This window comes from Pigmentiphaga sp., assembly GCF_033795525.1.
Taxonomy (GTDB): Bacteria; Pseudomonadota; Gammaproteobacteria; order Burkholderiales; family Burkholderiaceae_B; genus Pigmentiphaga.
Map to the genome: position 1 here is coordinate 338601 of NZ_JARYGM010000001.1, position 55696 is coordinate 394296.

Sequence of the window (55696 nt, forward strand, 5' to 3'; positions counted from 1 at the left end):
CCGACGCGATACGGAGCCAGGCCGTTCAGGACCTGTCCTTCGAAAGTAATCTGGCCCGCCACCGGCTTGAGCAGGCCGAACAGGCAGTTGATGACCGTCGTACGGCCCATGCCGTTGCGGCCGATCAGCCCCACCACTTCGCCCCGCTTGACCTCCAGGTCGATGTCGAACAGCGCCTGGCAGGAGCCGTACTTGGCAGCCAGTCCTTGTATGGAAAGCATCGTGAACTCCTCTGCCTCAGGCGTCGGCATCGTCGCCCAGGTAGGCGCGACGGACTTCGGGATGATTGCGGATTTCCTCGATCGACCCGGTGGCGACGATCTTGCCGTACACCAGCACGCTGATGCGGTCGGCCAATGAAAAAACGGCGTTCATGTCGTGTTCGATGAGCAGGATGGTGTAGCGACCCTTGAGGGAACGCAGCAGCTCGATCGCCGCCGCGCCCTCGGCGGCACTCATGCCCGCCATGGGCTCGTCCAACAGCAGTATGCGGGGATCGGCCGCCAGCGCCATCGCGACTTCCAGCTGGCGCCGCTGGCCGTAAGCCAGATTGGCCGCCACGGTGTCGGCCACGCCAGACAGGTGGCATTGATCGACGATCGCCCGGGCCTGCTCCATGACCCCGCTGTAGGCCGACATGGGCTTCCAGACCGCCCACCGCACGCCTTGCTTGCGCAGCGCGGCGATGCAGACGTTCTCGATCACCGTGAAGGCATCGAAAATGGAGGTGATCTGGTAGGAACGCAACAGCCCCCTCGCCACCCGTTGCTGTACCGGGGTGCCGCTCACCTCTTCGCCGCCCACCAGGATGCTGCCTTCGTCTGAACGCAACTCGCCGGTGAGCAGGTTGACCAGCGTGGTCTTGCCCGCGCCGTTGGGGCCGATGATGGCATGCAGTTCGCCGGGCTCGATATCGAGCGTGACGCCATCGGTAGCCCGCAAGCCGCCGAAGCGCTTGACCAGGTCGCGGGTACTCAGTCCGATCGGATTCATCGCGTTTCTCCGGCAGGAACGGTGGCGACCTTGGCGGCCGGCTCGGCAGGGACGGGCGGCTCGGGCGCCTTGTCCGAGGCAGGACGCAGGCGTGCCAGCCACGCAAAATTGTCGCGGCAGGCCAAGGCGATGAGGACGATGACCGGCCCCATGATGAGCATCCAGTGCTGGGTCAGCCCCTTGAAGAACTCTTCCATGACCAGGAAGGCGATGGCGCCGATGATGGGACCGGTGATGGTTCCGAGCCCGCCGATGACGAGCATCACGATCAGCTCGCCCGAGACCGGCCAGGACATATAGCTGGGAGAGGCGAATGCGGTCAGGTTCGCAAGCAGCAGGCCGGCGATCCCGGTCAATACGCCCGACATCACATAGGCCGCCAGTTGCACCCGGAACACCGAATAGCCGAATGCGTTGACGCGACGCGGATTGATGTGGGTAGCCTGCAGGACCATGCCGAACGGCGATTTCTTGAGGCGCGCCAGGAACAACGTCGCAACCAGCAGTACGGCCCACGCCGCCCAGTAGACTTCGGTGCTGCCGGTCAGCTCGAATAGGCGGAAATTGCTGGGCTCGATGATGTTCAGGCCGTCGTCGCCGCCGAAGGTGGTCATGCTGACCATCAGGAAGTAGAACATCTGCGCGAAGGCCAGCGTGATCATGATGAAGCCTATGCCCGACGTACGCAGGCAGACGCTGCCCACGACCAATGCAACCAGGGCGCAGACGGCAACGGCCACGAGCAGCTGGAGCCAGCCGTCGCTGATTCCGTAGAAGCTCAATATGCCGACGGCATAGCAGCCCAGGCCGATGAACATGGCATGGCCGAAGCTGACCAGCCCTGCGAATCCCAGGACGATGTTCAGCGCGCACGCAGCCAGTGCATAGACCAGCACCCGGGCAAAGAAGGTCACGTAGAACGGTTCGCCCAGGGCCTGCGCGACGAAGGGCACGGCGGCCAGGATGATGAACAGGACCGGGATCACCCAGCTCCCGAATTTGACGCGATTCATGGTCGTATTCCTTGCAGGAATGTCAGCGCTTGGCCGGCGCGAGGATGCCGTTGGGGCGGAATGCGAGCACCAGGGCCATCAGCACGTAGATCAGCATGGAGGCCAGCGCGGGCCCGACCGCATTGGCCGAGGCCGGCTGCATGAAGGAGCCCAGCAGTTGCGGGATGTAGGCCCGCCCCAGCGTATCGATGACGGCGATGATCATCGCGGCCACGAGCGCGCCGCGGATGGAGCCGATTCCCCCGACCACGATCACGACCAGTGCCAGGATAAGCACGGGTTCCCCCATGCCGGACTGCACGGAAAGAATGGGGCCGGCCAGCGCGCCGGCCAGTCCGGCCAGCCCGGCGCCCAGCATGAACAGCAGCTTCTTGAGCAGGTCGATGTTCACGCCCAGCACGCTGACCATCGATGAATTGCTGGCGCCGGCGCGGATGAGCATGCCGAAGCGTGTTTTCTGGATCAAGTACCAAGCCCCGAGCGCCACCAGCACGCCGACGGCGATGATGAGGATGCGGTAGACCGGGTACTGCGAACCGAATAGCGTCACGGCCCCTTCCAGGCTGGAAGGAATGGCGGCGTAATAGGGACGGTTGCCGAAGATGACGATGGCAAGCTCGTTGAAAAACATCATCAGGCCGGACGTGGCGAGCACCTGGTAGAGGTGGTCATAGCGGTACAAAGGCCGCGCCACCAGGTGTTCGAGCAACAGGCCCACCAGTCCGGCGGAAATGATCGCAGCCGCAATCGCGAAGATGAACGATCCGCTGGCATTGAAGGCGGCGGCGCCGATGAAGGCCCCCACCATGTATAGCGACCCGTGCGCCAGGTTGATGAAATTCATGATGCCGAAGATCAGGGTCAACCCTGAAGACAGCAGGAACAGCAGTACGCCCAGCTGCACGCCGTTGAGCAACTGCGACAAAAACAGGGAACTATTCATGGGAGGCCTCCCCCCTACGCGCTGCGCGCGCCCCGGCGGGGGCGGCGCCGGCGGACCGCAGGAGCCAGCCCCCGCCCACCCGCATCGCGCTGCGTAGAGGACTATTCCACTACTTCAGTTTGCATTCGCCTACGTAGGCGTCCTGATGATCCGTCAGGACCTGGGCGAGCTGCTTATAGCCCACCCCGTCGGCCTGCTGCACCACCTGGAAAGCATAGTAGTTCTGGATCGGCATGTTATTGCGGTTGAATGCGAACTTGCCGCGCACCGTCGGGAACTGCGAGCCCACTTCCTTGACCGCCGCGGCGAAGGCCTTGTTGTCCGAGACCTTGCCACCCAGCTTGCGGACGGCAGCGTCCAACAGGTAGGCGGCATCGTACGCATTGGCCGCGTACTCGGTGGGCGTGCGCTTGTACTTGGCTTCGAAGCCCTGCACGAATTTCTTGTTCTGCGCGTTATCCAGAACCGGAGCCCAGGGGGTGCCGTAGATGGCGCCCACGGCCTGCTCCTTCAGCGCGGCCAGCGAGTTGGCGTCGATCAGGCTTTCCGAGAAGAACGGCAGCTTGCCCATCAGGCCGGCCTGGTGCAGCTGGCGGGCGAAGTTGACGCCAATACCGCCGGTGTAGAACACGAACAACGCGTCGGGCTGGGCGTTCTGCACCGCGGAGATCTCGGCCGCGTAGTCGAGCTGGCCCAGCGGGGTATAGACCTCGTTGGCGATCTTGCCACCATAGAAGCGCTTGAACCCGGCCAGCTTGTCCTTGCCGGCCTGGTAGTTCGAGGTCATCAAGTAGACGTTCTTGTAACCCTGGTCCTTGACGTACTTGCCCATGGCCTCGGACATGCCGTCGTTCTGCCAGCCCATCACGAACAGGTTGGCCAGGCAGCTCTTGCCGGCGATCGGTGCGGGCCCGGCATTGGTGGACAGGGCGACGACGCCGGAATCCTTGATCCGGCGCGTCTCGGCCATCAGCACGTTGGAAAAGCCCAGGCCGACGATGGCATCGACCTTGTCACGCTCGATGAACTTCTGCACGATCTGCGCGCCCACGTCGGGCTTGAGCTGATCGTCTTCCCGCAGCACCGTGACGGGCTGGCCACCGAATTTTCCGCCCAGCTGCTCCACCGCGAGCATGAAGCCGTCGTACTGGTCCTGCCCCAGCGCCGCCATCGGCCCCGACAGCACGCCGGAAAAACCGATCTTGACGTCGGCGTGGGCGGCACCCGCGAATACGAGTGCAGCCAACGCCGCCGCGAGCGTCGTTTTCTTTGTCATTCTGGATGTCTCCTGTATCAGGGAAAGGGGATTCAGCGCCCCAGCGCCTTGGCCGTCTTGCCGCCTATTCCGAAATTCGTCTTGGGCACTTCCACCAGCACCACCCGCACCGACTCGCGGGGGGCGCCAATGGCCCGATGGGTAGCCTCGGTCAACTCCTCGATCAGGGTCGCACGTTGTTCGTCCGTGCGCCCTTCCATTAGTTGGACCTGGATGATGGGCATGGCTGTCTCCTCAGAGCTTGACGCAAACGTTGCGCAATTCGGTATAGAACTCCAGCGAGTGCACGCCCCCCTCGCGGCCGATGCCCGATTGCTTGGCACCGCCGAAGGAAGTGCGCAGGTCGCGCAGGAACCACGAGTTCACCCAGCAGATGCCCACGTTCAGGGCCTTGCCCAGCCTATGCGCGGTACCGACGTTCTGCGTCCAGACGGTGGCAGCCAGCCCGTAGGGCGTTGCATTGGCCATGGCGATCGCGTCTTCCTCGGTGTCGAACGGAGTGATGTGGCAGCAGGGCCCGAAGATCTCCTCGCGGATGACGGCCGCGGTCTCCGGCAAGCCGGTCCAGATCGTGGGCTGGACCCAGGCGCCCTCGGCCAGCGCGCCGGGCATGTCGGGAACGCCGCCGCCCGTCACCACGGTTGCACCTTCCTCGCGCGCCTTGGCGTAGTAGCTCAAGACTTTTTCGCGATGGGTCAGAGAGACCAGCGGTCCGAAGTTGACGCTGTGGTCGTTCGGATTGCCCAGCTTGAACGACTCCGCCTTGGCCTTGAGCGCCGCAACGAACTTGTCGAAGATCGGCCGCTGCACGTAGACCCGCTCGGTACCCAGGCAGACCTGGCCGCTGTTTTCGAACGCGGCACGGGCGATGCCGGCCACGGCCTTGTCGAAGTCGGCATCGGCGAACACGATGCCGGGATTCTTGCCGCCCAGTTCGAACGACACCGGACGGACGCCCTTGGCGGCGGCCTGCATGATGACCTCGCCGGTGCGGGTCTCGCCGGTAAACGTAATGCCGTCGACGTCGGGATGCTTGGTGAGGAATTCGCCGGCGGAATCCGGACCGAAGCCATGGACCACGTTATAGACGCCGGGCGGCACACCGACTTCGTTCATCACTTCGCCCAGCAAGGTCGCCGTGGCAGGCGTTTCCTCAGAGGGCTTGACCACCACCGTGTTGCCGCACGCCAGCGCCGGACCGACCTTCCAGGTCATCAGCAGCAGCGGCAGGTTCCACGGGCAGACGACGCCGATCACGCCACGCGGCACGCGCACCGAATAGTTCAGCGCGAAGCCATTGTCCGGCGTCTCCATGTCGAATGTTTCGCCCGGCACGTTGCGGATCAGGTCGGCGAACACCTTGAAGTTGGCCGCGCCACGCGGAATATCCACATGGCTGGCCAGGCCGTACGGCTTGCCGGTATCGGCCATTTCCGCAGCCAGGAAGTCATCGAAGCGGCGGTTGATGCCGTCGGCGATGGCATGCAGCATGTCCACCCGCTGCTGCACCTTCATGGCGGCCCACGGGCCCGACAGCGCGGCACGCGCGGCCTTGACGGCCGCATCGACCTCGGCGCGGCCGGCTTCGTACACCGGACCGATCAGGCTGTTGTCGACGGGGTTGCGGTTCTCGAAGGTCTTGCCGGTGGCAACCCACTGGCCATTGATGAAATTCTTGAATTCGTTCATGGATGGACTCTCAGATGACATTTGCAAACTCGGGGTCGCCGTCGCACAGGTATTCCCACATGCGCTCGAAGATCCTGCCTGCGCCGGTGGCGCGGCGGGCCGCCTCTTCCGGCGACAGCGTCGGGCCGTCGGCCAGCCCTGCCGCGCGCAATTGCAGCTCGATGCGCGCAGCGTCTTCCAGGTACCAGGTCAGCACCACGGCTTGTTCGATGTTCGGCGCAGCCACGACGGCGCCGTTGCCCCGCATGACTACGGCCCGGGCGCTGCCCAAGGTGGCGGCCACCCCGGCGGCCTGCTCGTCCGACCGGACCAATTGCGGATCGTCCCAAAGCGGCACGGCCGGCGAAAAGTACGAACCCATGCCGTGGCGGGGGGCGGGCGTCATGCGGGCGCTGGAGAGCGTCATCACGTCGCGCGGCATGCTGCGCACCACCGCGCCGGCGTCGTCGCGCAAGCGGTAGATGTGCTGGTGGATGCGGACCTCGCCGAGCACGCCTTCGGGCAGCTCGCCGTGGACCGGCACGACGGTTCCCGCTTCGTGCGGCTCGATCATGCCCATGGGCTTGGCCGCGCAGACCAGGAAGTAGTCCTTATCCACGCGCAGGCTGCAGTGCCCGTACGCATGGACCAGGTTGGCGCGCGCCAGGGCGCGCGCAGCCGCCCGCACCTGGCTCTGCTGGCGTGCGGTCGGTATTGCGCAAGGCTTGTTCAAGTCTTGAACTCCGGGATATCGGGCTTGGCGCCCCACATGCAGAACGACGAAGGCACGGCGGGGAAATTGCGGGGACGATAGGTTTTCTCGTCCTCTTCGGTAATCAGGCGCACCCCGGTGGAGTACTCGTAGATCATGCCGTCCGGACCTTCGAAATACAGGAACATGGCGCCCGAAGTCGGGTGGCGGCCGGGACCGAAACGGATGGGAATGCGCTTTTCGAGCAGGATGTAGTAGGCCCGCATCACGTCGTCGATGCTCTCGACCTGGTGGTTGATGTGCTGCACGCCCGGGTAGCTGGACGGGAAAAGCGCGATCTTGTGATGCACTTCGTCGATACGCAGCAGCGGTGCCTCGCCGATGCGGTCGCTGACCTTGGCGCTCAGCAACTGGGTCCAGAAAGCCTCGTCGCGCCGGGGGTTGAGCGTACGCAGCCCGATATGGCTGAAACCCGTGATGCCGGCATCGCGCGAGGGGAAATAACGGCGGCCGCTGTGCTGGGGCGCATAGACCAGGTCGATGCTGTTGCCCGACGGATCCTTGAAGTTGACGAAGTCCCGCACGTAGCGCTTCTCGGCTTCCTCCACGCTGCCGCGCGTGGACACATATCCGGCCTTTTCCAGCAGCGCCATGGCCTGATCCAGCTCTTCCGGGGTATCGACCTCGAAGGCCGCCGTATGGTCACGCGGGTCGCCCTCGAAATAACACAGGGTGTGGTCGCGGCTGTCGGACCGCAGGTAGACCGACTTGCCGGCACGGCGGGCGACTTCCAGGCCGAGGACTTCCGTCGCATAGCGTACCGACCCGTCGAGGTCGGGCGTTCCCAACCGCACGTAGCGGATGTCATGTAGATGAATCACGTATGTCTCCTGCATGGGCCAGCGTGGGTGGCCCACCTACTCTTCCTGGCGGACACGATACGCCACAAAATATCCGATGAAAATGTTTTTATCGAGATTTTATGGATTTCCCTAATAAACAGGCTTTTAGTCGAGAATGGACTAGAATTTAGCCATTCTTCACGAGAGGGGGCACCCAGCCGCCCGCGACGCATGCCCACCCCACTGGAACTGCCGCCCTTATCCCATGCCGCGACGCCGACCACGCTGGTGGGCACCGCCTATGCTGCCTTGCGGCGCGACATCATCGAAGGCAGACTGGCGCCCGGCTCCCGCCTGCGCGTGGAACACCTGAAGGATTCCTATGGGGTGGGCGCGGGAACGCTGCGCGAAGCACTGTCGCTGCTGGTGTCGGACGCGCTGGTGGTCTCCCATGGACAGCGGGGCTTCCACGTGACGCCCATCTCGATGGAGGACTTCCTCGACATTACTCGCAACCGGACCTTGCTCGAATGCGAGGCGCTGCGCCAGGCCATAGAAACCGGCGATGACGTCTGGGAAAGCCGCATCATTGCCGCCTTCCATCGCCTGAGCCGGGCCGAGGAACGGCTTGCGACCAATCCGGTCAACCGGTTCGACGAATGGGAAGACCGGAACCGCGAATTCCACCAGGCATTGATCAGCGCCTGTCCATCGCGCTGGATGCATCATTTCCTGGGTATCCTGTACCAACAGGCAGAGCGCTACCGGCGGCTGGTGGTGACCCGCAAACCCATCCCGCGGGACGTGCACGACGAGCACCGCAACATCCTCGAAGCTGCCCTCGCGCGCGATGCAGGCCAGGCCTCGCGCCTGCTGGCCGAACACATCACCACGACCTATGAAGCGGTCAAGCACCTGCCGGCGGACCTGTTCAGTAACGCCACAGCACCGACCGACGGCGCCGCCACCGCATCCTGACCCGCGGCCGGGGCGAAGACCCGCCGGGGAACCCACACCGCCTCATCGGCTTGCCATGCAATTGAGGGTACGGGCAAAAAAAAGCGATGCCCGCGGGCATCGCGTTCGGCGGTCTTCCCGCACGCCAAGTGGCGGGAAGGCCAGGACGGGTCAGATGTCCAGCACCAGCTTGGCGCCCTTGCAACCCGAGACGCAGACCATCATGGTCTTGTTGGACTCCCGCTCGCGTTCGGTCAGGACGGAATCCCGGTGGTCCGGCACCCCTTCCAGCACGGCCGTCTCGCACGCGCCGCACACGCCCTCGCGGCAGCTGTAGTCGGCATCGACGCCGGCTTCCAGCAGCGCATCGAGTAGCGACATGCCCGCCGGCACGTCAATGGTCTTGCCCGACTTGGCCAATTCGACCTGGTAGCTGCCCTCCTGGGCGGCGGTGACTTCGCCGGCGGCGGCAAAGCGTTCGATATGCACGTTCTCGTAGCCCAGTTCCTTGCAGGTTGCCTCGAAGGCATCCAGCATGGGCGTGGGGCCACAGCAGTAGAAATGCGTGTCGGCAGGATGCCCGGCGAGCATCTCGCGCAGATTGGGCGGGCCGCCCGCCTCGTCGTCGAAGCGCGTCTTGACCTGACCGCCCGAAGACAGCAGTTCGTCGACGAAGGCCGCCTCGCTCTTGGTACGCGCGCAGTAGATCAGCTCCACCGGCTTGCCGACGGCCATCAGGCGGTTGTACATGCAGAAGATGGGCGTGACGCCGATGCCCCCCGCCAGCAACACCGACTTGCTGGCGGACTCGTCCAGCTCGAAGTTGTTGCGAGGCGGGGCGATCTTGATGGTCGACCCCACGCGCAGCTGCTCGTGCACGAAGCGCGAACCGCCGCGGCTGTTACGGTCGTTCAACACTCCCACCACATAGCGATGGCGCTCGGTCGGCGAGTTGAACAGCGAGTAGCTGCGCACCAGGCCGTTGGGCAGATGCAGGTCTATGTGGGAACCCGCTTCGAAAGGCGGCAGGTCTTCGCCGGTGGGCGAGCGGAACTCGACACTGACGATGCCCTGCGCTTCAAGGCGGATGGCGTGAACCAGAACCGGAATGAGTGAGCTGCTGTTCATGAGGGGTCGAAAAAAGCGGTTATGCGTCGGTACGCAAGGCAACGTCGAGCCGCGCGAATGCATCGATCTCCACGGTCAGACCGGGAAACACCAGGGCGCGGACCTCGACCAACGTGGAACACGGATAAGGCGACTGGAAGAACTCCTTGCGGGCTCGCCCGACTTCGTCCTTGTCCTTGATGTCCGTCACGTAAATCACCAGTTTATAAATATTTTGCACCCCTGCGCCAGCGGCCTCGACCAAAGCACGGATTTTACCGAGCACGACCAGGGTTTGCTCGTAGGTGCCCAGCGGCGGCTCGACCGCCGTGGCTTGGGGATGGGCGGTCACGCCCGACATGGCGATCTCGTTGCCCAGCACCAGGCAATTCGACCAGGTGGCCGTTTCACGCTCGGGTACCGACGGCGCGATGACGCGGCGCGCCACAGAGCTTGCGTTGTTCATCGCGCTTCCTCGTTGTGTGCCGGCCGGCCGCTCACGCGGCCTTCCCTTGCAGCTGCTCGAGCTGGGCGGCGGCCAGGTTGCGCAGGTGGCGCCGCAGCCGGACCAGGCCGATGTCGTGCTGGTAGAGGTTTTCGCGCTGGTTGGCGTCGGGCTCCATCACCTCCAGCACTTCGCGGTCCTGCTCGAGCACGGCCCAGTGGCGCGCTTCCAGGCGATTGCGATAGAGGAACTGCCAGGCATGGCGCTGCCATCCCGATACCTTGCGGCAGCGCCAATGGAATACGGCCGCCAGGTTCTCGGTAATCGGCGTATAGGTGCCGACGATGGCGAAGCCGCCGCCAGGACCGCCGGTGGGGGGATACGGGATCTCCAGGCGCAGCCAGTGCAGGCCGGTATTGGCCCACTCGGTCCAGTCGAAGTTCACCCCGCGCTGGCCTTTCTTTTCGAACACGAAGCCATGCTCGGTGTCACGCACGCCGAACTCGGCCACGGACGAACCCTCGGCCATCGAGTGCGACTGCTTGTGCAGATAGGTCCCGTGCATGGGATCCATCACGTTATCGATCACGTAGCGATAGTCGGCGCGCCACTCCGTGTAGCACAGGAAAGACGCGAACTCGTCCGACGCCAGTTCCTCGGGGAGCGTGAATTCGGGCGCCTGGTCGACATTGGTGGCCGAGTTGTACAGAAATACGGTGTCATTGCGTTCGACCACGTGGAAGGAGCGCGCGGCGCGCTTTCCTTCAAGGCTGCAGCCAGGGCTGCCCGGCACGCTGGTCACGACGCCGTCGCAGCGCACCTGGACGCCGTGATAGCCGCAGGCGATGCGATCACCCAGCAGGATACCGCGCGACAACGGCGCGCCACGATGCGGGCAATGGTCTTCCAGCGCGTACAGCTTGCCGGCGTCGTCGCGCCAGAACACCAGCTTCATGCCGAGCCGGCGCAGCGAAACAGGCTTGTCGGCGATAAAGCTGGACGGACAGATCGCGTACCAGGTGTCTTTCAGGCCGATCGCCAACAGGGCGTCCGGGCTATCGATTTTGGTAGTCATGACGGTTTCCTCAGACGGTATCGGCCAGGCGGGCCAGCTCGGATTGCAACAACTCCTCGGTCCATGTCGCGCCGTTGGGAGCGGGAGGGCCGGCCTGGTTCAGGTATTCCACGATCGGGGCCAGCTCGTGCTTGCCCGCGGCGAAAGCGCGCTCGAGCGAATCGCCGAGCAGGCTTTCCCATTCAGTAGGGGGACGGCGCCGCGCCTGGTGCGGTTCCAGATAACGATCTTGCATCATTTACCTCCGTTGCGTACGCGTTCGCGGATGCGTTCGCGAACGGGAACAAAGTCATAAGTGGGATAACACTCGGTGCGGAACACGCCCCACGCCGAACGTTCAAGCTCGACATTGACCGTGGCCAGCAGGTGCGGCGGCACCTCCAGCGTCACGATCTGCCCCAGACCCATCGCCACGGTCCAGGAGACAATCTTCACGCCTTCCGGCGGGAACCGCTCCCACCAGTCGGCTTCCTTCAACTTGGTCTGGACCGCGTCCAGATTATTGGACTGATCGTGCTTGAGCAGCACGGTCAGCATCACATTCGAAGCATCAGCCATCAATCCTCCCACCTACCATAGCCAGCCACAGCAGCGCTGCAACCCCGCAAGACACCCTCACTAGACCCGGGATGCGGCGGATCCGGCTCCGCCGGTCCACCCGCATCGCCCGCTGGACCCGGCCCCGGGCTGCCGCGAAGCGGCTGGGGGCCCACCATGCAGGGCGCCCGAAGGGCGTGGGGGGGCTATTTCTTCTCGGTCAGAAACTTCCCATCCGGCGCCTTGGCGTTCTTCTGGCGGCGGGTATGACCGTCCAGGCCGCCGTCGATCGCCCACTCGGCGAATACCGTCGGCCCCGGTTCGAACTCGCGCGCTTCCCACTCGGCGTCGAGATAATCCTCGTCGGCGTAGTATTCGATCAGCCCGCCGCCCGGGAAGTTGAAATACCAGAAATAGGCGGACGAGATCGGGTGCCGGCCGGGTCCCAGCTGCGTGCTCCAACCCTGCCGCGCCATCGCCATGCCGCCGCCGAACACCTCGTGGATATCACGCACGGTGAACGCGACGTGGTTCAGGCCGGCGCGCGGCTCGGGCGGTTGCAGCAGGAAGAGGTCGTGGTGGCCGCCCTCGACCGAGCAACGCATGAACGCGCCCTTGTTCGGATAGCGGTCGGATGCGACGAAGCCGAAATTTTCGGCATAGAACTTCTCGCAGGCCTTCACGTCCTTGACGAAGAACACCACATGCCCCACCTCGATGGGCGTGGCGCGCTCGTAGATGGGGCTGCGCTGGTTGCGGCGCGCCTTGTTGCTCCAGGTATTCATGCCCGGGCTATCGACCTCGATGTCGATCTTGCGCGTGGTCTGGAAGCGGACCGCCAAGCCGTTGGGGTCGGTGCAGCCTACCCGGCCGCCCTCGTTCACGTAGCCCGGCAGGTCCTTGAGCTTGGCCGCAAAGCGCTCGAGGACCTCGTCGCTGGAGACGCCCCACACCACTTCGCGCAGCGTCGGTCCTTCCTCGATAGCCGGAGGCAGCCCCGGATAGTCGGTCGTCTTCACGATGACACGGCACTTGTTCAGCGACTCGAAAACGAGCGACTTGTCGGTTTCCTCGGCCAGGGTCATGCCCCAGTCGGTCAGGAACTGCTTGCACGCGGCCAGATCGTCGGCCCCGTAGGTGATCTCATCAATGCCCAATACGTCCATTACATCTCTCCAATGTGGGGCTCGCCCCACGTTACTTGGATCAAAACGCCAATCCCCGCCAGCCTATTGTTACCCCGGGAGACCACGGATCCGGCTCCGCCGGTCCACCTGCATCGCCCTGGGCCCGGCGCCGGGCCCCCCCAAGGCGGGCCCAGGCCCCCGTGGGGGGCTGCCGCGAAGCAGCTGGGGCCACCCTGCCTCGCGCGCGTCAGCGCGTACGGGGGGGCATCAGTTCGCCCACGGCAAGGGGTTTTCGTTCATTCCCCAATACATGCCCTTCTGTTCCATGTATTGCAAGATACCGAGGCGGCCTTTTTCGCGCCCGATGCCGCTGTCGCGCCAGCCGCCGAACGGCGTCGATATCGAAAAGAACTTGTAGGTATTGATCCAGACCGTGCCGGCCTGGACCGCCCGGCCGACCCGCCAGGCGCGCTTGTAATCGCGTGTCCAGATGCCGGCCGCCAGCGCGTAGACGCTGTCGTTGGCCTGCTCGACCAAGTCCTCTTCATTATCGAAGGGCATGGCCACCAGCACCGGCCCGAAAATTTCTTCCTGGCTGATGCGTGCCCGGTTGGTCAGGCCTTCGATGATGGTGGGGCGATAGAAATACCCCTTGTCATAGATGCCGCCTTCGGGGCGCTGGCCGCCGGTGCGGATACGCCCACCCTCTGAGACACCCAGCTCGACATAACGTTCGATCGATTCGCGATGGCGCGCCGTGATGAGCGGCCCCATCTGCGTGCGTTCGTCGGCCGGATCGCCGACCCGGAGTGCCGCCGCCCTCTGGGTTAGCCGATCGAGGAACTGCTCGTAGATCGACGAGGCGACAAACAAGCGCGAACCGGCGATGCAGGACTCGCCCGAGGAACTGAAAATGCCGTAGAGCACGCCGTTGACCGCATGGTCCAGGTCGGCGTCGTCGAACACCATCGTGGGCGACTTGCCGCCCAGCTCCAGCGACACCGGCATCATCTTGTCGGCCGCGATGTGCGCGATGTGCTTGCCCGTAGTGGTGCCGCCCGTGAACGAGACGCGCTTGACCAGCGGATGCTTGGTGATGGCATCGCCGATGACCGAGCCCTTGCCGGGCAACACGCTGATCACCCCCTTGGGTACGCCGGCTTCCTCGCAGATGGCAGCCAGGTCCAGGGCCATCAGCGGCGTGACTTCGGCCGGCTTGACCACCACGGCATTGCCGGCGGCCAACGCCGGAGCGAGCTTCTGGGCCTCGCTGGCGATGGGCGAATTCCACGGCGTGATGGCCGCCACGACGCCCATGGGATCATACACGCTCATCGACACGTAGTCGCCGCGTGAAGGCGTGATGACCTCTTCCAGGGTTTCGCATGCCGCGGCAAAGAACTGGAAGGTACCCGCCGCGCTGGCAACCAGCGCGCGCGTTTCGCTGATCGGCTTGCCGTTGTCCAGGCGCTGGCGCTGGGCCAGGTCCTCGGCGCGCTCGCGGATGAGCTGGGCGATGCGGTAGAGCACGGCCGCCCGCTCGTGAGGCTTGCGCTGCGCCCAGCCGCTGGTGCGGAAGGCCTTGTGGGCGCCCTGGATCGCCTCTTCGACGTCGTCCAGGCTGGCAGCGTTCAGGTAGGCCACGGGTTCGCCGGTGGCCGGATAGAGCGTGGCGTAGCGTTCGCCGCCGCCCTCGCGCCAGGTGCCGGCCACGCAAATGGGAAGGATCTTGTCGGAAATCATCGATTAGGCTCCCGCTTTCTCGGTCGCGGCCTTGACCGGGGGACCCGCGAACTTGGTATTGAAACCGCCGACCGACAACATGTCGATTTCGACGATGAACGGCCCCTTCACGGCCAGGCCCTGCTTGATCGCACCCTCGAGCTGGTCCAGGTTGGTGACCTTCGCATGGCCCAGGCCCATGGACTGCGTCAGCAGCGCATAGTCGGGGGTGTGCAGTTGCACGTAGTGCTTGCGGCCGCCGTAGACGGCGTCCTGGATGTTCTTGATCACGCCGTACGACTGGTCGTTCATCAAGATGATCAGCATGTCGGCCTGTTCCTGGACGGCGGTGGCCAGCTCGCCCAGATTCAGGATGAAGCCGCCGTCGCCGGCCAGCGTGAAGGTCTTCTTGCCGGAACCGGTCACCGCCGCGCCCACCGAGGCGCCCACGCCCATCGCCAGGCCCAGGCCGATGCCGCCGCCCAGCGCGTGCACGCCGGCCTTGGGCTCGTGCAGGCACGGCAGGCGGTTGCCCCAGATGCTGTTGGAAAGCGTCACGTCGCGCACCCAGTTGAACGAGGTGCCGACCACCGATTGCAAGGTGTCGATAAGCCTGGTGTAGGGCCCGACGTCATCGCGCAGCTTGGCCAGCGCGGCGTCGCGGGTACGCTGGAGGTCGTCGATGAACCCGGGGTCGACCGACAGGCGGCCCTCCAGGCGATCGGCCAGGCCCTTCAGTGCCAGCGTGGCGTCGCCACTGACGAAATAGTCGGTGGTATAGGCACGGCCATCGGCCTGGGGATCGGCATCGATCCGGTAGCGGGTGACCGGCAGCTTGAGCGCGTACTTGAGCGTCTCGTTGCTGCGCAGCCGCGAGCCGACCACCAGCAAGGCATCGACCGTCTGGTACAGGTTCTCGACGGGCTTGGCGGCGGTAAACGAACCCAGGCAGGCGGGATGGTCTTCAGGGATGACGCCGCGGCCCTGGGTACTCGTGACCACACCGAAGCCGAGCTTGACCAGGCGTTGCACCTGTTCGCCAGCTTGGCGCGCGCCGCCGCCCAGCCACAGCAGCGGGCGCTTGGCCTGGGCCAGGCGGTTCGCCAGCTCGTCGAGCGCGGCCTCGGACGGCACCAGCGGCGCGACCGGCAGGGGATTCAGGTCCGCGGGCATGTCAATCAACGCAGCCTGGACATCGATGGGAATCTCGATGCTGACCGGACCGGTCGGGGCCGTCATGGCGATCTGCACGGCGCGCTTGACCGTGCCCAGGGCAGTTTCCGGCGTGCGCACCCTGAAGGCGGCCTTGGAGACGGCCTGCAGCATTTCCAGCTGGTGATTGGCTTCGTGGATGAAGCCCAGGTTCTGGTCAAGATACGGGCTGTCGATCTGCCCGGTGATATGCAGCAGCGGCGTGCCGGCGGTGATGGCCTCGACCATCGAACCGGCGGCGTTGCCGGCGGCCGTGCCGGTGCTGGTCACGGTCACGCCCAGGCCGCCGGTGGTACGGGCGTAGGCGTCGGCCATGTTGGTCGCGCCGGCTTCGCCCCGGGCCATCACGAAACGGATGTTGCCGCGTTCGCCGAAGGCGTCGAGGATGGGCATGTTGTGGATCGAGATGACGCCGAACGCCGCTTTGACGCCGCAGTTCTCGAGAAACTGCGCAATGGCGGCGCCCACGGTGACACGATTGGCATTAGGCATGACGGCAAACCCCTCCGGAAACATCGATATGGCTGCCCGTCGTATAGGAAGACAAGGGCGTGGCAAGGAAAAAGATGGCGCGCGCGGGCTCTTCGGGACGGCCGAGACGGCCCAGCGGAATCTGTTTTTCGGCCGCGATGCGGCCCGTCCACTGCTCCCAGGACAGCGAGCGGTCTTTGCGTTCTTCGTAGCGGCGGCGCCATTGGCCGGACTCGACCAGGCCGAGCAGGATGCCATTGACGCGGATTTTCTTGGGACTCAGTTCGAAAGCCAGCGAGCGCACCAGGTTATGGATGCCGGCGCGCGCGGCCGAGGTCGCGACCATGTGCGGCTCGGGCTGGATGGCCAGCAGCGAGTTCACGCACACAATGGCCGCATCCTCGTTCTGCTCGAGCTGCGGAATGAAGCTGCGGGTCGGATTGATGACCGAGAAGAACTTCAGCTGGACTTCGTCCAGCCATGCGGAATTCTCAGTACTGGCGAACGTGGAGACACGCCCCTGCCCGGCATTGTTGACCAGGATGGTGGCCGGGCCCAGCTCCCGCTGCACGTCGGCAGCAAAGGCCTCGACTTGTTCGGGCACCAGCACGTCGCAGCGCGCCGCGTAGATACGAGCGTTGGGGAACCGCGCCCGCAAGCCGTCGCGGGCCTGCTGGAGCTTGTCCTCGTTACGGCCGCAGAAAGCCACGGCGGCGCCCGCTTCGAGCAGCAGGCCGACCGTCGCCAGGCCAATGCCCGAGGTCCCCCCCGTCACGACGGCAACTTTCCCGTCAAGGTTATACATAGTCATTAGGCAACCATCCCGTTCAGTTTTTCGTTGAAACCGTAGGCGGCACCGGGCCCACGGTAGTTGAGCAAGGCAGAGAGCTCGGCAGCGCTCTCGCAGACGCTGCGCGCCAGGCGTTCGAGCTTCGCGGTTTCGAGCGGCACCGCCGGCATCGCCACGCCGAGCGCGGCGGCGATGGAACCGCCCTGCTCGCGCACCGGCGCGGCAAGGGTCGAAATACCGGACTCGAAGAATCCTTCGTGCAGCAGATAGGGGCGCCGGCGATCCTGCAGCAGCACGGCATGCAGCTGCTCCACGGTACGCGGCGTAAAGGCATTGACGACAGGCAGCGTGCCGTCGGGGTACAACGCCCGCAGTTCTTCCAGCGTCATATCGGCCATCAGCACCCGGCCCAGCACGGTGGCGTGGGCAGGCAGGCGGGTACCGACGTTGACGGAACTGGCGAGCGGGGTATTGGCTGCCGCCTTGGCGACGTAGACGATGTCGCCGCCGTCGCGCACGACCAGGTGGCAGGAAAGATTGAATTCGTTGCGCACGCGCTCCAGCAAAGGGGCGCCCAACTGGGTGAGTTCCAGCGATGCCAGGTATTCGAAGCCCAACCGCAGCACGGCCATGCCCAGCGCGTAATCCCGGCCATTGTCGGCGCGCTGGACGAACCCCAGCCGTTCGAGCGTGGCCAACAGGCGGAAGACCGTGGTACGGGGCACGCCCAGCCGCCTCGCCAGTTCAGGCGCGGTCACGCCGCCCTCGCCCCGCCCGACTTCGCAAAGCACGCGCAGTCCTCGCTCCAAGCCGGGAACGACGTACTTGTCTTGCGCGGTGTCCGTTGAGGCGAGCGGATTCACGGGGGTGAGACAATCAAGAATGAGGGGAAACCAGGTCGGGGATCTTCGTTTCAAATATGAACTGGCAGTCCATACACGGAACAAGAGGAAATATAGCCGCTTGGTTCTGGAGCCGCGACTAGGGTAATCCCTAGGTTTTACCGGACAAACAAATAAGTAAGCGGCACTTCAGCCCGCTGTCCCCCCGCTTCCTTTCCCTCCGGGGCGCGAAACGTACGCGCTGCGCACTTTTTTGCATTTTTTTGACCTGGCACGGACCGGCTCCCTACAGTGGCCTCGCACCGTCGATCCAAGGAAGAAAATGCACACATCCGCCTCCTCCCTCCCTCCCGGGCACGATCAGGAAACCGTTGCGGACGCCTATCTGCGCGCGCTGGCCCGGCACCGGGTGGATTGGCTGTTCTGCAATGCCGGAACCGATTTCCCGCCGCTGATCGAGGCCTACGAACGCGCGCGGCGCCGTGATGCGAAGGTCCCTCAACCCGTCCTCGTTCCGCACGAGAACGTGGCGGTGGGTATGGCCTATGGTGCCGCGCTGACCACCGGCAAGCCGCAAGTGGTCATGGTCCACGTCGGGATCGGCACCGCCAACGCGGCCTGCGGCCTGTTCAATGCGGCCCGCCAGCAAGTGCCCCTCATTCTTACGGCAGGCCGCACGCCCGTCCTCGAAGGCGGCCGGCTGGGCGCCCGGAACAACTACATCAACTGGGCGCAGGAGATGTTCGACCAGGGGGCCATGGTGCGGGAACTGGTCAAGTGGGACTACGAGCTGCGCGACCCCTCCCAGGTCGACGCGGTCGTGGACCGGGCGTACGCGGCATCGGCGTCATCGCCACAGGGCCCCAGCTATCTCGTGCTGCCGCGCGAAGTCCTGAGCGCTCCGGCCCAGCCCGCCGCGATGCCTACCTTTGCCGCGCCAGTCCCGGCCGCCCGCGCGCGCCAGCAAGACATCGATCAATTGGCCGACTGGCTGGCCACCGCGAAAAAGCCGCTCATCGTGACCTCCGACATCGGCCGCTCGGCCCAAGCCTTCGAGGCGCTGTCGGCGTTTGCGCGCCGCTGGGCGATTCCCGTCGTGCAGTACCGGCCCCGCTACGGGAATATCCCGACCTCCCACCCCATGTTCGCCGGATACAACCCCAGCCAGTGGGTACCGCAAGCGGACTGCGTGCTGGTGTTGGAAAGCGATGTGCCCTGGATACCCGATGAATGCCGTCCGGCGCCCAACGCGCGGATTGCGCAAGTCGGCAAGGATCCGCTGTACCTGAACTACCCCATGCGCGGCTTCCCCTCGCAATTGTCGATCGCCGCCGATGCGCACCTCGTCCTGCAAGACCTGGAATCCGCATTGGCTGCCCGCATGGAAGGCAGCGAGGCGGCGATAGCGCAGCGGCAGGCCCGCGTAGCGGACCTGACCGCCGCGAACCGCCAACGCCAGGACCTTCCCGCAAATTTGAACCACCGCTACGTCTCGCGTTGCCTGGCCGAGCTGTTCGACGACGAGACCGTGCTGATCAACGAATACCCGTTCACGCTCGAAGAACTGGACGTCACACAACCCTCCCGTTTCTATTCCCATAGCCCGGCGGGCGGACTGGGCTGGGGCACGGGCATGGCGCTGGGCATCAAGCTGGCCGCGCCGCAGCGCACGGTGGTCCTGACCGTGGGAGACGGCAGCTATATGTTCGGCAACCCCAGCGCCGCCCATTTCGTGGCCCGGGCCATGGGCCTTCCGATCCTGATCGTCGTCTACAACAACCGCCGATGGGCCGCGGTCCATCGCGCGACGCTGTCCATGTATCCCGACGGCCTGGCTGCCGCCAGCGAGGAACCGCCGCTGACCTGCCTGGAACCGTCGCCCGACTACGAACGCCTGGTCGAGGCCAGCGGCGGCCTCGGCCTCAGGGTCGAGCGGGTAGAAGAACTGCGCGAGGCGCTGCAACAGGCCATGCAAGCAGTCCGAGGGGGACGCCAAGCCGTCGTCAACATCCTGACGCAAGCCAGCTACACCAGGACCAGTTGATCAACATCCAACCCGATGAGGTAACCATGAAGCTCTCGCGTCTCGCAGCATTGCTCGTGCCCCTTTCCTTGGTCGGCCTCTGCGGCGCGGCCCACGCCGACGCCTACCCGGCCAGGCCGATCTCCATCGTAGTCCCCTATCCCGCCGGCGGGACCAACGACATCATCGCCCGCGTGGTGGGCGCGCGCATGGCCGAAAGCATGGGCGTTCCGGTCATCGTTGAAAACCGGGCGGGGGCCGGCGGCAACATCGGCGCGCGCCATGTTGCGCGTGCGCCTGCCGATGGCTACGTGCTGGGCGCGGTCCCGGCGGGTGTTCTCGCCATCAATCAGTGGGTATATCCGGACGCCGGTTTCGACCCGGCCGTCGATCTGGCACCGGTCGGGCTGGCCGGCAGCGTACCCAACGTGTTCGTCGTGAATCCCGCGCTGCCGGTCGGGTCCATACAGGAACTGGTCGCGTCTGCGAAGCAGAATCCCGGCAAACTCAATTTCGCTTCCATGGGCACCGGCACCACCGGCCACCTCTGCGGCGAAATGTTCCGCATGCTAACGGGCACCGACATTGCCCACGTGCCCTATAAAGGTGCCGCGCCGGCCATGGCCGACCTGCTGGCTGGGCACGTCGGCCTCATGTGCGACAACCTGACCAATGCGCTGCCTCATATCCAGGCCGGCAAGCTCAAGGCGCTGGCGGTGACCAGTCTCGAACGCACGCCCATGCTGCCCTCCGTCCCCACTCTCGACGAGGCGGGAGTCAAGGGGTTCGAGGCAACGGCATGGTTCGGCTTCGTGGCGCCGGGCGGCACGCCGCCAGCCGTCGTGGAACGCCTGAACGCAGAAATCGGCGCTGCGCTGAAAGACGAGCAGGTTCAAAAGCGGTTGACGCAGCAGGGCCTGACTATCCAGCCGATGTTGCCAGGCGCTTTCTCGGCGTTCATCGCCGCCGAAACCCGCAAGTGGCGCGAAGTCGTGCAGCGCTCGAACATTCGCGCCGATTGATGGCGTGGTTCTTGCACCTGGGTCCAGCATCGATCAACTGGCGAATCTACCACCATGACCTCACGACGCAAAAAGTCAGCAGGCGATGACGAAGTGCTGGATCGCGGCTGCCCGCGCGATTTCATCGCCGCGTTCGGCAAGGGCCTTGCCGTCATCCAGGCCTTCAGCGAAAGCACGCCCGCGCTCACCCTCAGCGGTGTTGCGCAGCGCACCGGCCTGACCCGCGCCACGGCGCGCCGTTTCCTGCTGACGCTGGAAAGCCTCGGCTTCGCGGAGCGCCTCGACGGCAAGCTGTTCGTACTCACGCCAAGGGTGCTGCTACTGGGGCACGCCTACCTGTCCTCCATGCCCATGTGGCGGTTTGCCGAACCCGTGCTGGAAAGGCTGGTCGAGGACATCGGCGAAACCTGCAGCCTCTCGGTGCTGGACGGGACCGAAGTCGTCTATGTGCTGAGAATACCGGTACACAGGGTTCTGAACCGGATTTCGACGGTGGGGTCGCGGCTGCCCGCCTACTGCACGTCCATGGGCAGGCTGCTCCTGTCGTCGCTGCCTGAGGACAAGCTGGACGCCTATCTCGCCCAGACTGCGTTCATCGGCTACACCGACAAGACGGTGGCCGATCCGTTGGCGTTGCGGCGGCACCTGGCGCTGGTCAGGCGTACCGGCTACGCCTGGGTCAGCGGCGAGATGGAAGAACACATCAATGGGCTGGCGGTCCCGGTACACGATGCAAACGGCAAGGTCATCGCAGCGCTCAACGTGAGCGTCAGGCGGCCCGAGGTCGATGCCGAAGCCTTCCTGCGCCGGACACTGCCCACGTTGCGCCGGGCTGCCCAGCGCCTGTCGAACTCGATGATCGTATCGGGCAGTGCCGGCGAGTGCCTGTCGGCCGGCAAGCGGTCGCGCAGGGTCCGGACGCCCCCGCCATTCCAGACTTCCAGAAGGAAAACCCATGAACATGCCCCTTTCCCCATCGGCGCCTGAAGCCGCCGGGCTTCTCGACGGCTATACGCACACCATCGGCGGCAAGGCGGTGGAGAGCGAGCGCGCATTCCCGGTCATCGACCCGGCGACGGGCCAGCCGTTCGCGCTTTGTCCTGATGCCAGCCGCGCTCAGCTGGACGCGGCCGTCGCCGCGGCGGCCCGGGCCCAGGCGATGTGGCGGCACACCCCGCTCGCCGCCCGGCGCGATGCGCTACGCGCGTTCGCCGCCGCGCTTCGCCAGAACCGGGACGACCTCGCGGTGCTGCTGACCCGCGAACAGGGCAAGCCCCTGCACCGTGCGCAGGACGAGCTGGACCGCGCCGCGAACGCCATCGATATCCTGACCGGCATCGATATCGGACCGGAAGTCCTGCGCGACGACGCCAGCGGCCGGGTCGAACTGCATTACAGGCCCCTGGGCGTAGTCGGCGCCATCACGCCCTGGAACGTGCCCATCGTCCTGGCGACGCCCAAGATCGCGCAGGCGCTGTACTGCGGCAACACCATCATCGTGAAGCCGTCCCCGTACACGCCGCTCACGACGCTCGAACTCGGCCGTCTCGCCCGCGACGTCCTTCCGGCGGGGGTCCTGAATGTCCTGGCCGGAGGGAATGAGCTGGGCCAATGGATCACCGAGCACCCCGGCATCGCCAAGATCTCCTTCACCGGCTCGGTCGCCACCGGCAAGCGGGTACTGGCCGGCGCCAGCAGCACCATCAAGCGCGTGACCCTGGAGCTCGGCGGCAACGACGCCGCCATCGTGCTCGATGACGTGCAGCCACGCGAGATTGCGCCGCGCCTGTTCTGGGCCGCCTTCCACAACAGCGGCCAGATATGCATGGCCATCAAGCGGCTTTACGTGCACGAAGCGGTTCACGACGAACTCTGCGATGCGCTGGCCCAGCTCGCCAGGGAGGTAAAGGTAGGCAATGGCCTGGAAGAAGGTGTCGAACTCGGTCCGGTGCAGAACCGCATGCAGTTCGACAGCGTGCAGCGCGTACTCGCGGACACGCGAGGACGCGCCGAAGCCAGGATACTGGCCGGCGGCCATGCGCTGGACCGGGAGGGTTATTTCATTGCGCCGACCATCGTCGCAGGCCTGGGGGAAGGCACGCCGCTGGTCGACGAAGAGACCTTCGGGCCGGTACTGCCGATACTGTCGTTCAACGACGTGGACGATGCAGTGGAGCGGGCAAACCGCTCACGCTACGGGCTGGGCGGCTCGGTCTGGACACAGGACCTCGACCGCGGCGCCCAGATCGCGCAACGGCTGGAGGTGGGAACGGCCTGGGTCAACCATCATCTGGGCACCGACATGCTGCTGCCCTTCGGCGGGGCAAAAGAATCGGGACTGGGCCGCGAGTACTCCGGAATGGGATTGAAGGGATACATGGAACCGACCGTGCTCAAGTTGCCCGCGGCGGTCAGATCCATCGGTCGTCCAACCCCAAGGCCCTGAGCCTGGCCCGCAGGCGCCGAATCTCGTTGCTCATGTCGAGCATCAACGCAGCGGCGTCCAGATTGGCATCGAAGTCGCGCTGCAGCGACCGTACCTGCAGCGCGCGGCGCAGCGCCGAACTGTCGAAGCGCCATTCGGCAGGCGTCCCGCTGGCCTCGATGACACCAGCGTCGACCAGCTGCAGCACCCAGGTTTCATCGGCGCAGCATGCCCGGGCCAGTTCTCCGGCGTTGAGCGGCTTTTCGCTTCCCACCAGCGTCGCCGTGAGGGTTACCGTCTTCATCAGGCGTCTCCCAGATTCCGGCGCGGGTCGAACGGCAACTCCTGCGCCAGTTTTCTATACGCTTGCCGGGCCTGCTCCGTATCCGCAGGCGGCAACACCACGTCGAGCACCAAGTAGAGATCGCCCGGCGGATTGCCCGGTATGCCCCGGCCTTTCAGGCGCAACTGCCGGCCGCTCCGGGAATTCGGCGGCACGGTGACCTCGACTTGCCCCTGCGGCGTGGGGGCCCGCACCGAGGCGCCCAGCATGGCTTCCCACGGCGCTACCGGCAGATCCATGTACAAATCGCGGCCTTCGATCCGGTAACGCGAATGGGGCTTGAACCGGATCTCCAGGTAGAGATCACCGTTCTCGGCCCCGCCCGCCCCGGGCATGCCCTGACCGGCGAGCCGAATGAACTGCCCCTCGCGCACGCCGGCCGGAATGCGCACATTGAGCGTGCGCTCCTGCAGCCTGGGGCGCCCTTGTTCGTCGTAGCCGACCGAGCGCAGGGCGATATCGCGGGTGGCGCCTCGCAGCGCATCCTCCAGGTCGATTTCAATGGCCGCGTGATGGTCCTCCCCGCGCGCACGCATGGGTCCGGAGCCTGCACGCCGCCGGCCGCCGAACAAGGACGAGAAAAAATCGCTGAACGCGGCGTCGTCCGCGGCGCTCGCGCCGTGGAACTCGAATCCGCTGTCCCAACCGGGAGGTGGACGGAAATCCCCGTCCGGCGATACACCGGCGGCAAGATTGTCATAGGCGGCACGCTTTTCCGCATCCCCCAGGACCTGGTAGGCCTCGTTGACCTCGCGCATGCGCTGCTCGGCGTCCGGCTCTTTGCTGACGTCGGGGTGGTATTTGCGCGCCAGCTTGCGATAGGCGCGGCGAACCTCGTCTTCCGACGCCCCACGTTCGACACCTAGCGTAGCGTAGTAGTCCTTGAACTCCATGGCCCGATCTCGCAAGAAATGGTGGCCGGCCGGACAGGACGCCGGGCGGCCGATTGCTTCTATAGATGAGGACGTGCGGGCAGGTTTCAATCGACGGGAATGGAGCAGGAGGCGGCCCGGCCGGCGCCCCCCCTGCCGCCCCAGTCTATCAGGGCAGGTCGAACAGCAGAACCTCGGCCGCGTTGCCGCCGTCGATGACGATACGCGCGTCATCTTCGACCGCGACGGCGTCACCGTCGGACAGCTCGGTGCCGTTCACGCGGACCGAGCCCCGCGCCACGTGCAACCACGCCCGGCGCCCCTCGGGCAGCGCGTATTCCGCGCGCTCGCCGCCATCGAAAAGGCCCACGTAGAGCCGTGCATCCTGGTGGATGGTGACCGAGCCCTCGGCGCCGTCCGGCGAAGCCACCAGACGCAGCTTGCCGCGCTTGTCGGCCTCGGGGAAATTGCGCTCTTCGTAGCTGGGCTCGACGCCCTTGCGGTCGGGCTGTATCCAGATCTGCAGCAAGTGGGTAGTACGGCCGGGGTCGGGATTGAACTCTGAGTGCATCACACCGGTTCCCGCGCTCATGCGTTGCACGTTGCCCGGGCGGATGATCGAACCGTTGCCCATGCTGTCCCGGTGCTCGACCGCGCCGTCCAGCACATAGGTAATGATTTCCATGTCGCGATGGCCGTGCGTGCCAAAGCCTCTCCCGGCGGCAATGCGGTCGTCGTTGATCACCCGCAGCGGGCCGAAACCCATGTGCGCGGGGTCGAAATAGTCCGCGAACGAAAACGTGTGGGCGCTCTGGAGCCAGCCGTGGTTGGCTTGGCCGCGTTCATGGCTGCGTCGAACGGTCAACATGATGTGCTCTCCTCGATGGCCCGCCCGGGACCGCGCCTCATGCGCGGCCAGCCTGTGGCAGGCCGTTTCCATGGATTGATTGTGGGCTACCCGGCGGCATATTTGTGTCGTATCCTTTGAGGAAACCATTCAAATTCATTGAACGACTTTTGCTCCATGCAAGCGCTTTCGCCGGAATCGCTCCAGATGATCGACGCCATCGCCCGGCATGGGAGTTTTGCGCGGGCGGCGCGCGAACTGGGCAAGGTGCCATCGGCCCTGACCTACTCGGTACGCAAGATCGAGGATGACCTGGACGCCCTGCTGTTCGACCGCAGCGGCCATCGCGCCCGCCTGACGCCGGCAGGCGAAGAGCTGCTCCGCGAAGGGCGCCCGCTGCTGGAAGCGTTCGAGGCCCTCGCCCAGCGCGTCCATCGCATCGCCACCGGCTGGGAAACCGAACTTTGCATTGCGGTCAACGGCGTGCTCAATTGCACGGCCCTGTTCGATCTGGTGGAGGATTTCGAAGCCTTGGGCACCGGCACCCGGCTGCGTTTCAGCTACGAGGTCCTCCAGGGCAATTGGGACGCATTGCTGTCGGGTCGGGCCGACATCGTCATCGGCGCCGACGCCGACGGCGCCCCGGCCGAGGGCTTCCAGTCGCGGGCCTTGGGCAACCTGCCATTCGTCTTTTGCGTCGCGCCGCATCACCCGCTGGCACGCGCCGAGGAACCGCTCAGCGCTGCCGAGATCGACCGCCATACGGCCGTCGTCGTGGCCGACACGGCGCGCCGCATCCCGGCGGGAACCAAGGGGCTGCTGTCTACGCAGCACACCATCACATTGCCCACCATGGAGCTCAAGGCCCGTGCCCAGGTCCGCGGCCTGGGCTGCGGCTACTTGCCCCGGTCCATGGCGGCCCCTTATCTGTCGCAAGGATTGCTGGTCGCGCGCAAGGTCGACGGCATAGACCTGAACGAGCGCCTGGTCTATGCCTGGCGGGCGCCCGCAGAAGGCCTGGCGCTGCAATGGCTGCTCAAGCGGCTGCAATCGTCACGGCTGCAAGCGGCGCTGCTATCGCATGCACACCCGCTCACCCCTGGTCTTACGGGGGCGTCATGATGCCCTACGCCGGCCGTTTCGCTCCCAGCCCCACCGGGCCGCTGCACCACGGGTCGCTAGTGGCCGCGCTGGCCAGCTATCTGGATGCACGCGCTCATGGCGGCCGCTGGCTGGTCCGCATCGAGGACCTCGACGCGCCACGCGTGGTGGAGGGAGCGGACCGCATCATCCTGGGCCAGTTGCGGGCGCTGGGGCTGCATTGGGATGGCGACGTGCTCTACCAATCGTCGCGCCACCATGCCTACCGGTCGGCCTTCGACCGGCTGCGCCGGGACGGCGCCGTCTATGCCTGCGGCTGCACCCGCAAGGAGATCGCCGACTCCATCCTGACTATCCGCGGCTACCTGCCGGCCGGTGAACTGCCCTATCCGGGCACCTGCCGCCAGGGACTGCATGGGCGGCCTGCCCGCGCGTGGCGCCTGCGCGTGCCACCCGGCACGGTGCGCGTCGCCGATCGCTGGATGGGGGAAATCGAGCAGGACGTAGCCACGCAAGTCGGCGACTTCGTGTTGTTTCGTGCCGACGGAATGTGGGCCTACCAATTGGCGGTGGTGGTTGACGATGCGGCCCAGGGCGTCACCGATGTGGTCCGGGGCGCCGACCTGGCGGGTTCCACCGCGCGGCAAAAAGTCCTGCAAGAACTGCTGGGCCTGCCCTCGCCGCGCTGGATGCACGTGCCGGTAGTGGTCAATGCCGAAGGCCAGAAACTATCGAAGCAGACGGGCGCCGCCGCCATCGACACGGCGCAGCCGCTGGACGCCTTGCAGGCGGCATGGCGCCACCTGGAATTCGAACCGCTGCGGGTGGAGGACGTACCGGCGTTCCTGGCCGAAGCAACCGGCCGCTGGGCCCGTCGATGGGCCATCGGCCGGGCCGGAAGCCGGAAGGCTTAGGAGGTGGTGCCGTTCTTCTTGCCGCCGCCCAGCAGGACCGCCAGGGGCCGCTTGGGCGCCGTACGCTGCGCGGCAGGCGAGCTGTCGCGCCGGGACCCGTCGGTGTCGTCGGACGGTACGTACGGCCGATAAAAGAAATCATCGACCGGTGCGGCCGGCGGTTCATAGCGGCGGCGCTCGCCGCGGCCACCCTGCGCGCGTGCAGGACGCTCGCTGCGGGACGACGACGATGTCAGCAGCGAGGCCGGCAAATCCAGCGTCCCCCGGGGAATCTCGCGCTTGATCAGTTTCTCGACATCCAGCAGAAACTTCTCTTCGTCGGGGGTGAACAGCGCGATGGCTTCGCCGCTCGCCCCGGCGCGCCCCGTGCGTCCGATCCGGTGCACGTAGTCCTCGGCGTTGTAGGGCAGGTCATAGTTGATGACACATGGCACGCCGGCCACGTCCAGGCCACGCGCGGCAACGTCGGTCGCCACCAGCACTTCCAGTTCGCCGGCCTTGAAGGCCTCGAGGGCCTTCATCCGGTCGCCCTGCGTCTTGTCGCCGTGAATGGACTCGGCCCGCACGCCGTCGCGCTCCAATTGGCGGGCGAGCCGGGCCGTTCCGATCTTGGTGTTCGAAAACACGATGACCTGCTTCAGGCCTCGTGATTTGACCAGGTGCACGACGGCGGCGCGCTTGGCGTCGCTGCTGAGCTTGTACGCGATCTGGGTGACGGTGTCGGCCGTGGCATTGCGCGCTGCCACTTCGATCTCGACCGGCTGGTTCAGATACGAGCGCCCGAGCTTGCGGATCTCGTTGCTGAAGGTGGCCGAGAACAGCAGCGTCTGGCGCTGCTGCGGCAGCAGGCGGATGATGCGCTCGAGATCCGGCAGGAAGCCCATGTCGAGCATCCGGTCGGCCTCGTCCAGCACCAGCATGCCCACCTGGCTGAGGTTGATGGTCTTCTGTTCGACGTGGTCGAGCAGCCGGCCTGGGGTCGCAATGAGCACTTCGCAGCCGCGCCGCACTTCCTGCTTCTGCGGGCCGATGTCGACGCCGCCGAACACGACGGCCGCGCGCAGGGGGGTGAACTGGCTATAGCGCTTGACGTTGTCGGCCACCTGGTCGGCCAGCTCGCGCGTGGGCGTCAGGATCAGCGCACGCACCGGATGCCGCGCAGGAGACGCGCTCTGGTTGGCCAACGGCATGAGCCGATGGAGTATGGGTAGAGTGAAGGCCGCGGTCTTTCCGGTTCCGGTTTGCGCAGCACCCATTACGTCGCGGCCGCTTATCACGACCGGAATCGCTTGTGCCTGGATAGGCGTCGGCGTCGTGTAGCCGGTCGCGGTGACCGCCTTCAGGAGGTCCGGGTGCAGGCCGAAATCGGCAAAAGAACTGGGCCCTGTTGCCGCTGTATCTGTCATGGTGGGCGGACCACCAATCCCGCAACACAATGATGCGAATCAATAGTCCAGAAAAATCAAAGACTTAGATTTTACCCCAAAAGTCCATCCCGCTACCAGGCAAAAATCCGCGCCGCTGCTGGGCGGGCCGCCGCCCAGCCATGATGTAATGACGCTCTCGCCTTATCCCATGCCTGCTCCGCCGCGCCATGCGCCTATCCGTCATCATCATTACGCGCAATGAAGCCCGCAACCTGGCCGAGTGCCTGGAGTCGGTCCGTTTTGCCGACGAAATCGTGGTCGTCGACTCGGGAAGCACCGACGACACGGTTGATATCGCGCGCCGCCACGGTGCCCGCGTAGAGATCACCACGGACTGGCCCGGGTTCGGGCCGCAAAAAAACCGCGCCCTGGATCTGGCAACCGGCGACTGGGTCCTGTCGCTGGATGCCGACGAACGGGTGACACCCGAACTGGCGGCGGCCATCGGACAGGCCCTGCGGTCCCCGGCGCACGATGCCTACGACATGCCCCGATTGTCCAGTTTCTGTGGCCGTTTCATCCGGCACAGCGGCTGGTGGCCAGACCGCGTCTTGCGGTTGTTCCGGCGCGGCACGGCACGATTCACCGACGATCTCGTGCACGAGAAAGTCGTTGCGGGGGGAAGCGTCGGGCACCTCACGCCCCACCTGTTGCACTACACGTATCCGGACCTGGACAGCGCCATCGCCAAGATGAACCGCTACTCCAGCGACAGTGCCCGGGCGCTGCGGGCGCGGGGCCGGCACGCCACCATCGGCACGGCGATAGGCCACGGCGCGTGGACCTTCGTGCGGCTGTACTTGTTCAAGCGCGGCTTCCTGGACGGGCGCCATGGATTCGTGCTGGCGGTAACCGCTGCTGCCGGCAGCTTCTACCGCTACGCGAAACTCAGCCTGGAATAGCGGCCGCGCGCCTGCATGACCATGCGCAAGATCATCCATTGCGATTGCGACTGCTTCTACGCCTCGATCGAAATGCGCGACGATCCGAGCCTGCGCGGGCGCCCGCTTGCAGTAGGCGGGCGGCCGGAAACCCGCGGCGTGGTGGCCACCTGCAATTACGAGGCACGCAAGTACGGCATTCATTCAGCCATGTCGTCGGCACGCGCGCTGCGGCTTTGCCCGGACCTGCTCATCATTCCGCCGGCCATGGAGAAATACCGCATCGCGTCGGCCCAGATCATGGCCATCTATCGCGACTACACCGACCTGGTCGAACCGCTGTCGCTGGATGAAGCCTACCTCGACGTCAGCGGCACCGATCGCCTGCATGGCAGCGCGACCCTCATCGCCCGCGAAATACGCCAGCGCGTGGCGCAAGCCGTGGGCATTACGGTGTCGGCCGGCGTGGCGCCCAGCAAATTCGTGGCCAAGATCGCCAGCGACTGGAACAAGCCGGATGGCTTGTTCGTCGTGCGTCCCGAAGATGTCGATGCGTTCGTGGCAGCCCTTCCCGTCTCCAAGCTGCACGGGGTGGGCAAGGTGACCGGCGCACGCCTGAAGACCCTGGGGGTGGAGACCTGCGCCGACCTGCGGACATGGGAGCTGGACCAGCTGCGCGATCATTTCGGGGTATTCGGCGAACGCCTCTACGACTTGTGCCGAGGCATCGACCACCGCGAGGTGTCGCCCTCGCGCGAGCGCAAATCAATCAGCGTCGAACAGACCTTTGCCGCCGACCTGCCTACCTTGGACGCCTGCCAGCAGTTGCTTGCCGGGATGCTCGACCAGCTCGACACACGCGTGCGCCGGGCCGATGCGCAGAACCAGATCCAGAAGCTGTTCGTGAAGCTGCGCTTTTCCGACTTCAGCCGCACGACCGCGGAAGGCCCCGGCACGGCGCTGGACGAAGAGCAATTCCGGCTCCTGCTGGCGACCGCCTTTCGCCGCAACCCACGGCCGGTTCGCCTGATGGGGCTGGGCACGAGGCTGGGATCCGTGGCCGGACAGCTTGCGCTGTTCGGCGGTCAGCCCGATGCACCGGTGCGAGAAACGGTATAGCCGGCATCCTCGATCAATTGCGCCACGCGCGCAGCATCATCGGCATGCTCGACCCGCACGACGCCGGTATCCAGATTGATATCGACGCTCGCCTGCGGATAGGCTGACTGGACGGCCTGCGTGACAGCCTTGACGCAATGGGCGCAACTCATGCCTTCTACCTGGAATTGCAACATGGCGGGACTCCTTTGTGGTGAGGCACCCAGTATGATCCTTGCCACAATAGGAGGGTCAAGCCCCTGCCGTTCGCCGGGCTTCGCCCGCCAGCCAGCGGGCCACGCCATGTCCAGCCCAACGGCCACTGGCCAGGCATGCGGTCAGCAGATAGCCGCCCGTCGGCGCTTCCCAGTCGAGCATCTCGCCCGCGCAGAAAACACCCGGCAACCGTACCAGCATGCCGCCGTCGTCGAGTTCGGCAAACGACACGCCGCCGGCGCTGCTGATCGCTTCTTCGATGGGCCGCGGGGCCCGCAGCGTGATCGGCAGCGACTTGATCCGGCTGGCCAGCCGGATGGGATCGTGGAAATCGGCAGCCGGCACGACTTCGCGCAGCAACCCTGCCTTCACGCCGTCGACCCGTACCCGCGCCCGCAAGTGGTTGGCCATCGACTTGGTACCACGGGGGCGCGCCAGCTCGGTGAGGACGCGGTCCAGGGACAAACCCGGGACAAGATCGAGATGGATGACGGCTTGGCCATCGCGCGCAATGGCATCCCGCAGTCGCGCCGACGCCGCATAGATCAAGCTGCCTTCGAGCCCATAATCCGAGACCACGAATTCGCCATTGCGGCGCCAGGCCCCTAGACCATCGGCGATGTCGAGCGTCACGGCACGCACGGGATGGCCGGCGAACCGGCTCTTGAAATGCGCGCTCCAGTCGACTTCGAAACCGCAATTGGCCGGCAACAGCGGCGCCACCTTCACCCCCCGCGCCTCTAGCCACGCCGCCCAGCGTCCATCCGATCCCAGCCGCGGCCAGCTCGCGCCGCCCAAGGCCAGCACCACGGCGTCGGGCCGGTTGACGACGCGGCCAGCCGGCGTCTCGAACGGCAAGGCGCCGTTCTCGTCCCAGCCCAGCCAGCGATGGCGCATATGCAGACGCACTCCCTGCGTCCGCAAGCGGTGAAGCCACGCGCGCAACAGCGGCGCGGCTTTCATTTCCTGGGGGAACACGCGGCCGGACGAGCCGACGAAGGTTTCGATGCCGAGCGCTTCGGCCCAAAGGCGCACGTCACGCGAACCGAAAGCTGCCAGCACGGGAGCAAGTTCGGTAGCCCGGTTGCCGTAGCGCGCCAGGAAGCGCTCGGGAGGTTCGGAGTGGGTGATGTTCAAGCCGCCGATGCCGGCGAGCAGGAATTTGCGGCCTGCCGATGGCATGGCGTCGTAGACGTCCACCGCGATGCCGGCCTGGGCAAGGACTTCGGCCGCCATCAGGCCCGCCGGTCCGGCCCCGACGACCGCTACCGCCGGCCTAGCTGCCATCGAGATGCGCCAGCATGGTTGACCGGTCCAGCGTCACAGATTGACGACCTTGCCCATGGCCTGCATTTTCTCGGGCGAATAATTCAGCAGCCTGGACAACTCCATGGCCGTACTGCGCACCTTGGCCACCAGCTCGTCGATACGATCTGGTTCGAAACGCGAAGAGGGAATCGTGGCGCCGAGCGCGGCCACGATACGTCCGGTCCCGTCGCGCACCGGCGCGGCAATAGTCGATACGCGCGCCTCGAAGAAGGCTTCCTGCAGCACATAGCCGCGCTGCCGATCTTTCTGGACCATCTCGTACAGCTCCTGCACGGTCGTGGGAGTGCTGGACGAATAGCTTTCCAGTTGGTCCTCGGGGAAGAGTTCGCGCAACGCATCCAGGCTCAGGTCTTCGAGAAGCACGCGTCCCAGGACCGTCGCGTGCGCCGGCAAGCGGGTACCGACATGGACCGAACTGGTGAAAGGCGTGGGCGCCGACGATTTGGCGACATAGACGATGGAGCGGCCGTCCCGCACCACCAGGTTGCAAGAGAAGCCGATGTCCCCCCTGAGCCGCTCCAGCAGCGGCGCGCCCAGCTCGGTAAGCTCCAGGGACGCCAGGTACTCGAAACCCAGCCGCAACACCGCCAGGCCGAGGCGGTAATCGTGCCCGCCTTCCGCACGCTGCACGAAGCCCATGGATTCGAGCGTCATCAGCAATCGGAATACGGTCGAGCGCGGCAAATTCAGCCGACGCGCCAGTTCGGGCGCCGACAGCTTTCGATCATGATGATTGAACTGCCCAAGCAGCAGCAGACCGCGTTCCAAGGCCGGCACCAGGTATTTATCCTGGGTGGCTTCCGTAATGTTCGCTTTGCTCATGTGTGACCGACTATCTACTCGTAGCTCGCGGACGGAATGATACCGGCCCGTAGCTGGCGGTGCCGGTCACACCGCGGCCTTTTTTCAATTCATCACGAATCCGCCGTTGACCGGGAGCAGCTGGCCAGTGACGAACCTGGCCAGGTCCGACAACGCGAACAACACCGATCCGCTCACATCCTCGGGCACCTGCTCGCGGCTGATGGCCCGCTGGTCGTGATACAGGCGATGCCTGGCCTCGGGCACGTACTCCGTCGCCTCGACCAGCGTCAGTCCCGGTGCGATGGCATTGACGGTGATGCCGTCGGTGCCGAACTCGCGTGCGAGGGACCGGGTCATTGCCACCACGGCGCCCTTGCTCGCCACGTAGGCCAGCAGGTTCGGCGCGCCCCACAGCGCGGTATCGGAAGCGAGGTTGACGATCGCCCCCCGCCCCGACTCCTTGAGCGCGGCGCGGCATGCCACCGACATGAGCCAGGTGCCGCGCACGTTCACCTGCATGACGCGGTCCCACACCTCCACTTCGAGCTGCTCCGCAGTGCGGCCGCCCGAATTGGTAATCGCGGCGTTGTTCACCAGGCCATCGAGCCCGCCCAGCGCCTGCACGGCCTGCTCGGCACAGCGCTGGACGGAAGCCGGGTCGGCCAAGTCCGCTTCGATGCCGGTAACGGGAAAGCCGCGCGCCTGCAGCGACTCGACAGACTGGCGCAGCGTGTCGGCCAGGATGTCGGCCATGGCGACCTTGGCGCCGGCCTGGCTCAACGCCACCGCGAACTCATAACCCAGCCCGCGCGCCGCGCCCGTGACCAGGATACGGCGGCCCTTCAGAAGATTGCCGATAATGCTTGAATCCAACATAGCTCCGTTGCCCTGCGCTTAAACCGTAGTGGTGGCCGCGCGAGGCAGATAGTGAAGTACGCGCTTTTCTGCCCAGACGACGCCTGCATAGGCGACGATCCCGATCAGGGTCAGCACGGCGATAGTGACGAATACAGCCGATGTGTTGCCTTGGCCCTCGCCGTCGACCAGCAGGAAGCCCAGGCCGAGGTTGCCGCCGACGAGTTCGCCCACGGTCACGCCGATGACCGCGAGGGTCGAGGCGATGCGCAGGCCAGAAAACAACGCGGGCAGCGCGGACGGAAACTCCACCAGGCGGAAGATCTGCCAGCGGCTGGCATTGAGAGTGCGAACCAGGTTGACCATGTCGGGGTCCACGGTCCGGACGGCCGACAGCACGTTGATCATGACCGGGAAGAACACGATCAGGATGGCCACCAGGATCTTGGGATAGATCGTATAGCCCAGCCACATCACGAACAGCGGCGCGAACGCCACCTTGGGCGCGATCTGCAGCGCGAGGATGTACGGCGACAGGATGGACTCGGTGGTGGGCGACAGGCCCAGCACGACGCCGACCATGAGCCCGAGCAGCGCACCCAGGATGAAGCCGACGATCACCTCGAACGCCGTGATGCCGCTATGCATGAGCAGATCGCTGTTCTGCCACATGCGCACCGCCTCTTCCGCCACACGGCTGAACTTGGGCAGGATGAACTCGGGCATATTGAGCAATCCCGGCCCCCATTCCCAGGCGGCCAGGAACACCACCAGCACCATGACGCTGCCGAAGACAGTGCCGGCGCGGCCGGAGAAGAACGGCCGGCGGGCGGCCTTGGCGCCCCCCGCCGTTGCCACGGGCGCCGCTTCGTTGGAAACAGATACAGCCATTACCTATCAACCCCGATGAACTGGTTGGTATAGAGGTCGTTCAAGGGCGAAGCCTTGGAAACGATGCCTTCCGAAACGTAGAACTTCTGCACCTCGGCCAGCCGGTCGGCATCCATCTGGCCCAGCACTTTCTGGTCCGCGTAGACGTACTTGTTGTAGAGCCGCAGGATGCGCTCGAGGCGCTCTTCCTTGCCCTTGAACGCCGGCACGGCCTGCGCATAGACGGCAGCGGCCTCCTTCGGATCTTTCATGACGTCCTGCAGGCCGCGCAGGGTGGCGCGCACCAGGCGCTTGACCAGATCCGGATTCTTCTTGATCGTCTCGTCGGACGCCAGGATGGCCTGGGCCATGCTCTTAAAGCCGTTGGGCACGTTCAGGTAATGGACATTGCCGTTGGTCGCTTCGTCGGCATCCACCAGCCAGTCCGGCGTGGCGGCCATGCCGTCGGACTTGCCGGCGGCGAACAACTGCCATACGCCGGCCGGTCCGGCAGCCTGGATGGAGAGATCGCTCTTGCCGAGGTTGTATTTCTTGAGCGTGCCCAGCAGCGCATAGTAGGTCGTATCGCTGTAGGAAATCACCGTGACGGTCTTGCCCTTGAGGTCGGATACCGACTTGATCGGCCCGTCCTTCTTGACCGCCAGCGCCGACAGCGACCCGGCACCCAGCACCGCGACCGCCTTCACCGGCACCCCGTTGGCCCGGACGATGATGGGCGTATCGCCGATGGCACCGCCGATCACCGCGTTGCCCGCGCCGATCTGCTTGGCGACGTCGACCCCGCCCTTGCCGAGCACGAAATTGACCTTGATGTTCTCGTCGGCGTAGTAGCCCTTCTGCTGCGCGATCATCCACGGGGCGAAGGCCGGCAGCGTGGGAGGCGCGGGCAGCAGGTAGTTCACTTCTTCGGGAGCAGCGTGGGCTGCCAGCGGCGACGCCACGGCTACGGCAACGGCGGCCAACTTGAAGCTGAAGGAGACCAGAGCTTGTTTCATAGGGCTTCCTGTGAGTATGGCGCCCATGGGCGCAACGTGCGTGAGGGGGTAAGGGAACGACTCAATGCAACTCGGCAGTTTCCTTGCCGACTTTCAGCAACTCCATCAAACGGCCCTGCAGCGGGCCGAGTTCGGGCAACTTGCGTCGTTCCAGCGGGTTTTCGCGCAAGGGCAGGTCGACGATGATTTCCTCGATGATCGTTCCGGGGCGCTCGCTCATGACCAGCAGCCGGTCGGACAGCGCAATGGCCTCGACCAGATCGTGAGTAATGAAGAGCGCCGTCTTGCGCTTTTCGTACAGCATCTTGGCGAGGTCCTGCTGCAGGACCATCTTGGTCTGCGCGTCCAGCGCCGAGAAAGGCTCGTCCAGCAGCAGCACCTGGGGGTCGACGGCCAGCGTCCGCGCCAGTGCGGCCCGTTGACGCATACCGCCCGACAACTGGTAGGGGTAGTGTTCCTCGAATCCCTTGAGGTGGCACTTGGCCAGCAGCTCGTCGGCCACCGCCTTGCGCTCGCGCGCCGGCTTGCCCTCGATTTCCAGGCCCAGCTCCACATTGGCGCGGATGGTGCGCCAGGGCATGAGCAGGTCCTTCTGCAGCATGAAGGCGACTTTGCGTACGGGCTTGGTCACCCGCTCGCCACCCACGTAGACTTCGCCCTCGCTGGGCAGGTACAGGCCCGCCCCCATGTTCAACAAGGTGCTTTTGCCACAACCGGACGGCCCGATGATGGAAACCACCTCGCCGCTGCGGATGGTCAGGTTGACATCGGACACCGCCGCCAGGGGCTCGCCCGTCTGGCGGTCCAGGAAGCGCTTGCCGACCTTGCGGAACTCGATTTCATTCATCTTGCGGAGCCTGTAAAAACCGAGGTTTTATTCAATGACGGGCACGCAGGCGTGACTGCTGGCCGGCGATACGATAGCGTGGGTCGATCGCTGCCTGCTCTACAGTTGCCGTCTTAAATACGAAACCTCATCTCATATACGGAACAATGCGAAAAATATAGCGCCTCGGTTTAGGAGACGCGACTGGGGTTAACCACTAGAAGAACCAAGCAAGCAGCGGGCCAGCACGAGCCCCGCAGGGAACAGAAGTAGAAGAACGCCCCGTATCCAACCAGGGCGGACCCGTTTCCTGCCATTTTTTTGCACCATAACGGTGCGAAAAACAGGACGACGTCTTGCGTCGGCTACCGGACCAGTTCCAGGAATTCTGCCCGGGTGGAGGGATTCTCCCGGAAGGCCCCGAGCATGACCGAACTGACCATGGACGAGTTCTGCTTTTCCACCCCGCGCATCATCATGCACATGTGCTGGGCCTCGATGACCACGGCAACGCCCAGCGCATCGGTGACCTCCTGCACGGCCTCGGCAATCTGCAGGCACAGGTTCTCCTGGATCTGCAGCCGGCGCGCGTACATATCGACGATGCGCGCCACCTTCGACAGGCCCAGCACCTTGCCGTTCGGCAGGTAAGCAACGTGCGCCTTGCCGATGAAAGGCAGCATGTGGTGCTCGCAAAGCGAATACAACTCGATGTTCTTCACCAGCACCATTTCGTTGGTGTCCGAGGAGAACAAGGCGCCGTTGACGATTTCCTCGAGCTTCTGCGAATAGCCCTGGCAAAGGTACTTCATGGCCTTGGCGACCCGCTTGGGGGTATCGCGCAAGCCCTCGCGATTCGGATCTTCGCCGAGCTTTTCTAGTATGGATGCGTAATGTTGTTCGAGCGACATGAAGGCTCCTGGTGCGTGTCCGGGAAACGGCGGCGCAAGCCGGCCGGGCGGCGGAACGCCGGCATGAAAGGCGTGAGGATACCCCATCGCCCATGCTGTCCCGGTCAAAACGCCCCGCCGGCGAAGGCTGCGGGGCTCAACAATAAGGTTCGGGCAATCGCTCGACGGTGGCGCGCCGGCCGGTCAGCCGCTCCAGCCGGCGCGCCACCGCCGCTGGATCGCCGCTGGTGAAAAAGCTTACGCCGCCTTCGCCTGCAACGCGAGCCAGTCCCAGGGTCAGCAGCAATCGCTGTAACTGCCGCGCAAAGGGCAGCCCGGTCTCGAGCACCGGGACGTCGGGTCCGATGTGCCGCCGGATCGCCTCGATAAGAAAAGGGAAATGCGTGCATCCCAGGACCAGCACGTCGGCACCGCGCCTGTGCAAATCCTCGAGCGGCTCAGCCACCAGCCGATCGGCGTGCGCCGGCCAGCCGCCCTCCTCCACCAGAGTGACCCAGCCTGGGCAGGGTTTGAGCAGTACCTGCACGTCGGCGGCCTGGCGCCGGACCAGTGCGTGGAAGCGGTCGCTGAGCAGCGTACCGGAGGTGGCCAGCACCCCGATGATGCCGGAACGCGTCAACCGGGCAGCCGGCTTGACCGCCGGTTCGATGCCCACGATGGGCAGCCCGGGGTGGCGCGCACGCAAGGCCTCGATGGCCGCAGCCGTGGCGGTATTGCAGGGGATCGCGACCGCCTTGGCGCCACAGGACAGGAAATACTCGGTGATGCGCAGCGCGCGTTCGACGATATAAGCCTGCGGTCTTTCACCATAGGGCAGATGCCCGGTATCGGCAACGTACAACAGGTGTTCGCGCGGCAACTGGCCACGGATCGCAGCCAGGGTGCTGACGCCCCCGATCCCGGAGTCGAAGACGCCTACCGGTCCCCCGGCGGCAAGACGGGACGCAGCCATGCCGGCTCAGGAGGAGGCGAGTTTCAGGCCGACGATGCCGGCGACGATCAGGCCTAGGCTGACCAGGCGTCCGGCGTTGGCGGCCTCGCCGAACAGCACGATGCCGAGCAACGCCGTGCCGACCGCCCCGACGCCTACCCACACCGCGTACGCCGTGCCGACCGGCAAGGACTTCATCGCCACGCCTAGCAGCACGACGCTGGCGACCATCGCCGCAACCGTCCAGACCGACGGCCACAACCGTGAGAACCCTTCCGTGTATTTCAGGCCGATGGCCCAGCCGATTTCCAGCATGCCCGCGATGACCAAGAGAACCCAGGCCATGTTTTTCTATTCCTTGCGCGTGGGGCCGTCCCCATTCGTCATCGAGCGGCGAGGCCGTCCTCGCATCGTTCTACGGGCGCTAGTTTAGCAAGCGCGCAAGCCTCGGGGCGAGCAGGCAAGCGCCGCACCGACGCACCAAGCAAGGGCAATCCAGCCGGGCAATCCTCCCCATAAAAGTGCAAAAACACGTTTACAATCGCCCGTTTCCCCGACGAAACGCACCAAAAACGCAATTTATTGCACACATTAGGTGCAACACCAACCGTTGGGCGCGACAGGCAGGACCGATATCCCTGGCATTTACCGGAGCCGACATTGAAGCACGCCAGCCTAGACAGCTTTCTTTCATACGTAACCGCCCGCGATCCGCACCAGCCCGAGTTTCTGCAGGCAGTGCGGGAAGTCATGACCAGCCTCTGGCCCTTCCTGCAAAAGCATCCCCGCTACGCCGAACACGGTCTGCTCGAGCGGCTGGTGGAGTCCGAGCGCGTCATCCAGTTCCGGGTGTGCTGGGTGGACGACCAGGGCCGGACCCGGGTCAACCGGGGCTTCCGCGTCCAACACAACTCCGCCATCGGGCCCTACAAAGGTGGCATGCGCCTGCACCCGTCGGTGAACCTCTCCATCCTGCGCTTTCTCGCGTTCGAGCAGACCTTCAAGAATTCGCTCACCACGCTCCCCATGGGCGGCGGCAAAGGCGGTGCCGACTTCGACCCCAAGGGCAAGAGCGATGGAGAAGTGATGCGCTTTTGCCAGGCGCTGATGCTGGAGCTTTATCGCCACCTCGGTCCCGATACCGACGTGCCGGCCGGCGACATCGGGGTAGGCGCGCGCGAAGTCGGTTTCATGGCGGGAATGATGAAAAAGCTGTCCAACAGCGCGGCGGCGGTCTTCACAGGCAAGGGACTGGCCTTCGGCGGCAGCCTGATGCGGCCGGAGGCGACCGGCTACGGCACCATTTACTTCGCGGAACAGATGCTGCATCGCCGGGCCGAGAGCTTCGACGGCAAGACCGTGTCGATTTCCGGCTCGGGCAATGTCGCGCAATACGCAGCGGAGAAGGCGCTCGACCTCGGCGCCCGGGTCGTCAGCCTGTCCGATTCGGACGGTACGCTCTACGTGCCCGAAGGCATCGGCGCTGAAATGCTCAAGGAAATCATGGATCTCAAGAATGTGCAGCGCGGACGGCTATCCGACTTCGCAGCCCGCCGCAAGCTGGCGTTCGAGGCCGGCAAGCGGCCCTGGCACATCCCTGTCGATATTGCCCTGCCCTGCGCCACCCAGAATGAACTCGACGAAAAGGATGCCGAGACCCTGGTCCGCAACGGCGTACAGTGCGTAGCCGAAGGCGCGAACATGCCCGCCACCCTCGAAGCCGTCGAAGTCTTTACGCGGGCCGGAACGCTCTATGCGCCCGGCAAGGCCAGCAATGCGGGCGGCGTGGCCGTGTCCGGCCTGGAAATGGCGCAGAATTCGCAGCGGCTGTCCTGGCACCACGCCGAAGTGGACGAAAAGCTGCGCGCCATCATGAAAGACATACACGAGAACTGCGTGCGCCACGGCAGCCGTCCCGACGGGACGGTCAACTATGTAGACGGCGCCAACATCGCCGGCTTCGTCAAGGTGGCCGACGCCATGCTCGCACAAGGCGTCTATTAGGACTCCCCTCGCCTGCGCTACGGCGCAGGCGCCCCTCTACGCCACCGCTTTGGGCGGCGCCTCTTCCCTCAGCCACTCGCGCCAGATCGCCACCAACAGCGCCATCAATACGGGCCCGACGAACAGGCCGACCAGGCCCATGGTCTGCACGCCGCCGACCAGCCCCACGAAAGTAGGCAGGAAGGGCAGCTTGACCGGCCCGCCTACCAGCCTCGGGCGCAACGTCTTGTCCACGATGAAAAGCTCCACCGTGCCCCAGGCGAAGAGTCCGATGCCGGCCACCAGCTTGCCGGAACCGATCAAGTACAGCGACACCATGGTGAACGCCAGCGGCGCGCCGCCCGGCACCAAGGCCATGAACCCCGTGATCAGGCCGAGCAGCGCCGGCGACGGCACACCCGCGATCCAGTAGGCCGTGCCCAGCACGACCGCCTCGCCGATGGCAATCAGCCCCATGCCTGTTACCGTGGCGCTGATGGTGGCCGGCACCACGCGCGAGAGACGGGTCCAGCGCATGGGCAGTACGCGTTCGCCGACCGTGTCCAGCTGCGCGACCATCCTATGCCCGTCCTTGTAGACAAAGAACAGGATGATCAGCATGAACAGGACGGTCAGGGCAATATGGAACACATTGCCGGTCGTCGACAACACGATGCGGTAGATATTGCCCAGGTGCTCGCCGCTGACGAGCTGTACCCATGAACCGAGCGCATGCGGCTCCGACAGATGCTCGGCCCAATATCCCGCGAGCCGCTCGCCGACCAGCGGCAACCCGCTTACCCACTGCGGGACCGGCAGGCCGTCCCGGTTGGCTTCCAGCAGCCAGCGGATCAGATTGCTCGCCTCCTCGATGGCGTAGGACAAGGCAAAGGCGAAAGGCACGATCAGGCCCACCACGATGACCAGCAACGCGCCGCTGGCCGCGAGCACCGTACGGCCGCCGCAGACGCGGACCCATCGCCGGTACAAAGGCCAGCTCGCAAGGCCGATGATCAATGCCGCGAGGCCGGGGACGAGAAACCCGCTGAAAAAATAAGCCCCGGCCACCAACATCAGGATCAACAACCAACGAGCAACCAGGCGTGCGGAGAAGACAGGAGGCGTCATGAGATCAGCTGTGAACGGAAGGACGGAAATCGCCGCCGACAACTGTACCAGCTACCCTGGCCACTGCGGGGAACGGCGGCCGTCAACGACCTCCTTTTTCCCAGGGCGGCAGGAGACGCGCTTTATCGAAGTCCACCTGGCCCGGGGCGAGCCGTCGCTATTGCGCTGAGCGGCCGCCCCGCTGCCGTTAGCCGCCCTGCCGGCGCTGGCCGATCACTGCCTCGGCTACCTGGCGCGGTACCTCGGCATAGTGCTTGAACTCCATGGTGTAGGTCGCGCGTCCTTGGGTCAACGAGCGCAAGGTGGTCGAGTAGCCGAACATCTCCGCCAGCGGCACTTCTGCACGCACCAGCTTGCCGCCGCCTCCGGCGATATCTTCCATGCCCTGCACCATGCCCCGCCGGGAGGAAAGATCGCCCATCACATTGCCCATGAAGTCCTCCGGCGTTTCCACTTCGACGCTCATCATGGGCTCCAGCAAGACCGGGTTGGCGCGCCGCATGGCCTCCTTGAACGCCATCGAGCCGGCCATGCGGAACGCGTTCTCGCTGGAATCGACATCGTGATAGGAACCGAAGGTCAGCGTCACTTTCACGTCCACCACGGGATAACCGGCCAACACGCCTGACGTCAGGGTATCCTGGATGCCCTTGTCCACCGCGGGAATGAATTCGCGCGGCACGACGCCGCCCTTGATGGCGTCGACGAACTCATAACCGGTTCCTGGAGGCTGCGCCTCCAACGTGATCACTACGTGGCCGTACTGGCCGCGGCCGCCCGACTGCTTGATGAACTTGCCTTCGACGTCGCGCACCATGGACCGCACGGTTTCGCGGTAGGCCACCTGCGGCTTGCCGACCGTGGCTTCGACGCCGAATTCGCGCTTCATGCGGTCGACCAGGATTTCAAGATGCAGTTCGCCCATGCCGGAAATAATGGTCTGGCCGGACTCCTCGTCGGTATGCACGCGAAACGACGGATCCTCTTGCGCCAGCCGGTTCAGCGCCATGCCCATCTTCTCCTGGTCCACCTGGGTCTTGGGCTCGACCGCCTGGGAAATGACGGGCTCCGGAAACACCATGCGCTCCAGGATGATCGGATGGTCCGGGTCGCACAGCGTATCACCGGTAGTTGCTTCCTTCAGGCCCACGGCCGCGGCAATGTCGCCGGCATAGACTTCCTTGATCTCGCGGCGCTCGTTCGCGTGCATCTGCACGATGCGGCCCAGCCGCTCGCGCTTGCCCTTCAGAGGATTGAAGACCGTATCGCCCGATTGCACCATGCCCGAATACACCCGAAAGAAGATCAGCTGCCCCACGAACGGGTCGGTCATGATCTTGAAGGCCAGCGCCGAGAACGGCTCGCCGTCCGCGGGATGGCGCTCGATCTCGTGCTCGTGCTGGTCCACCCCCTTGATCGCCGGCACGTCCGCCGGGGATGGCAGGTAGTCGATGACGGCGTCGAGCATCGCTTGCACGCCCTTGTTCTTGAACGCGCTGCCGCACAGCATGGGGACGATCTCGCCGGCGACGGTGCGCTTGCGCAAGCCGCGCTTGATCTCATCCTCGGTGAGGGCGACACCGTTCAAATACTTGTCCATCAGTTCGTCATCGGCCTCCGCCGCCTCGGCCACCATCTTGTCGCGCCACTCCTCGGCAGTCGCCAGCAGGTCGGCCGGAATGTCGCGGTACTCGAAGCGCACTCCCTGCGTCGCCTCGTCCCAGATGATGGCTTTCATCTTGACCAGGTCCACCACGCCTTCGAAATGGTCCTCGGCGCCGACCGGGACCTGGATGGGGACGGCCCGGCCTTTCAGGCGCTCGACGATTTGCCGCTGTACCCGGAAAAAATCCGCGCCGACGCGGTCCATTTTGTTGACGAACGCAATCCGCGGCACGTGGTACTTGTTGGCCTGGCGCCAGACCGTTTCGGATTGCGGCTGCACGCCGCCCACCGAGTCATAGACCATGCAGGCGCCGTCGAGCACCCGCATGGAGCGCTCGACCTCGATGGTGAAGTCCACGTGCCCGGGCGTATCGATGATGTTGATGCGGTGCTCGGGATAGTTACCGGCCATGCCTTTCCAGAAGGCGGTCGTGGCGGCGGACGTGATGGTAATGCCGCGTTCCTGTTCCTGTTCCATCCAGTCCATGGTGGCGTTGCCGTCGTGGACTTCGCCGATTTTGTGGTTGACCCCGGTGTAGAACAGGATGCGCTCGGTCGTGGTGGTCTTGCCGGCATCGATGTGAGCGCTGATGCCGATGTTCCTGTAACGCTCGATGGGGGTCTTGCGGGTCATGGCTGTCTCGTCGAAAGGTTGGGGAACCGGAACCGCGAGCGCACCGGCTGCTTCGAACCGGCATGTCACCTAGTTTGCACCGAATCGGGCCGGCCCGGGAGTGGCGGTGCGCCACGCCGGGCCCCGCGCATGACGGCGCGCCTCGTCGTACCTTGATATATGGGCGCCCTGCATGAAAACAATGTGCCAGGACGGCAGGCCGGACGCCGCCCGGCGCCGGGGTGGGCTACCGCGGATCGTGCCGGCCCGGCAACCCGGCGCCTGCCTGCACCTGCACGCTCCTGAGCATCCGTGCGATTTCGTCTTCTCCATAGGGCCGCGGGTCCTTGACTCGCAGGCTCTCGGCCCATTCGCGCGAAAAATCGCGCTGCAGCCACCGGTTCACGGCGGCAGTGGCCAGCATGGCCAGCACGGCGCCTGACGCCGCGAGCGTCATGTCCTTGTGCGCGTCCCAGATGTCGCCCTGGGTGCCCAGGTAGGCCACGCCCAGGTCACCGCCGAAGATCTCGGCGGCGGCCCATTCGAACAGCTCGAAAAGGGCCGAGGTCGACAGCGTGAAGTCCAAAGGCAGGAAATAGCCCCAGAATCCCTTGGCGTCCGCCACGCGGAGGAACACTTCCCGGATCGGATAGGCAAGCAGCAGCCCATACGAAAAATGCACGATCCGGTCGAAATTGTTGCGCTCCCAGCCCCACAGGCTGTTGAAGCTGCGGCCGGTCAGGGCCTGCCACCAGGCGTCATACGGCACTTTGGCGTAGGTATAGTGGGCGCCGATCGCATGCAGGCACAGGAACACGAAAATCAAGGTATAGGACAGGCGCGAGAAGCGGAAATATCGCCAGCTGACCACCAGTCCGGCGAAGAAGCCGATGACCAGGGCATTCTCCAGCACCCACGCCGACCGATCGAGCGGATGAATCGCCAAGGCCGCCCAGACCACCACGAATACCGCGGCCAGCCCCGTTACATACCGTCGGTATGCCGCCCCCATCGTCCTCGTGCTTGCCCCCATGCTGCCTCCGTCGGCCATGCCAAGCCGCCAGTCTACGCCAACCCGGATGCGGGCCAGACGTGCGGGCCGGCCTGCGCGGACCCCCTTTTTACAGCCGGCGCGCGGAAACTTTTACATCGCCCTCACCCGACACCGGCAGCGCACAAGGCGGTGCCGCTCTGCTCGCGGCACGCGCCTTGCTACACCTGCGCCCCAACGGCAGGATGCAATGGAGCCTTCGCATGGAAGACCCAACGAGCGCGATACAAGAGGGTTCGAACGGGCGGTATGCCGTAAGGACGAATCCCGAGCCGGAATGCAACGTGGGGCCGGCGGAAAGATGGGGGTCCGCAGCGGGAGGCGCGATGCTCCTGCTCTGGGGAGCGCGGCGCGGCGGCCTGTTGGGCGACCTGGCCGCGGCGGCGGCAGCCGGCCTCCTGTGGCGCGCAGCCACGGGCAACTGCCCGGTCAAGCGCGCCGTCACAGCCTCCCCGCTGGAGCGGCGCATCGCCCAGGAACAAGGCTGGATCTCGGCCGCCGCCGCCACCTACGCCATCGCCATCGAACGCCCCCGCGAGGAGATTTATCGGTTCTGGCGCGACTTCTCCAATCTCCCGCGCTTCATGCATCACATCGTGAGCATCGAGGTCATCAACGACCGGCGGTCGCGCTGGACGGTCAAGGCGCCCTTGGGCAAAACGGTGGAGTGGATCGCCCACGTGGTCGAAGACGTTCCTAATGAACGCATCGCCTGGGAAGCCGAAGCGACAGCCGATATTCCCAACCACGGCTGGGTGGAATTCCGCGACGCGCCGGACGGAGTGGGCACGGTGGTGCGAGCCATGATCGCCTACCAGCCTCCGCTGGGCCAGGCCGGACGCCTGGTGGCAAAGCTATCGCGCGAGAACCCGTCCCGCCAGATGGCCGAGGATCTGCGCGAGCTCAAGCGCTACCTCGAAGCGGGCGCGGCCGCTGCCGCGACCACCCCGGCGCCCACGCAGCCTGCGTCCGCGTAGGCCATCCGGTTACGGCCACTGCCGGGCGAAGACGAGTCCGCCTTCCCCCAGGACGGGCTTCCGGCAGTTTTGAGCGGTCCGCTCCGCCCCAAGGAGCGGCGCGGACCGCGCTCTTTTTCCAGGTCTGCGGTATAAACACTTCGGCGCCCGCACGGGCGGGCACCCCCGCCGGCCTCCGCGGCCGGGCCACAAGCCCCGCGGGGTCCGGGACTCCTTTCATATAGATGGTTACCATGATGTCTTCACACTCCAGCCTTGGCCGGCGCGCCCTGCTCGCGCTCGCCGCCGCTACCGCCGCCGGTGCGGCCACCGCTACCTTTCCCGCCTTTGCGGCCAACTACCCCACCCGGCCCATCACCATCGTCGTTGCCTACGGCGCGGGCGGCGATACCGATGCAATGGCGCGGCTGTTCGGCGAAAAACTGAGCCAGCGCCTCGGCCAACCCGTCATCGTCGAGAACCGCGCGGGCGCCAGCGGCATCATCGGCAGCAACTACGCCGCGCGCGCCAAGCCCGACGGCTATACGCTGCTGCTGGCACCCAGCACTTTCGCGATGGCCACACACGTGGTCAAGACCAACTCTGCCGGCACCTACCATCCGGTACGGGATTTCGCCCCCGTCACGCAGACCGCATCCCAGCCGCTGCTCCTCGTGGCCAGCCAGGCCTCGGGCTACACTTCGGCCGAGCAAGTCGTCAAAGACGCCAAGGCCGGCAAGGCGCTCACCTACGCCAGCCCCGGTTCGGGCTCGCCTATGCACATCCTGGGCGAACTCTTCAACCAGGCTGCCGGCGTCAAGATCGCCCACATTCCCTACAAAGGCGTCGCCCCCGCGGTCAACGACCTGCTCGGCGGGCACGTGGCCCTGAGCTGGATGACCTATGGGCCGGTAGAACCCTATCTGGCCTCGGGCAAGGTGCGCATCCTGGCCAACGGCGCCGCCAAGCGGACACCCTTGGCACCGGATGCGCCCTCGATGGCGGAACTGGGGTACAAGACCATCGACATGGCGGCCTGGCAAGGCCTGTACGCTCCCAAGGGGACGCCCGAAGAAGTGATCCGCACGCTCAACAGCCACATGGCCGAAGTACTGAAAATGCCGGACGTGGTGGAAAAAATGCGGGTATTCGGCTCTTTTGCCCAATCCAGCACGCCCGAAGGGCTGGGCAAGCTGACGGCAGGCGACTACGAATATTTCGGCAAAGTCGTCAAGGAATTCGGCATCCAGGCCGACTGACGCCAGGCCGCGGCGGCTGGAGGGAACCTCCGGCCCCCGCGGCTCTCTGAATCAACATGTGGATTCGCCGTCTTGCCGCCCTCGCCTGCGTCCTCGCGCTCGCCTGCGCGGGTTACCTGGCGCTCGACCGCTGGCAACGGCAGATGATTTTCTCGGTGGAACTGGGCGAACACTCTTGGTGGCGTGAGCCGCCCGCGGGCACCGAGATCTATGACCTCCCTCTGCAAGGAGGCGACACGCTGCGCACTTGGTACTGGCAGCATCCGGACCCCGACGCCCCCACCGTGCTCTACCTGCATGGCTCGCGCTGGAACCTCAATGGAAGCGCCTCGCGTTTCGGACGCTGGGCCGACCTGGGCCACTCCATGCTGGCCATCGACTACCGGGGCTTCGGCGCTTCCTCCCCCCGCTTGCCTTCGCAGGCCAGCGTGCGCGAGGATGCAGCGGCTGCCCTGCGCGAACTGGCCCGCCGGCAGCCCGACCCGGCCCGACGCTTCGTCTACGGCCACAGCCTGGGCGGCGCCATTGCCATCGATCTCATGGCCCGGACGGAAACTCCGCACGTGGCCGGCCTGATCGCCGAATCGACCTTCACCAGCATACGCGACATGGCAACCACCACGCGCTGGGGGCACCTGCCCGGCCTGGGGCTGCTGGTCACCCAGCCGTTCGACTCCGTCTCGGCCATCGGGTCGCTGCGTCTGCCGGTGCTGCTGATGCACGGCACCGCCGACCGGGTCATTCCACATACCATGAGCGATACATTGTGGGCGGCCGCGCGGCAAGCACCCGTCAAGCGCCTGGTCAAACTGGAGGGCGCCTCGCATTCCGGGGCCAGCCGCAGCGGCCCTGCCTACAACGACGCCGTCCGGGATTTCATTCGCACAGCGAGCCTGGCCTACGGCGGCTGACGTCACGAGCGCGAGGCGGTCACCCCAGCGCAACCAGGAAAACCGCGGCGCCCAAGCCCAGCATCAGGAACGGACTGGCCCGCGTGAACATCAGGGCTAGCGTGGACACCGCTGCCACCCCCCAGGCCCATGGCCCGCCTTCTGCCGCGCGCAGCACCGTACACGAAGCGGCCAGCACCATACCCGCCGCCACCGGCACCAGGCCCGACTCGATTGCGCGTATGCAGCGCGTACCCTTGTAGCGGGTCCATAGATGGGCCAGCCCGTACACCAGCAGCGAACTGGGAATAAAGATCGCCGCGGACGCCACCAGCGCGCCGGCCAGTCCCGCGGCCTGCCATCCCACCAGCGTCACCAGCAAGGCGCCGGGACCAGGCATGATGCGCGACAGCGCATACAGATCGAGGAATTGCGCATTCGTCATCCAACCGTATACATCCACCGACTGGCGATGGATGTCGGCCACGATGCTCTGCCCGCCGCCCACGGTCAGAAAGGACAGCGGCACGAATACCAGTACGACCTCCAGCAACTGTTTCAGGCTCATGATGCCTCGCGGCCGCGCAAGCGCAGGTAGGCAAGGCCGACCGAGAGCGGCGCCATCGTCGCGACCACCCACAACAGCGGCAGTCGCAGGAAGAAAATGGCGCCGAACGTAGCAAGCATGATCAGCGCACCGAGCGCGTTTTGCGCCGCGCGGCGCGCGGCCCGCAACCCCGTCTGCAAGGACAAGCCGACTGCCGCGGCCGCCACGCCGGCCAGGGCCAGGTGCACCGAGTCGGACCGGGCCACCGCCGAAAACACGCCCACCACGCCCAGCGCCAGCACCATCGTCGGGACCACCAGGCCCAAGGCGCCGGCCAGGGCACCCAGGCCGCCCCGCAGGCGGAATCCGACCCAGATCGAAAGGTTGATCACATTGACCCCCGGAAACGCCTGCGCCAGCGCCAACCCGCTCAAGAACTCGGCCTCGCTCAGCCAATTCCGGCGCTGCACGAACTCTCGCATCATCCAGCCGCTCAACCCTCCACCGAAGCTCGTCAGACCGATCTTGGTGAAAGCGGAAAAAATCTCGAAGGCCGAAGGGGATGGCGCGGCATCATCGGGCGCAGGGGAAGAGGAAGGAGAAAGCATCGGATTCCTGAGGCGCTTACGGGAGGCGGAATCGCCATATTACGGATTCTGGGTGTCGACCAGCTTAACGGCCGGGATACCGCATGCCCGCGGCATACGAGGTTAGTCAGCGCTTGCTGCTTAAATAGCCGGCCAAACTCCGTACGCGTGGGGACTGCAATAGGAGGACACAGTCAATCGCACAGCGGATTGCTACGCTACTTTAGGTCTAAAGCACGCAGAAGCCGACCATGCATGCACAAGAGCAATACACGGTAGACGCGGCGATCGCCATCCTCAACAAGTATCTACGAAAATCCCCCGCAATTACGAGCAATCCCGAGGCGGTGCGCCAGTACCTACGACTCAATCTCGAACGGGAAGACCGCGAGGTCTTCTACGCCTTGTTCCTCAACGCTCAACTTGGCGTGATTTCCGCGCACCCCATGTTCTACGGCTCGCTGCGCCGGGCGCCTGTCTGTCGCGAAATCGCCCGCAAGGCACTGCTGCTGAATGCCGCAGCCGTCGTCGTCGCCCACAACCACTTGTCGGGGGATGGAACCCCGAGCGAAGCGGACAAGCGCCTGACCACCCAGCTCAAGAACACGCTGGACCTGGTCGGCATCCGCCTGCTCGACCACTTCGTCGTCGGCGCCGGCAACATGACCTCGTTCAGCGAAGCCGGCCTGCTGTAACCCCGCACGCCGAGACTCAATGCCATCATGGAAGCTCCCGCCCAGTATGGCGACGCGCCTCTCGACATCCGCCCGGAGACCTTGCGCGAATTCGGAGCCGGATGGGAGCCGCCCACCGCCGCCGAAATACGCGCCGTCATCCGCCTGGCCGGCCTGACGGCGGGCGAAGTTGCCGCGCTGGTCGGCATGCCCGACCGCGGGATGGTGCAAAGGTGGACGACAGGGGATGCGCCCGTCCCGTTCGCCGCCTGGGCCATCCTGTGCGAGGTGGCCGGCCTGGGGACGATATGGCGTGTGGTTTACGAGGAGCGGGGGGCGTCGGGGTGAGCGGTGCGGCGGGCGGTCCCTAACCGATGCGCAGGACGCTACCAACAAACTGCGGAATTCTTGGAGGAGGCGGCGCGGGCAGAACACCCGCGCCGTTGTTTGGTGGGCCCCCTGGGAGTCGAACCCAGCACCAACGGATTATGAGTCCGCTGCTCTAACCAGGCATGAGCTAGAGGCCCGAGGGCGCAATTCTACACCGTCTGGCGGGTGTGCTGGGCGGGGTCATTACCATTCCTTGCCCGGCTGGAGGCGCCCGGCCCGGTTCATGCCATTCTTGGTGGGGCGCGCTTCGTGCGGCACAATGTGTGCCGGTGGCACCGTGCTTGCTTCCATGCCAGGCTGCTAAGTAGTGCCGTATGCCGCGAGATGAATGCCCGCTGTAGAACGGCATGTCGGCACCTCGGGCCGCCGCGCCCCGTCGAAGATGGCGGTCCCCGTACTCACAACCTGTTTCGCCCCTTTCCGCCTGGAGTTCTCGGCCATGAATAAAGCGCCCGCGGTCATGCACCCTCGACTGGACAGCGCCATCGACCTGTTGGAGTCGCTGATTGGTTTCGACACGCAAAGCGGCAACGGCAACCTCGCGCTGATCGACTTCATCCAGGACTATCTGTCGCAATGGGGAATCCAGGGCACGCTCAGCGGCGACATCGAGGGCGGCAAGGCCAATCTTTATGCCACCATCGGCCCCTCCGACCGCCCTGGCTTATGCCTGTCGGGACATACGGATGTCGTGCCTGTGCGGGGGCAACCGTGGACCGTCGAGCCATTCCGGCTGACCCGACAGCAGGGCCGGCTACTGGGGCGTGGCACTGCTGACATGAAAGGCTACCTGGCTGCAATGCTGGCCAGCGTGCCGGTGTTTGTCTCGACCTGCGAGCGCCTGCCCATCCATCTCGCCTTTACCTATGATGAGGAGGTCGGATGCCTGGGGGTACCGCATCTACTCGCGCAGTTGAACCATACCGGGGTCAAGCCGCTGGCCTGCATCATCGGCGAGCCTACCTCCATGCAGGTCGCAGTGGCCCATAAAGGGAAACGGGCCTACCGCTGCTGCGTGCATGGACTGGCGGGGCATTCTGCGTTGACCCACATGGGCGTGAACGCCGTTGATTTTGCGGCCGAGCTGGCGGTGCGCTTGCGCCGCATCGGCCAGCGGCTGCGTCAGCAGGGGCCGTACGACGCCCGCTTCGAGCCCCCCTATTCCACCGTGCATACCGGGCGCCTGAACGGCGGCATTGCGCTCAATGTCATCCCCGATCATGCGCAGCTCGAGTTCGAGATCCGTAACTTGCCTCAGGACGACGTCGGTGTGTTGCTTGAAGAAGTCCGGCAGTTCATCGATACCGAGCTGTTGCCCGAGATGCGCGCGGGTTACAGCGACAGCGCGATCGAGCTGGAAGAGTCCGAGGTCTATCCGGAACTTCGCGACGAGAATGCATCAGGCTGGCTGCAGGCGCTGGCATGCCAGGCGACCGAACACACAGACCGGGTCACCCTGTCGTTCGGCACGGAAGGCGGCCTGTTCCAGCAAGTCGGCATCCCCACTATCGTTTGCGGCCCAGGCTCGATCCAGCAAGCGCACAAGGCCGATGAATACCTGGAAGTGAGCCAGCTGGCGCAATGCCTGGGGTTCCTGGAGCGGCTGGCGGCAGCGTTTCCGGCTGCGGCCGCCAGCCGCTCCTGAAGGACGCCAGCGCAATCGGTATGGCTATGCCCGGTGCCGGGGCGGATGCGGCAGCACCCCTCAAATCACATACAAATCCACATACTCGTGCACCGGCATCGCCTCGAGGGCCTCCTGGTCCAGCGACACATCGAGGATCGCCTGCTGCTGCTTGGCCGGGAAGCGGCGCGCGAGGTTGGTGCGGAACTTGGCCTCGAGCAGCGGGATACCGTCCTGGCGCCGGCGCTTGTGGCCGATGGGGTATTCGCACACAACTTCCTCGAGCTGCCTGCCATCCTTGAACTCGACGGTGAGCGCGTTGGCGATCGAGCGCTTGTCGGGGTCGTGGTAGTCCTTGGTAAAGGCAGGATCCTCGACGCAGACGATTTTGGCCCGCAATGCATCGATGCGGGGGTCTTGGGCGACCGCATCCTCGTAGTCCTCGGCAGTGAGGCGGCCGAACAGGATGGGCACCGCGACCATGTACTGGATGCAGTGGTCGCGATCGGCCGGATTGTCGAGCGGACCCTGCTTGTCGATGATGCGTATGCAGGCTTCGTGCGTGCGAATGGTGATCTTCTTGATGTCGTCGGCGCTGCGGCCCTGTTTCTCGAGCTGCTTGTGGATCTCCATCGCGCATTCGACCGCGGTCTGGGAATGGAATTCGGCCGGATACGAGATCTTGAACAGTACGTTTTCCATGACGTAGCTGCCGTAGGGCCGCTGGAACCTGAACGGTTGCCCTTGGAACAACACGTCGTAGAAGCCCCAAGTCTTGGCGGTCAGCACCGAGGGATAACCCATTTCGCCGGTGCGCGCGATCAGGGCGAGGCGCACGGCCCGGCTGGTGGCATCACCCGCGGCCCAGCTCTTGCGCGAGCCGGTGTTGGGCGCGTGGCGATAGGTGCGGAGGCTCTGGCCGTCGACCCAGGCGAGCGAGACGGCGTTGATGAGTTCGTCGCGCGTCAGGCCCAGCAGCTGTCCGACTACGGCGGTGGAAGCCACCTTGACGAGCACCACATGGTCCAGCCCGACGCGGTTGAAGGAGTTCTCCAGTGCAATGCACCCCTGGATTTCATGCGCCTTGATCATGGCGGTGAGCACGTCCTTCATGGACAAGGGCTTCTTGCCCGCCGCTACCCCCTGGCGGGACAGCCAGTCCGCCGTGGCGAGAATGCCCCCCAGGTTGTCCGAGGGGTGGCCCCACTCGGCCGCGAGCCAGGTGTCGTTGAAATCCAGCCAGCGGATCATGGCGCCGATGTTGAAGGCGGCCTGTACCGGATCGAGCTGGAACTGCGTGCCAGGGACTTTCGCGCCGTTGGGGACGATAGTCCCTGGCACGATGGGCCCGAGCAGTTTGGTGCAAGCCGGATATTCGAGCGCCTCCAGCCCGCAGCCCAGGGTATCGATCAGGCAGTTGCGCGCGGTTTCGTAGGCCAGCGTGCTGGTGATCTCTTTCTTCAGAACATAGTCGACGATGTCGACGAGAACCTGGTCGGGCTTGGGACGGACGTTAGAGATGGCAGACATGGGAAGCTCCCCCCTGGGTGCGGACGCATGCCATCCTGGAATGACACGCATTGAGGCGACGCGGGGCTGACGAGTGGACGATAAAGGGATGGGTGGATCGGATTACTTGCGTTTGGCCAGCGGCACGAACTTGCGGTCTTCCGGACCGATGTAGTTGGCGCTGGGCCGGATGATCTTGTTGTCGATGCGCTGTTCGATGATGTGCGCCGACCAGCCGGCGGTGCGCGCAATGACAAAGAGCGGCGTGAACATCGCCGTCGGCACGCCCATGGCGTGATAGCTGACGGCGCTGAACCAGTCCAAGTTGGGGAACATTTTCTTGGCGTCCCACATCACCGTTTCCAGGCGTTCCGCTATATCGAAGAGCCGGGTGTTGCCCGATTCCTTGGACAAGCGGCGGGCCACTTCCTTGATGACCTGGTTGCGCGGGTCGCCCACGGTATAGACCGGGTGGCCGAACCCGATGACGACTTCCTTGTTCTCCACGCGGCGGCGGATGTCGGCCTCGGCTTCGTCGGGTGTTTCGTAGCGGCTCTGGACCTCGAAGGCGACTTCGTTGGCGCCTCCGTGCTTGGGACCGCGCAGCGCCCCGATGGCGCCGGTGATGGCCGAATACATGTCCGAACCTGTGCCGGCAACCACCCGCGCGGTGAAGGTCGAGGCGTTGAACTCATGTTCGGCGTACAGGTTCAGCGAGGTGTGCATGGCACGCACCCAGGAAGCGGGCGCGGGCTTGCCGTGCAGCAGATGCAGGAAGTGGCCGCCGATGCTGTCGTCGTCGGTATCGACGTCGATGCGCTCGCCGCGGTGGCTGTAGTGGTACCAATAGAGCAGCATGGATCCTAGCGAGGCCATCAGGCGGTCGGCGATGTCGCGCGCTCCGGGCACGCTGTGGTCGTCCTTCTCGGGCAGCACGCATCCAAGCGCCGACACGCCGGTACGCATGACGTCCATGGGGTGGCTCGCCGCCGGGAGCCATTCGAGCGTGGCCTTGACGTTGGCCGGCAGCCCGCGCATGGACTTGAGCTTGGCTTTGTAGGCTGCCAGTTCGCTGCGATTGGGCAACTTGCCGTGCACCAGCAGATAGGCGATTTCCTCGAACTCGCATTCGTCGGCAATATCCAGGATGTCGTAGCCGCGGTAATGCAAGTCGTTGCCGCTGCGGCCGACCGTGCATAGCGCGGTATTACCCGCCATGACTCCGGACAGCGCTACCGACTTCTTCGGCCTGGGGCCGGCCGCCGGTTGATCCTTCTGCATGGGTGTTGCTGCACTCATCGTCTCGCTCCTAGAGATACTGTCCCACGTCCTGGAATGCGGAAGGCATCCCTCAGGACCTCGGAGGGGGATTTTTATTGAACAGGGCATCCAGATGCTGCTCGAACGCGTGATAGCCGATGCGATCGTACAGCTCTTCCCGGGTTTGCATCATGTCCAGGACGTTCTTCTGGTGACCGTCGCGCCGGATGGCGGTGTAGACCGTCTCGGCCGCCTTGTTCATGGCGCGGAACGCCGACAAGGGATAGAGCACCATGGAAACGTCGGCGCTGCGCAACTCTTCTACCGTGAACAGCGGCGTCTGGCCGAATTCGGTAATGTTGGCCAGCACGGGCACTTTCACCGCCTCGGCAAACTTGCGGTAAGTCGGCAGGTCGTAGGCGGCTTCCGCGAATATGCCGTCTGCCCCCGCCTCCACGCAAGCCTGCGCGCGTTCGATGGCGGCGTCCAGCCCTTCGACCGCGATGGCGTCGGTGCGGGCGACCAGGAAGAAGTCAGGATCGGTCTTGGCGTCGGCTGCGGCCTTGATCCGGTCGACCATTTCGGCCGCCGAGACGATCTCCTTGCCGGGACGGTGGCCGCAACGCTTGGCGCCGACCTGGTCCTCGATGTGGCAGGCCGCTGCGCCGAACTTGATCAGGCTCTTGACGGTCCGCGCGATGTTGAAGGCCGACGGCCCGAAGCCGGTGTCGATATCCACCATCAGCGGCAGGTCGCACACGTCGGTGATACGCCGCACGTCGGTCAGCACGTCGTCCAGGCTATTGATGCCCAGGTCCGGCATGCCCAGCGATCCGGCCGCTACCCCGCCTCCCGACAGGTAGATGGCGCGGAAGCCGGCACGCCGGGCCAGCAACGCGTGGTTGGCGTTGATCGCGCCGATGATTTGCAAGGGTTGTTCTTCGCCCAGGGCCTGGCGAAATCGGGCTCCCGGCGATAGTTGCCTGGGTTGTGTCATGGCGTTACTCGATGGTCGGGAAACGGCCAGATTACTGCAAAGACCATGCCATCGGCCCGATCCCGGCCTGGGCCGTTCGCCCGAAACGCCCGCCGTATCGGAGTTTCGGCCGTTCGGAAA

At 65.2% G+C, this 55696-nt stretch carries 57 protein-coding genes and 1 tRNA gene (1 of these 58 running past the window's edge); 16 read left to right on the forward strand and 42 right to left on the reverse strand.

The annotated features are described in order from the left end of the window. The 9 genes from QHC78_RS01630 to QHC78_RS01670 all read right to left on the reverse strand — a co-directional run. A protein-coding gene (locus QHC78_RS01630; protein WP_319742131.1) for an ABC transporter ATP-binding protein crosses the window boundary here: on the reverse strand, positions 1-221 show its start. Its footprint begins 475 nt before the window's first position; only the first 221 of its 696 coding nucleotides appear in the window; the start codon lies at positions 219-221; the stop codon falls past the left edge of the window. A 16-nt stretch (positions 222-237) separates the two neighbouring features. Next, positions 238-993, reverse strand: a complete 756-nt coding sequence (locus QHC78_RS01635) for an ABC transporter ATP-binding protein (RefSeq protein ID WP_319742132.1) — start codon at positions 991-993, stop codon at positions 238-240. Beyond that, positions 990-2006 carry a branched-chain amino acid ABC transporter permease gene (locus QHC78_RS01640; RefSeq protein ID WP_319742133.1) on the reverse strand — a complete coding sequence of 339 codons (1017 nt, stop codon included), beginning with the start codon at positions 2004-2006 and terminating at the stop codon, positions 990-992. Before QHC78_RS01640 ends, QHC78_RS01635 begins: the two co-directional genes overlap by 4 nt. A gap of 22 nt (positions 2007-2028) precedes the next feature. Continuing rightward, on the reverse strand, positions 2029-2949 hold the full coding sequence (locus QHC78_RS01645; protein ID WP_319742134.1) for a branched-chain amino acid ABC transporter permease: 921 nt from the start codon (positions 2947-2949) through the stop codon (positions 2029-2031). Between the two features lie 109 nt (positions 2950-3058). Continuing rightward, on the reverse strand, positions 3059-4225 hold the full coding sequence (locus QHC78_RS01650; RefSeq protein ID WP_319742135.1) for an ABC transporter substrate-binding protein: 1167 nt from the start codon (positions 4223-4225) through the stop codon (positions 3059-3061). Between the two features lie 32 nt (positions 4226-4257). Next, positions 4258-4449 (reverse strand): 2-hydroxymuconate tautomerase, encoded by a 192-nt coding sequence (thmT, locus tag QHC78_RS01655; RefSeq protein ID WP_319742136.1) that lies wholly within the window; start codon positions 4447-4449, stop codon positions 4258-4260. Between the two features lie 10 nt (positions 4450-4459). Further along, on the reverse strand, positions 4460-5914 hold the full coding sequence (locus tag QHC78_RS01660; RefSeq protein WP_319742137.1) for a 2-hydroxymuconic semialdehyde dehydrogenase: 1455 nt from the start codon (positions 5912-5914) through the stop codon (positions 4460-4462). A gap of 10 nt (positions 5915-5924) precedes the next feature. After that, positions 5925-6626, reverse strand: a complete 702-nt coding sequence (locus QHC78_RS01665; RefSeq protein ID WP_319742138.1) for a class II aldolase/adducin family protein — start codon at positions 6624-6626, stop codon at positions 5925-5927. After that, a complete protein-coding gene (locus QHC78_RS01670; protein ID WP_319742139.1) occupies positions 6623-7486 on the reverse strand; it encodes a VOC family protein in 864 nt (287 codons plus the stop codon). Before QHC78_RS01670 ends, QHC78_RS01665 begins: the two co-directional genes overlap by 4 nt. A 192-nt stretch (positions 7487-7678) precedes the next feature. On the opposite strand from QHC78_RS01670, the gene QHC78_RS01675 reads away from it, so the two are divergent. Continuing rightward, a complete protein-coding gene (locus tag QHC78_RS01675) occupies positions 7679-8425 on the forward strand; it encodes a GntR family transcriptional regulator (RefSeq protein WP_319742140.1) in 747 nt (248 codons plus the stop codon). Positions 8426-8575: 150 nt separating this feature from the next. Here QHC78_RS01675 and QHC78_RS01680 read toward each other — a convergent pair whose 3' ends face one another. The 10 genes from QHC78_RS01680 to QHC78_RS01725 all read right to left on the reverse strand — a co-directional run bounded on the left by QHC78_RS01680 (position 8576) and on the right by QHC78_RS01725 (position 17753). Then, positions 8576-9532, reverse strand: a complete 957-nt coding sequence (locus QHC78_RS01680) for a PDR/VanB family oxidoreductase (protein WP_319742141.1) — start codon at positions 9530-9532, stop codon at positions 8576-8578. Between the two features lie 19 nt (positions 9533-9551). Then, the gene (locus QHC78_RS01685) at positions 9552-9977 is read right to left on the reverse strand and encodes a RidA family protein (protein ID WP_319742142.1); all 426 of its coding nucleotides are present in this window, start codon (positions 9975-9977) and stop codon (positions 9552-9554) included. Between the two features lie 31 nt (positions 9978-10008). Next, the gene (locus QHC78_RS01690; protein ID WP_319742143.1) at positions 10009-11031 is read right to left on the reverse strand and encodes an aromatic ring-hydroxylating dioxygenase subunit alpha; all 1023 of its coding nucleotides are present in this window, start codon (positions 11029-11031) and stop codon (positions 10009-10011) included. Between the two features lie 10 nt (positions 11032-11041). Further along, positions 11042-11269: a recombinase-like helix-turn-helix domain-containing protein gene (locus tag QHC78_RS01695; RefSeq protein ID WP_319742144.1), complete on the reverse strand. Its 228-nt coding sequence runs from the start codon at positions 11267-11269 to the stop codon at positions 11042-11044. Next, on the reverse strand, positions 11266-11589 hold the full coding sequence (locus tag QHC78_RS01700) for a hypothetical protein (RefSeq protein WP_319742145.1): 324 nt from the start codon (positions 11587-11589) through the stop codon (positions 11266-11268). Before QHC78_RS01700 ends, QHC78_RS01695 begins: the two co-directional genes overlap by 4 nt. Positions 11590-11774: 185 nt before the next feature. Next, entirely contained in the window at positions 11775-12734 is a 960-nt protein-coding gene (locus QHC78_RS01705) for a VOC family protein (RefSeq protein ID WP_319742147.1), read from the reverse strand. A 228-nt stretch (positions 12735-12962) separates the two neighbouring features. After that, positions 12963-14438: an aldehyde dehydrogenase gene (locus tag QHC78_RS01710; protein WP_319742148.1), complete on the reverse strand. Its 1476-nt coding sequence runs from the start codon at positions 14436-14438 to the stop codon at positions 12963-12965. Between the two features lie 3 nt (positions 14439-14441). Next, the gene (locus QHC78_RS01715; protein WP_319742149.1) at positions 14442-16121 is read right to left on the reverse strand and encodes a thiamine pyrophosphate-binding protein; all 1680 of its coding nucleotides are present in this window, start codon (positions 16119-16121) and stop codon (positions 14442-14444) included. Then, a complete protein-coding gene (locus tag QHC78_RS01720; RefSeq protein ID WP_319742150.1) occupies positions 16114-16911 on the reverse strand; it encodes an SDR family oxidoreductase in 798 nt (265 codons plus the stop codon). Before QHC78_RS01720 ends, QHC78_RS01715 begins: the two co-directional genes overlap by 8 nt. Next, positions 16911-17753 (reverse strand): IclR family transcriptional regulator, encoded by an 843-nt coding sequence (locus QHC78_RS01725; RefSeq protein WP_319742152.1) that lies wholly within the window; start codon positions 17751-17753, stop codon positions 16911-16913. The genes QHC78_RS01720 and QHC78_RS01725 overlap by 1 nt, the downstream gene beginning before the upstream one ends. Before the next feature lie 301 nt (positions 17754-18054). Here QHC78_RS01725 and QHC78_RS01730 point away from each other — a divergent pair, with 301 nt between their 5' ends. From QHC78_RS01730 to QHC78_RS01745, 4 genes are read left to right on the forward strand one after another with little or no spacing between them, the layout of a single operon-like run. Then, on the forward strand, positions 18055-19776 hold the full coding sequence (locus QHC78_RS01730) for a thiamine pyrophosphate-requiring protein (RefSeq protein WP_319742153.1): 1722 nt from the start codon (positions 18055-18057) through the stop codon (positions 19774-19776). A gap of 26 nt (positions 19777-19802) precedes the next feature. Next, entirely contained in the window at positions 19803-20777 is a 975-nt protein-coding gene (locus tag QHC78_RS01735; RefSeq protein WP_319742154.1) for a Bug family tripartite tricarboxylate transporter substrate binding protein, read from the forward strand. A 54-nt stretch (positions 20778-20831) separates the two neighbouring features. Next, positions 20832-21764: an IclR family transcriptional regulator domain-containing protein gene (locus QHC78_RS01740; protein WP_319742155.1), complete on the forward strand. Its 933-nt coding sequence runs from the start codon at positions 20832-20834 to the stop codon at positions 21762-21764. Next, positions 21733-23223, forward strand: coding sequence for an aldehyde dehydrogenase family protein (locus QHC78_RS01745; protein ID WP_319742156.1), 1491 nt, complete (start codon positions 21733-21735; stop codon positions 23221-23223). Before QHC78_RS01740 ends, QHC78_RS01745 begins: the two co-directional genes overlap by 32 nt. On the opposite strand, the gene QHC78_RS01750 is transcribed toward QHC78_RS01745, so the two are convergent. The 3 genes from QHC78_RS01750 to QHC78_RS01760 form a co-directional block, all read right to left on the reverse strand. Further along, positions 23189-23506, reverse strand: coding sequence for a chaperone modulator CbpM (locus QHC78_RS01750; protein ID WP_319742158.1), 318 nt, complete (start codon positions 23504-23506; stop codon positions 23189-23191). The two genes, QHC78_RS01745 and QHC78_RS01750, sit on opposite strands and share 35 nt — an antisense overlap. After that, positions 23506-24438, reverse strand: coding sequence for a DnaJ C-terminal domain-containing protein (locus QHC78_RS01755; protein ID WP_319742159.1), 933 nt, complete (start codon positions 24436-24438; stop codon positions 23506-23508). Before QHC78_RS01755 ends, QHC78_RS01750 begins: the two co-directional genes overlap by 1 nt. A gap of 148 nt (positions 24439-24586) precedes the next feature. Beyond that, complete coding sequence (locus tag QHC78_RS01760; protein ID WP_319742160.1) at positions 24587-25285, reverse strand: pirin family protein; 699 nt, start codon at positions 25283-25285, stop codon at positions 24587-24589. 156 nt (positions 25286-25441) lie between these two features. Between QHC78_RS01760 and QHC78_RS01765 the strand changes: the two genes are divergently transcribed. Both QHC78_RS01765 and gluQRS read left to right on the forward strand, forming a co-directional pair. Next, on the forward strand, positions 25442-26386 hold the full coding sequence (locus tag QHC78_RS01765; protein ID WP_319742161.1) for a LysR family transcriptional regulator: 945 nt from the start codon (positions 25442-25444) through the stop codon (positions 26384-26386). Then, positions 26386-27279 (forward strand): tRNA glutamyl-Q(34) synthetase GluQRS, encoded by an 894-nt coding sequence (gene gluQRS, locus QHC78_RS01770; protein ID WP_319742722.1) that lies wholly within the window; start codon positions 26386-26388, stop codon positions 27277-27279. The genes QHC78_RS01765 and gluQRS overlap by 1 nt, the downstream gene beginning before the upstream one ends. Here gluQRS and QHC78_RS01775 read toward each other — a convergent pair. Next, on the reverse strand, positions 27276-28685 hold the full coding sequence (locus tag QHC78_RS01775; protein ID WP_319742162.1) for a DEAD/DEAH box helicase: 1410 nt from the start codon (positions 28683-28685) through the stop codon (positions 27276-27278). The two genes, gluQRS and QHC78_RS01775, sit on opposite strands and share 4 nt — an antisense overlap. Before the next feature lie 188 nt (positions 28686-28873). Between QHC78_RS01775 and QHC78_RS01780 the strand changes: the two genes are divergently transcribed. Both QHC78_RS01780 and dinB read left to right on the forward strand, forming a co-directional pair. Then, entirely contained in the window at positions 28874-29608 is a 735-nt protein-coding gene (locus tag QHC78_RS01780) for a glycosyltransferase family 2 protein (RefSeq protein ID WP_319742163.1), read from the forward strand. A gap of 15 nt (positions 29609-29623) precedes the next feature. Beyond that, entirely contained in the window at positions 29624-30706 is a 1083-nt protein-coding gene (dinB, locus tag QHC78_RS01785; protein WP_495886033.1) for a DNA polymerase IV, read from the forward strand. Here the strand turns inward: dinB and QHC78_RS01790 are convergent. The 10 genes from QHC78_RS01790 to sugE form a co-directional block, all read right to left on the reverse strand. Continuing rightward, a complete protein-coding gene (locus tag QHC78_RS01790) occupies positions 30673-30882 on the reverse strand; it encodes a heavy-metal-associated domain-containing protein (RefSeq protein WP_319742164.1) in 210 nt (69 codons plus the stop codon). The genes dinB and QHC78_RS01790 overlap by 34 nt on opposite strands. 55 nt (positions 30883-30937) lie before the next feature. Continuing rightward, positions 30938-32188, reverse strand: coding sequence for a TIGR03862 family flavoprotein (locus QHC78_RS01795; RefSeq protein ID WP_319742165.1), 1251 nt, complete (start codon positions 32186-32188; stop codon positions 30938-30940). Positions 32189-32221: 33 nt separating this feature from the next. After that, positions 32222-33052: an IclR family transcriptional regulator gene (locus tag QHC78_RS01800; protein WP_319742166.1), complete on the reverse strand. Its 831-nt coding sequence runs from the start codon at positions 33050-33052 to the stop codon at positions 32222-32224. 84 nt (positions 33053-33136) lie between these two features. After that, positions 33137-33910 (reverse strand): SDR family oxidoreductase, encoded by a 774-nt coding sequence (locus tag QHC78_RS01805; protein WP_319742167.1) that lies wholly within the window; start codon positions 33908-33910, stop codon positions 33137-33139. A gap of 18 nt (positions 33911-33928) precedes the next feature. After that, entirely contained in the window at positions 33929-34780 is an 852-nt protein-coding gene (locus tag QHC78_RS01810; RefSeq protein WP_413816393.1) for an ABC transporter permease, read from the reverse strand. After that, positions 34780-35775, reverse strand: a complete 996-nt coding sequence (locus tag QHC78_RS01815; protein ID WP_319742168.1) for an ABC transporter substrate-binding protein — start codon at positions 35773-35775, stop codon at positions 34780-34782. The genes QHC78_RS01810 and QHC78_RS01815 overlap by 1 nt, the downstream gene beginning before the upstream one ends. 61 nt (positions 35776-35836) lie before the next feature. After that, the gene (locus QHC78_RS01820; protein ID WP_319742169.1) at positions 35837-36622 is read right to left on the reverse strand and encodes an ABC transporter ATP-binding protein; all 786 of its coding nucleotides are present in this window, start codon (positions 36620-36622) and stop codon (positions 35837-35839) included. A 344-nt stretch (positions 36623-36966) separates the two neighbouring features. Then, positions 36967-37512 (reverse strand): GTP cyclohydrolase I FolE, encoded by a 546-nt coding sequence (gene folE / locus QHC78_RS01825; protein ID WP_319742170.1) that lies wholly within the window; start codon positions 37510-37512, stop codon positions 36967-36969. A gap of 136 nt (positions 37513-37648) precedes the next feature. Further along, positions 37649-38464 carry a glutamate racemase gene (gene murI, locus QHC78_RS01830; RefSeq protein ID WP_319742171.1) on the reverse strand — a complete coding sequence of 272 codons (816 nt, stop codon included), beginning with the start codon at positions 38462-38464 and terminating at the stop codon, positions 37649-37651. Positions 38465-38470: 6 nt separating this feature from the next. Beyond that, positions 38471-38788 carry a quaternary ammonium compound efflux SMR transporter SugE gene (gene sugE, locus QHC78_RS01835; protein ID WP_319742172.1) on the reverse strand — a complete coding sequence of 106 codons (318 nt, stop codon included), beginning with the start codon at positions 38786-38788 and terminating at the stop codon, positions 38471-38473. 315 nt (positions 38789-39103) lie between these two features. Between sugE and gdhA the strand changes: the two genes are divergently transcribed. Continuing rightward, entirely contained in the window at positions 39104-40447 is a 1344-nt protein-coding gene (gdhA, locus tag QHC78_RS01840; protein WP_319742173.1) for an NADP-specific glutamate dehydrogenase, read from the forward strand. Between the two features lie 36 nt (positions 40448-40483). Here the strand turns inward: gdhA and QHC78_RS01845 are convergent, their stop codons facing one another. The 3 genes from QHC78_RS01845 to QHC78_RS01855 form a co-directional block, all read right to left on the reverse strand. Next, positions 40484-41554 (reverse strand): AI-2E family transporter, encoded by a 1071-nt coding sequence (locus QHC78_RS01845; RefSeq protein WP_319742174.1) that lies wholly within the window; start codon positions 41552-41554, stop codon positions 40484-40486. A 187-nt stretch (positions 41555-41741) separates the two neighbouring features. After that, the gene (gene fusA / locus QHC78_RS01850) at positions 41742-43853 is read right to left on the reverse strand and encodes an elongation factor G (protein ID WP_319742175.1); all 2112 of its coding nucleotides are present in this window, start codon (positions 43851-43853) and stop codon (positions 41742-41744) included. Positions 43854-44079: 226 nt separating this feature from the next. Then, entirely contained in the window at positions 44080-44865 is a 786-nt protein-coding gene (locus tag QHC78_RS01855) for a DUF2238 domain-containing protein (RefSeq protein ID WP_319742176.1), read from the reverse strand. A 344-nt stretch (positions 44866-45209) separates the two neighbouring features. On the opposite strand from QHC78_RS01855, the gene QHC78_RS01860 reads away from it, so the two are divergent. The 3 genes from QHC78_RS01860 (at position 45210) to QHC78_RS01870 (ending at position 48009) form a co-directional block, all read left to right on the forward strand. Further along, positions 45210-45860, forward strand: a complete 651-nt coding sequence (locus QHC78_RS01860; protein WP_413816394.1) for an SRPBCC family protein — start codon at positions 45210-45212, stop codon at positions 45858-45860. Positions 45861-46093: 233 nt separating this feature from the next. Next, positions 46094-47098 (forward strand): Bug family tripartite tricarboxylate transporter substrate binding protein, encoded by a 1005-nt coding sequence (locus QHC78_RS01865; protein ID WP_319742178.1) that lies wholly within the window; start codon positions 46094-46096, stop codon positions 47096-47098. Between the two features lie 56 nt (positions 47099-47154). After that, on the forward strand, positions 47155-48009 hold the full coding sequence (locus QHC78_RS01870; RefSeq protein ID WP_319742179.1) for an alpha/beta hydrolase: 855 nt from the start codon (positions 47155-47157) through the stop codon (positions 48007-48009). A gap of 19 nt (positions 48010-48028) precedes the next feature. Here the strand turns inward: QHC78_RS01870 and QHC78_RS01875 are convergent, their stop codons facing one another. Next, a complete protein-coding gene (locus tag QHC78_RS01875) occupies positions 48029-48556 on the reverse strand; it encodes a chromate transporter (protein ID WP_319742180.1) in 528 nt (175 codons plus the stop codon). Further along, positions 48553-49143, reverse strand: a complete 591-nt coding sequence (locus QHC78_RS01880) for a chromate transporter (protein WP_319742181.1) — start codon at positions 49141-49143, stop codon at positions 48553-48555. The genes QHC78_RS01875 and QHC78_RS01880 overlap by 4 nt, the downstream gene beginning before the upstream one ends. 230 nt (positions 49144-49373) lie before the next feature. On the opposite strand from QHC78_RS01880, the gene QHC78_RS01885 reads away from it, so the two are divergent. Both QHC78_RS01885 and QHC78_RS01890 read left to right on the forward strand, forming a co-directional pair. Beyond that, entirely contained in the window at positions 49374-49817 is a 444-nt protein-coding gene (locus QHC78_RS01885; RefSeq protein WP_319742182.1) for a JAB domain-containing protein, read from the forward strand. Positions 49818-49844: 27 nt separating this feature from the next. After that, positions 49845-50144 carry a helix-turn-helix transcriptional regulator gene (locus tag QHC78_RS01890; protein ID WP_319742183.1) on the forward strand — a complete coding sequence of 100 codons (300 nt, stop codon included), beginning with the start codon at positions 49845-49847 and terminating at the stop codon, positions 50142-50144. A gap of 100 nt (positions 50145-50244) precedes the next feature. On the opposite strand, the gene QHC78_RS01895 is transcribed toward QHC78_RS01890, so the two are convergent. Beyond that, a tRNA-Ile gene (locus QHC78_RS01895) sits at positions 50245-50323 on the reverse strand. A gap of 302 nt (positions 50324-50625) precedes the next feature. Between QHC78_RS01895 and argE the strand changes: the two genes are divergently transcribed. After that, complete coding sequence (gene argE / locus QHC78_RS01900) at positions 50626-51831, forward strand: acetylornithine deacetylase (protein ID WP_319742184.1); 1206 nt, start codon at positions 50626-50628, stop codon at positions 51829-51831. 60 nt (positions 51832-51891) lie between these two features. On the opposite strand, the gene QHC78_RS01905 is transcribed toward argE, so the two are convergent. The 3 genes from QHC78_RS01905 to prpB all read right to left on the reverse strand — a co-directional run bounded on the left by QHC78_RS01905 (position 51892) and on the right by prpB (position 55576). Beyond that, a complete protein-coding gene (locus QHC78_RS01905; RefSeq protein ID WP_319742186.1) occupies positions 51892-53340 on the reverse strand; it encodes a bifunctional 2-methylcitrate dehydratase/aconitate hydratase in 1449 nt (482 codons plus the stop codon). A gap of 102 nt (positions 53341-53442) precedes the next feature. Then, a complete protein-coding gene (gene prpC, locus QHC78_RS01910) occupies positions 53443-54600 on the reverse strand; it encodes a bifunctional 2-methylcitrate synthase/citrate synthase (RefSeq protein ID WP_319742725.1) in 1158 nt (385 codons plus the stop codon). A gap of 70 nt (positions 54601-54670) precedes the next feature. Next, positions 54671-55576: a methylisocitrate lyase gene (prpB, locus tag QHC78_RS01915; RefSeq protein ID WP_319742187.1), complete on the reverse strand. Its 906-nt coding sequence runs from the start codon at positions 55574-55576 to the stop codon at positions 54671-54673. Positions 55577-55696 lie beyond the last annotated feature (120 nt).

Bases quoted from the DNA above. Each gene is read 5' to 3' on its own strand.
- QHC78_RS01635 (WP_319742132.1), bottom strand. From the start codon at position 993: ATGAATCCGATCGGACTGAGTACCCGCGACCTGGTCAAGCGCTTCGGC.
- QHC78_RS01640 (WP_319742133.1), bottom strand. From the start codon at position 2,006: ATGAATCGCGTCAAATTCGGGAGCTGGGTGATCCCGGTCCTGTTCATC.
- QHC78_RS01645 (WP_319742134.1), bottom strand. From the start codon at position 2,949: ATGAATAGTTCCCTGTTTTTGTCGCAGTTGCTCAACGGCGTGCAGCTG.
- QHC78_RS01650 (WP_319742135.1), bottom strand. From the start codon at position 4,225: ATGACAAAGAAAACGACGCTCGCGGCGGCGTTGGCTGCACTCGTATTC.
- thmT (WP_319742136.1), bottom strand. From the start codon at position 4,449: ATGCCCATCATCCAGGTCCAACTAATGGAAGGGCGCACGGACGAACAA.
- QHC78_RS01660 (WP_319742137.1), bottom strand. From the start codon at position 5,914: ATGAACGAATTCAAGAATTTCATCAATGGCCAGTGGGTTGCCACCGGC.
- QHC78_RS01675 (WP_319742140.1), top strand. From the start codon at position 7,679: ATGCCCACCCCACTGGAACTGCCGCCCTTATCCCATGCCGCGACGCCG.
- QHC78_RS01680 (WP_319742141.1), bottom strand. From the start codon at position 9,532: ATGAACAGCAGCTCACTCATTCCGGTTCTGGTTCACGCCATCCGCCTT.
- QHC78_RS01685 (WP_319742142.1), bottom strand. From the start codon at position 9,977: ATGAACAACGCAAGCTCTGTGGCGCGCCGCGTCATCGCGCCGTCGGTA.
- QHC78_RS01690 (WP_319742143.1), bottom strand. From the start codon at position 11,031: ATGACTACCAAAATCGATAGCCCGGACGCCCTGTTGGCGATCGGCCTG.
- QHC78_RS01695 (WP_319742144.1), bottom strand. From the start codon at position 11,269: ATGATGCAAGATCGTTATCTGGAACCGCACCAGGCGCGGCGCCGTCCC.
- QHC78_RS01700 (WP_319742145.1), bottom strand. From the start codon at position 11,589: ATGGCTGATGCTTCGAATGTGATGCTGACCGTGCTGCTCAAGCACGAT.
- QHC78_RS01705 (WP_319742147.1), bottom strand. From the start codon at position 12,734: ATGGACGTATTGGGCATTGATGAGATCACCTACGGGGCCGACGATCTG.
- QHC78_RS01710 (WP_319742148.1), bottom strand. From the start codon at position 14,438: ATGATTTCCGACAAGATCCTTCCCATTTGCGTGGCCGGCACCTGGCGC.
- QHC78_RS01715 (WP_319742149.1), bottom strand. From the start codon at position 16,121: ATGCCTAATGCCAATCGTGTCACCGTGGGCGCCGCCATTGCGCAGTTT.
- QHC78_RS01720 (WP_319742150.1), bottom strand. From the start codon at position 16,911: ATGACTATGTATAACCTTGACGGGAAAGTTGCCGTCGTGACGGGGGGG.
- QHC78_RS01730 (WP_319742153.1), top strand. From the start codon at position 18,055: ATGCACACATCCGCCTCCTCCCTCCCTCCCGGGCACGATCAGGAAACC.
- QHC78_RS01735 (WP_319742154.1), top strand. From the start codon at position 19,803: ATGAAGCTCTCGCGTCTCGCAGCATTGCTCGTGCCCCTTTCCTTGGTC.
- QHC78_RS01740 (WP_319742155.1), top strand. From the start codon at position 20,832: ATGACCTCACGACGCAAAAAGTCAGCAGGCGATGACGAAGTGCTGGAT.
- QHC78_RS01745 (WP_319742156.1), top strand. From the start codon at position 21,733: ATGAACATGCCCCTTTCCCCATCGGCGCCTGAAGCCGCCGGGCTTCTC.
- QHC78_RS01750 (WP_319742158.1), bottom strand. From the start codon at position 23,506: ATGAAGACGGTAACCCTCACGGCGACGCTGGTGGGAAGCGAAAAGCCG.
- QHC78_RS01755 (WP_319742159.1), bottom strand. From the start codon at position 24,438: ATGGAGTTCAAGGACTACTACGCTACGCTAGGTGTCGAACGTGGGGCG.
- QHC78_RS01760 (WP_319742160.1), bottom strand. From the start codon at position 25,285: ATGTTGACCGTTCGACGCAGCCATGAACGCGGCCAAGCCAACCACGGC.
- QHC78_RS01765 (WP_319742161.1), top strand. From the start codon at position 25,442: ATGCAAGCGCTTTCGCCGGAATCGCTCCAGATGATCGACGCCATCGCC.
- gluQRS (WP_319742722.1), top strand. From the start codon at position 26,386: ATGCCCTACGCCGGCCGTTTCGCTCCCAGCCCCACCGGGCCGCTGCAC.
- QHC78_RS01775 (WP_319742162.1), bottom strand. From the start codon at position 28,685: ATGACAGATACAGCGGCAACAGGGCCCAGTTCTTTTGCCGATTTCGGC.
- QHC78_RS01780 (WP_319742163.1), top strand. From the start codon at position 28,874: ATGCGCCTATCCGTCATCATCATTACGCGCAATGAAGCCCGCAACCTG.
- dinB (WP_495886033.1), top strand. From the start codon at position 29,624: ATGACCATGCGCAAGATCATCCATTGCGATTGCGACTGCTTCTACGCC.
- QHC78_RS01790 (WP_319742164.1), bottom strand. From the start codon at position 30,882: ATGTTGCAATTCCAGGTAGAAGGCATGAGTTGCGCCCATTGCGTCAAG.
- QHC78_RS01795 (WP_319742165.1), bottom strand. From the start codon at position 32,188: ATGGCAGCTAGGCCGGCGGTAGCGGTCGTCGGGGCCGGACCGGCGGGC.
- QHC78_RS01800 (WP_319742166.1), bottom strand. From the start codon at position 33,052: ATGAGCAAAGCGAACATTACGGAAGCCACCCAGGATAAATACCTGGTG.
- QHC78_RS01805 (WP_319742167.1), bottom strand. From the start codon at position 33,910: ATGTTGGATTCAAGCATTATCGGCAATCTTCTGAAGGGCCGCCGTATC.
- QHC78_RS01810 (WP_413816393.1), bottom strand. From the start codon at position 34,780: ATGGCTGTATCTGTTTCCAACGAAGCGGCGCCCGTGGCAACGGCGGGG.
- QHC78_RS01815 (WP_319742168.1), bottom strand. From the start codon at position 35,775: ATGAAACAAGCTCTGGTCTCCTTCAGCTTCAAGTTGGCCGCCGTTGCC.
- QHC78_RS01820 (WP_319742169.1), bottom strand. From the start codon at position 36,622: ATGAATGAAATCGAGTTCCGCAAGGTCGGCAAGCGCTTCCTGGACCGC.
- folE (WP_319742170.1), bottom strand. From the start codon at position 37,512: ATGTCGCTCGAACAACATTACGCATCCATACTAGAAAAGCTCGGCGAA.
- murI (WP_319742171.1), bottom strand. From the start codon at position 38,464: ATGGCTGCGTCCCGTCTTGCCGCCGGGGGACCGGTAGGCGTCTTCGAC.
- sugE (WP_319742172.1), bottom strand. From the start codon at position 38,788: ATGGCCTGGGTTCTCTTGGTCATCGCGGGCATGCTGGAAATCGGCTGG.
- QHC78_RS01845 (WP_319742174.1), bottom strand. From the start codon at position 41,554: ATGACGCCTCCTGTCTTCTCCGCACGCCTGGTTGCTCGTTGGTTGTTG.
- fusA (WP_319742175.1), bottom strand. From the start codon at position 43,853: ATGACCCGCAAGACCCCCATCGAGCGTTACAGGAACATCGGCATCAGC.
- QHC78_RS01855 (WP_319742176.1), bottom strand. From the start codon at position 44,865: ATGGGGGCAAGCACGAGGACGATGGGGGCGGCATACCGACGGTATGTA.
- QHC78_RS01860 (WP_413816394.1), top strand. From the start codon at position 45,210: ATGCTCCTGCTCTGGGGAGCGCGGCGCGGCGGCCTGTTGGGCGACCTG.
- QHC78_RS01865 (WP_319742178.1), top strand. From the start codon at position 46,094: ATGATGTCTTCACACTCCAGCCTTGGCCGGCGCGCCCTGCTCGCGCTC.
- QHC78_RS01870 (WP_319742179.1), top strand. From the start codon at position 47,155: ATGTGGATTCGCCGTCTTGCCGCCCTCGCCTGCGTCCTCGCGCTCGCC.
- QHC78_RS01875 (WP_319742180.1), bottom strand. From the start codon at position 48,556: ATGAGCCTGAAACAGTTGCTGGAGGTCGTACTGGTATTCGTGCCGCTG.
- QHC78_RS01880 (WP_319742181.1), bottom strand. From the start codon at position 49,143: ATGCTTTCTCCTTCCTCTTCCCCTGCGCCCGATGATGCCGCGCCATCC.
- QHC78_RS01885 (WP_319742182.1), top strand. From the start codon at position 49,374: ATGCATGCACAAGAGCAATACACGGTAGACGCGGCGATCGCCATCCTC.
- QHC78_RS01890 (WP_319742183.1), top strand. From the start codon at position 49,845: ATGGAAGCTCCCGCCCAGTATGGCGACGCGCCTCTCGACATCCGCCCG.
- argE (WP_319742184.1), top strand. From the start codon at position 50,626: ATGAATAAAGCGCCCGCGGTCATGCACCCTCGACTGGACAGCGCCATC.
- QHC78_RS01905 (WP_319742186.1), bottom strand. From the start codon at position 53,340: ATGTCTGCCATCTCTAACGTCCGTCCCAAGCCCGACCAGGTTCTCGTC.
- prpC (WP_319742725.1), bottom strand. From the start codon at position 54,600: ATGCAGAAGGATCAACCGGCGGCCGGCCCCAGGCCGAAGAAGTCGGTA.
- prpB (WP_319742187.1), bottom strand. From the start codon at position 55,576: ATGACACAACCCAGGCAACTATCGCCGGGAGCCCGATTTCGCCAGGCC.